Genomic DNA, 57,671 nt, shown 5'->3' with positions numbered 1-57,671 from the left:
TGGTGGCAAAGAAGTTCTTGGTTACTTCGGGTAAGGTAAAACTGACCATTAACGGAGAAAACCAATTGGAAGTGGAATCAGGCTCGACGTTATTGAATACATTGGCTGTAAACAATGTATTCTTGTCATCGGCTTGTGGCGGAAAAGGTTCTTGCGGACAATGTAAGTGCCAGGTATTGGAAGGCGGAGGGGAAATCCTTCCTTCCGAAGTGGGTCATTTCAGCCGCAAGCAGCAAAAAGACCATTGGCGTTTGGGCTGCCAAGTGAAAGTAAAGGGCGATATGTCTATCAAAGTGCCCGAATCTGTTTTGGGTGTAAAAGAATACGAATGTACCGTTATCTCGAACAAGAACGTGGCAACCTTCATCAAGGAATTCAAGGTACAATTACCTGCCGGTGCACACATGGACTTTATCCCCGGTTCGTATGCGCAGATTAAGATTCCGGCATTCACGATGGACTACGACAAGGATATCGACAAGGAATTGATTGGCGATGAATACTTGCCTGCATGGAAGAAATTCAACATGTTCTCGTTGAAGTGCGTCAATCCTGAGCCGACCATCCGTGCTTATTCAATGGCGAACTATCCGGCAGAAGGCGATGTGTTCATGCTGACCGTCCGTATCGCCACTCCTCCGTTCAAGCCCGACCGCAGCGGCTTTATGGATGTCAATCCGGGTATTGCTTCTTCGTACATCTTTACGTTGAAGCCGGGTGACAAAGTATTGATGAGTGGTCCTTACGGCGATTTCCATCCGATATTCGATTCGAAGAAAGAAATGATTTGGGTAGGCGGTGGCGCCGGTATGGCTCCGTTGCGTGCGCAGATTATGCACATGACCCGCACGTTGAATACGCATGACCGTGAAATGCACTACTTCTATGGTGCCCGCGCATTGAATGAAGTGTTCTATTTGCAAGACTTCCTGCAATTGGAAAAGGATTTCTCGAACTTCCATTTCCATTTGGCACTCGACCGTCCCGACCCTGCAGCCGATGCCGCAGGCGTAAAATATACTCCGGGCTTCGTTCACCAGGTAATGTATGAAACTTACTTGAAGAATCACGAAGCTCCCGAAGATATCGAATACTACATGTGCGGTCCGGGTCCGATGTCGAATGCTGTAGTCAAGATGCTGGACAGTCTGGGAGTAGAATCCAGTTCAATCATGTACGATAATTTCGGAGGATAATTCATAGTCACTTTACCTCTGCCAAATATACATACGGCTTCATTGGCTTATGAAGCAGGCTTCATCGGGTAACAGAGCCTGCTTCGTAAGCCGATGAAGCCTGCTTCGTTTTCACCCACACTTTTATGACAAATAGACAGGTATGGATTAATAAAGTTTCAAATAGTAGTTCTTTATTTGATATTAGCCCACAAATATTACAAAACTGTTTCAAAAGCACACATTTTGCTATTGCATCATTGATTTAAATCAATAAATGACACCCCTACCTTCATTTTCTCTTGATATTATTTTTATGTTATGAAACATGTCCTTATCTTTGCATCGGTAAAAAGATAAAAGCTCGAGCTAAACTAAACTAGATTAAAGATAACATTATTGTTTTAAGGTAACAAAGTTTTTAGGTAACATTTAAAATTTAGGTATTATGAAAAAGTTTGGATTAACATTAGTAGCTGCTTTAGCATTTTCAGCATCAGTATTGGCTAACGGTGTAAACGATTCAACTGTTGTCGCTAAATGGGATGGATCTATTAACAAGGCTAAACTAAATAAATACTTGAAATTATCAGCATCTCAAGACGAAGAAGTAGCTGATATTTGCGATTACTTCCAGGAACAGATGAAAATGGCTAACCGTTCTACCCAAAATGCAGACCAAAAAGTCCGTAATGCGGTGTATGGAAATCTGAAGTTAATGAAGAAGACCTTGAACGAAAAGCAATATGCAGATTATGTACGTCTGATGGCATTGACGTTGCGCAACAAAGGCATTGATATTGAAAAATAATTCGTTCTAGCGATAAATCTACAAGGAGAGGGATATCCACCATAAATGGGTATCCCTCCTTTTTTGCCTTATTTCTCTTTCAACACATCTTCCAGCCGAAGCAATTCGTCACGATATTGAGCCGCTTCAATAAAATCTAACTTCTTAGCAGCTTCCTGCATCAATTTCCGGGTACGGTTAATGCTCTTTTGCAACTGCTCTTTCGACATGTATTGTACAATCGGGTCGGCTGCTGCATACATTTGTTCAGGCGCGTCCGTATAAGCCTTTGGCTTAGATGCACTGCTTTCGCTTTCGGTCTTTTCCAACAAAACATTATTATGCGCCCGCTTGATTTGCTTCGGCGTTATGCCATGTGCCTCATTATAAGCTAATTGTTTAGCACGCCGACGATTAGTTTCATCAATGGTCTGCCGCATACTTTCCGTTATTTTATCGGCATACATAATCACTCTTCCATTGACATTCCGGGCTGCACGCCCTGCCGTTTGAGTAAGAGACCGATGAGAACGAAGAAAACCTTCTTTGTCGGCATCCAAAATAGCGACAAGTGACACTTCCGGCAAATCTAATCCTTCGCGAAGCAAATTGACTCCAACCAGGACATCATATACGCCTTGCCGCAAATCATCCATAATCTTAACACGCTCCAATGTTTCCACATCACTATGAATATAGGTACAGCGTATGCCATGACGAAGCAAATACTCGGTCAACTCTTCTGCCATCCGTTTGGTAAGAGTCGTAACCAGAACACGCTCTTGACGCTCAATACGCAATTGTATCTCTTCCATTAAGTCATCCACTTGATTCATGCTCGGACGCACTTCAATAATCGGATCCAGCAAACCGGTAGGACGAATAACCTGCTCTACTACAATGCCTTCACTCTGTTCTAATTCATAATCATCGGGAGTGGCACTGACATAAATTATCTGGTTCGCCAATTCCTGAAACTCTTCAAATTTCAGCGGACGGTTATCCATAGCCGCAGGCAGCCGGAAGCCGTATTTAATCAGGTTTTCCTTCCGGGCACGGTCTCCTCCATACATGGCACGGATTTGAGGAACACTGACATGGCTTTCGTCTATGACTATCAAGAAATCTTTCGGGAAAAAGTCTAACAGGCAATACGGACGTGTCCCTGCAGCTCTCCCGTCAAAGTAACGCGAATAATTCTCAATGCCCGAACAATGTCCCAATTCACGGAGCATTTCCATGTCGTATGTCACCCGCTCGTACAAACGTTTGGCTTCGTAATTTTTTCCTTGCTCTTCAAACCAAGCGACCTGTTTAGTCAAATCATCTTCAATTTCATGAATGGCACGCAGTACACTTTCCTTGGTGGTCATGAACAAATTGGCAGGATAAATTTTATATTCGTCATATTCATTTATCCGATGTCCTGATATCGGATCGATTTCTTCGATGGCATCAATTTCATCATCCCAAAACATTACCCTTAACGCACTGTCTGTATATGCCAAAAAGATGTCGACCGTATCTCCTTTCACCCGGAAATTCCCACGGTTCAATTCAAGGTCATTCCGCACATACAGGCTATCGACCAGCCTTCTCAAAAACACATTGCGGTCTAATTTCTTCCCTTTCTTGACATCAATGACATTGTTATAGAAATCCGCCGGATTCCCCATGCCATAAATACATGAAATGGACGAAATGACTACCACATCGTTTCTCCCCGAAAGAAGGGCAGACGTGGCAGCCAGCCGCAATTTATCTATTTCACCGTTAATAGCAAGGTCTTTCTCTATATAAGTATCCGTAGAAGGTATGTACGCTTCCGGTTGATAATAATCATAATAAGACACATAGTATTCAACGGCATTGTGAGGGAAAAAGTTCTTAAACTCCCCATACAATTGTGCCGCCAAGGTCTTATTATGACTTAATATCAAAGTTGGCCGATTGATATTCTTTATGACATTCGCTATTGTAAACGTCTTTCCTGAGCCTGTAACCCCCAGCAATGTCTGAGCAGGCAGACCGTTCTTAATGCCTTCTGTCAATTGAGCAATGGCTTCCGGCTGGTCGCCCGTGGGCTGATAATCTGATACAAGTTCAAAATTCATAACTGGCTGTAATTAAAAAAGCATGTAAAATTACACAATATTTTTCATCCGACTGATAGGTGAATGAGATTTTTTTGTATTAAAAATGATTGAGATGTTGCATTATTCAACGGAAAGCCGTACTTTTGCACAACTATATTGATAAATATGAAAAAGTACATCATACTAACGTTGCTTTCGGGCATGATGCTCTCATCGTGTGGAGAGTATAATACGGTGCTGAAAAGCACAGACTATGAATTTAAATATGAAGCTGCAAAAGGCTATTTTGCCAAAGGTCAAAACAGTAGAGCCGCTACTCTGCTAGAAGAACTGATTCCTATCCTGAAAGGAACAACCAATGCAGAAGAATCAGCTTACATGTTGGCTATGACTTATTTTAACCAAGGCGACTATATTTCAGCCTCTCATTATTTTAATGTGTATTACACGACTTATCCACGAGGCACATATACCGAGTTGGCACGTTTCTTTTGCGGGAAATCTTTGTATCTAGATACTCCAGAGCCACGTTTGGACCAGACCAGTACATACAAAGCCATTGAAGAACTGCAAATGTTCATTGAATATTTCCCGACTAGTCCGCGTAAAGATTTGGCTCAAAACATGATATACGAATTGCAAGACAAGCTGGTAGAAAAAGAATACCTGTCTGCCAAACTTTATTACGACCTAGGTTCGTATACCGGAAATACTTCATACAGCAGCACAGGAAACAATTATCTGGCAGCAGTAGTGACCGCACAAAATGTATTGCGCGACTATCCTTATACCAAACGAAGAGAGGATTTGTCTATTTTGATACTTCGTGCCAAATATGATATGGCAAAGCAAAGCGTACTTGAGAAAAAAGAAGAACGTATGCGCGATGCCATTGATGAATATTACGCATTCAAGAATGAATTTCCTGAAAGCCAATATACAAAAGAAGTGGAAGCTATCTATAAAGATGCCAGCCAATACGTAAAAGATGAAGAATAATTAAGGTTTTTATAATAAAGTAAAATTATGGATTACAAAAAAACAAATGCTCCTACCAATACCATTACACGCAACTTGATGGAATTGTGTGAAGATACCGGGAATATCTATGAAACTGTAGCTATTATCGGGAAACGTGCAAATCAGATCTCAGTGGAGATGAAAAACGATTTGTCGAAAAAATTGCAGGAATTTGCTTCGTACAACGACAATTTGGAGGAAGTCTTTGAAAATAGAGAGCAAATCGAGATTTCACGCTATTATGAAAAATTGCCGAAACCGACATTAATTGCAACACAAGAATATATCGAAGGTAAAGTATATTATCGGAATCCTGCAAAAGAAAAAGAGAAATTACAATAAATCCTACTTATCTAATAAACACAGGAACGCATTATTCTCCTCCCCTTTCGCATAAAGGATGCGTTTCTGTGTTTTTTATTTTATTGAAACTCGATTATGATACAACGCATTCAAACTATCTATCTGCTTATTGTAAGCATTTTGCTCATTGTAATGATGTTAATTCCTGTAGGGCATTTCTATACAGAAACCAATGTCGCGGAAATGACAAATTTAGCAATAATAACAGCCAATGGCGCTGCTGATTATACCCCATGGGCATTATTTGTTTTATTACTCTTATCAACGATATTGGCATTTGCTGCTATCTTTTTATATAAAAAACGTATGTTGCAAATCCGCCTGACTGTTTTCAGCACAATTATCTTGATCGGGTATTATATCACGTGTGCTGTATTTGCTGTATCCACGTTATCAGCTTACGGAAGTTTCACACCTTCATGGTCTATCTGCCTGCCGTTCATATCCATTATCTTGAACTGGCTTGCCATTCGTGCTATCAGAAAAGATGAAGCTTTAGTCAGATCCTATAATACAATCCGCTAAGCAAATCTATTAATGATTATAAAAGAGGGTGTACCAAAATGAAAGTTTATTTCTATTTTGATACACCCTCCTCTTTTTGATTCTTTATTCTTCATTTGCGAACATCGGATCCCATGCCGGAAGCCGGATAGGTTTCTGTTTCAAGATATCCAAAACCTTAGCCGGCACATATTTCTTTTCTACAACCAAACGGAACATATATTCATTGAACCATTCATCGGTCATGATAAGATGTCCCTGATAACCAGCCTCAGCACCCCAACTGTTTTCTACCATCCATTTCTTCGGCTTGCCATTGGCATCCAAATCGACCGCCATTAATGTCATGGCATGACTTGAACCGCTGGCAAATGTCTGGATGCGTTGTTTCTTATCCATGTTGAACGTAGTCCCCATTAAGGAAGCATAATCATAATTGTTCAAATCGAGCGTTCCCTTTTTGCTGTCGAGGAACTTACCTACATCACAAGAGAAATACATCATCGTACTGTCCTTAATCGATTTGATAGCCATTTCCTTGATGTCTTCTATCGGCAGATTCACATACGTCCAATTCCGTCCGTCATACGTATGGCGGTCATAATCAATTTCATAACATTGATAAAACTCCCGGCTTGGGTCATTCATCAACATGACATAATTACCCGTCAGGTCATTGCCTAAGAAAGTCTGATAAAACGATTGGGGAGTATATTCTTTGGTTTCCCCATTCATCGTCCATTCAAAACGGTCTACCGGCTCGCCAAAAGCCAATGCCAACATGCGGTAAATAGTCCCCAACATCGTTGTTTTCTGCTTGGCTAATGCAGTTTCATTTGCACCTTCAGACGCTGATTGGCGTAATTGCAAACCAAATTCTTTCAGTTTCAATCCCACCAGATTAGCAATCTGGCTTGTATTTTCACTGCTGTATGTTTCAGGCATTACAGAAGCCGGAACAACCCCATACTTCCCGATGATATCAGAGATACCCGTAAACTGTCCTCCGTCACTAATCGGATGCTTGAAAAGCCATTCTACCATTTTATCTTCCATCGGCTTCTCACGTGTATCAATGATGCCTTGCAAGAAAAGGTTCGCTTTCTCTAACTGGTCATAAAAGAAACAATAGTTTTCCGAAAATTCCATTTCATCCAACCCATATTTTGCCATCATCTGCGCACGGAGCACATTCAATCCCGTAAACAGCCAGCAACGGCCTGATTGCTGCTGGTCAGTAATCCCATGCGATACGACATAATCAGAAAAATGCGTATCGAAATTAGCCAAACGTTCCTGATTTTTAGCCAACACTGCAATGCTTGTTCCAGCCATCGCATTATAAATAGCTTTGTCTGAAGCTGTAGGTTTATAACTACTTTTAATTTCTTTCAATACGTCTGGAGTTATCCCTCCTTGTTGTGCCTGTACCGTAAGAGCCATAGCCATCAGACACAATGTAATACTTTTTCTCATATTTTTCTTTATTTATTATTTCTTCTTATAATCGTTTACAATCGCCTCTGCAATCCAATTCGCCAAAGCCTGCCGGTTATCCGGAATAACCAAACGTTGCTGGTCACGGGCGTTCTGGATGTTTCCCAATTCCAAGAATACGGCATAAGGCGTCGAATTACGCAACACATATAAATTACGTTCACTTACCGTCCCCCTAAATCCACGGGTCGGCTGATGACGCTTGTATTTAGCCCGAAATGTTTTCTGTAATTGGATTGCCAGCCGTTCGCCATATTTACTTCCGGGGGCATGATAGAAATAGACATCAGTCTGCTTTCCTTTGCTTCGGCTGTCTATATGGATAAATATCGCACGCTTATAGTTGCCCTTATCTTTCCGATAGAGTTTGTTAATCGCATCACAACGTTGTTGCAAGCGTTCTATCTGCCCCAACGGAATCGCTTTACCCATACACGTTTCCCGTTTGCTGTTTTTCAGAATAGCCGTATTCCGGATGCCGTCTTTCGCATCTTGAATGATAAAATGCACTTTTGCTCCCCGCTTCAGCAATTCCCTTCCCAAGCGCAAAATAATATCATACGCATATTCATCTTCATGCAGTTCTTTTCCTTGATACTTTCCGATACATCCAGGATCAGGACCTCCATGGCCGCTAACCAAATAAAACGTCGCTCCTTTCAAGGCATCCGATGTTATCTGATAAGAGGCTTGGGCTTTCCCGAACAAAGGCTCTTTACGTGTCTTTTTATCTTTTGCCGCAAACGACGGAAGCATCAACAGACAACACAATACTATTCCGATTAATCGCATCCGGCTCATTTCAACAACTCATCTATTTTCTTACACAATGAGGCAAATTCCTCCTCGTTATACAACCGCGTCATCAATACAATCTTACCCTCTTTATCAATCAGCACATTCCGGGTGATACCTGCTTTACGCTCGGCATATTTAGCAAAAATGTCCGCTCCAGGGTCCAATCCCATCGGATAAGTTACCTTGGTCTGTTTCACAAAAGCATTGACTTTATCTAACGGTTCATCCCGGTCGATACCATATAATGCAAACGAAGCATTATCCTTATGCTTTTGCCAAATATCCCGTTCGATAAAAGGCATTTCCTTACGGCATACCCCACACCAACTTGCAGTAAACTGAAGCATTACCACCTTGCCACGCAAAGAAGAAAGCTTCATTTTCTCTCCATTAGTCAGTGTCATTTCAAAATCAGGTGCCATATCCCCTACTCTCACAATATACCCTACACTATCAGGTTCAGGTGTCTGCGCTTTTACAAAAGAAGTACTTCCAGCCAACAAGCATCCACCTATAATTAAAGACAACAACAATCTTCTCATATAAACTTGTAATTAAAAACCGGTTCAAATATACAAAAAAAAGAGGGCGTGCCAAAATGAAAGCTAATTTTCATATTGACACACCCTCTTACTGTTTATTCTGGACCTTTTACAAAGGCATATTACCATGCTTTTTCGGCGGATTGCTTTGACTCTTGTTTTGAGTCATCTCCAATGCCTGAATCAGCTTATAGCGTGTATCTTTCGGCAAAATAATCTCATCGATGTATCCCTGTTCTGCCGCACGATACGGATTCGAGAATTTCTCTTTGTATTCTTCAATAGCCTGCGCTTTTTCTTCCGGTGTAGCCTTACGGTACAAGATATTTACAGCACCGTCTGCTCCCATTACGGCAATTTCCGCCGTCGGATAAGAGAAGTTCACATCTGCACCGATAGGTTTGCTGTTCATTACAATATATGCACCTCCGTATGCCTTACGGGTAATCACCGTAATCTTAGGCACGGTGGCTTCTGCATACGCATATACAATCTTTGCACCATGGCGGATAATTCCGTTATGTTCTTGTGTACAACCCGGAAGGAAGCCCGGCACATCTTCGAATGTAATGATAGGAATATTGAAACAATCGCAAAAACGGATGAAACGCGAAGCCTTATCAGAAGCGTCAATATCAAGTACACCGGCAAGATATGCAGGCTGGTTTGCCACAATACCTACCGAACGTCCGCCTAAACGGGCAAAACCGATAACGATATTCTTTGCGAAATGAGGCATAATCTCAAAGAAATATTGGTCGTCTACTACTGGTTCGATGATGTTCTTGATATCGTATGGCATATTCGGGTCGTCCGGAATTACTTTCATCAACGATTCATCCGTCCGGCGGATATCATCGGTACAAGGCACTATCGGAGCGTCTTCCATATTATTAGAAGGCAAGAAACTCAATAACTCACGGATGCTCATTAAGGTTTCTTCTTCCGTATCACACAAGAAATGGGTTACACCGCTCTTGCTGCTGTGTGTATAAGCACCGCCCAATTCTTCTTTATCTACTTCTTCATGCGTAACGGCTTTCACTACATCCGGACCGGTAATGAACATGTGGCTCTTTTCTTTCACCATAAAGATGAAGTCGGTCAATGCCGGAGAATAACAAGCACCTCCAGCACACGGTCCCAAGATAGCAGAGATTTGCGGAATCACACCCGAAGCAATGGTATTCTGATAGAAAATAGAAGCATAGCCAGAAATACTGCCCACACCTTCTTGAATACGTGCGCCTCCAGAGTCGTTCAACGCGATGACCGGTGCTCCGTTCTTCAATGCCAATTCTTGCACTTTCACGATTTTCTTAGCGCCGGTAGTGCTCAATGTTCCTCCGAATACGGTAAAATCGTACGCATAGACATAAACTAAGCGTCCGTCAATTTTACCATATCCACATACGATACCATCACCCGGAATGTGTTTCTTATCCATTCCGAAATCCGTGCAATGATGAACCACCAACTTATCCAACTCATTGAATGTCCCTTTATCAAGCAACATATCGATGCGTTCACGGGCGGTCATGTGTCCGTTGGCATGTTGTTTCTCTATACGTTCGATGCCACCACCTTGAGAAGCCAGCTTATCCAGCTCTTCAAATTTCTTATATTGTTCTTCTGTAGTCATGTCTATATCAATTTTCTTCTTCATCTATCACATCAAGCGTCATAATCACCTGATTGCTGTTTACCGAATCTCCTTCATTCACCAGAATCTCTTTCACTACACACGGGCTGTTTACCTTGTAGTTACTTTGCATCTTCATGGCTTCGATTACTGCAACAATGTCACCTGCTTCCAATCGGTCGCCTGCCTTTACCGGTATTTTCACGACTTTACCCGGCATCGGAGAGATAATCTTATCTTGTTGTTTCTCATCGGCTCCCTTACGCATCCGCAAATACTTCGCCTGCGAATCGATGATGTCAATATTATACGATTGATAGTGTGCATTAACCGTATAGCTCTTTCCGCCTTCTTTACGAATCAACTCTGCATTGTATGATTTCCCGTTATGCAAAATAGAACAACTTCCGTTCTCTGCCATTACAATGTCTACATCGTAAGGAACACCGTCAATGGTAAGCTGGACTTTATTGCCCTCTTTACTCACCAATGTAACATCAGCCACTCTGTCTCCTATATGTATTTCCATATCTTAAATCCTTAAATTCGTAATACTCCTTTCTTCAATCCGAATTCACGCCAACGGCTAATCAAGCGGTTATCTGATACACCCGATTTGTTTTCCTCCAAGTTCATCAGATAGTCGATATAGGCAGCTATCAAAGCGATATTCTCGGTATCTTCTTCTTTCTTTCCTGCCCAACGGCGCAACATGTCCTGATGTTTCGGTATAAATAAGGTATTGTAATGACCTTCTACAAAATCAGGCACATTCATGATATGGCGCAAATAAGCAATGTTGGTTTTCAGACCCGTAATGCGATATTCATACAACACACGGCGCATGCGTTCAATTGCAAACTGACGGGTAGTAGCCCATACAATCAGCTTACCAATCATCGGGTCGTAATAAATAGGAATTTCATATCCGTCGTACACATAACTATCGATACGCACACCGATACCGTTCGGCTCGGTCAGTTGACGGATAATGCCCGGAGAAGGCATAAAATTATTTTCGGTATCTTCGGCACAAATACGGCACTCAATGGCATGGCCACGTTGTTTCAAATCTTCTTGCTTGAAATGAAGAATTTCACCGTTTGCGATACGAAGCTGTTCTTTTACCAAATCCACACCTACCACTTCTTCTGTAATCGGATGCTCTACCTGAAGACGGGTATTCATTTCAAGGAAATAGAAATTGCGGTGCTTGTCAACCAAAAACTCGATTGTGCCCGCACCTTTGTAATGGACTGCCTTAGCCGCAGCTACAGCCGCCTCTCCCATCTTCTGGCGAAGTTCCGGAGTAACAAAAGGCGAAGGAGTTTCCTCTACAATCTTCTGGTTACGGCGCTGGATAGAACATTCACGCTCGAACAAATGAACGGCATTACCGTAATTATCGCCCAAAATCTGGAACTCAATATGATGAGGTTCTTCTACAAACTTTTCCAGATAAACCGTATCATCGCCGAAAGAAGACATCGACTCGGAACGGGCAGTATTGTAAGCCTCTTCCACTTCGTCTTCACTATGAATCAAACGCATGCCTTTTCCGCCTCCGCCCATCGAAGCCTTCAGCATTACCGGATAACCAATACGGTTACAGATTTCCTTGGCTTCTTCCACACTTTGCAAAGGCTGCTCTGTTCCAGGAACAACGGGAACGCCTGCCGCAATCATGTGCTTACGTGCCGAAATCTTATCACCCATCGCATCCATCGTTTCAGGATCCGGACCGATGAAGATGATTCCTTCTTCACGGCAACGCCGTGCAAACTCTGAATTTTCCGACAAGAAACCATATCCCGGATGAATGGCATCGGCTCCATGACGCTTAGCCGCCATGATAATCTTGTCTATATTCAAATAACTGTCGCGTGAAGCCGCAGGGCCAATCAAGCAAGCTTCATCCGCGTATGATACGTGGCGAGCCGTTCTGTCGGCTTCAGAAAATACTGCTACGGTGCGTATGCCCATTTCGCGGCACGAACGCATTACACGCACAGCAATTTCACCACGGTTAGCGATTAATACTTTGTGTATCATGCTTTATCTTTTTAATTTTGTTCTCACTTTTATTTATTGATTGCTACTTTTGCAATCGGGTATTTATATGCGTTATCCGTCCGCACATAAAACCCAAATCTGTGCAAAAGTAACAAAAAAAAACGATTCACCCCCATATCTGCCATTTTTTTTAAGCTTTGCTGCATAAATAGAAAAATAACACCAGCCTCCCCTACCTCAGTTTCTTAGAAACGACAACTCTAGTTTACAAAAAAAGACAATCTGAAAATCCAGTTGCAACAGTTCCCTTCATTTACTATATATAACTGACTTTGTGGAACGATTACTAATCGTACTCGTGAACGATTAGTAATCGTACTTGATACGCAGATATATTTAAACGGAGAATATTATAACTGAGCTTTCGGACTAAGCCGCAAAAAGCAGGACGCAAAGCTGAAAAGCGCATAAAAGACATAGCAATTTAGCCAAATCCTTTATGCGCTTTTTCTTATAAGATAACAAATCTTACTTCACATGTATCAATTCATAATTACGGTTGCCCAATCCGATTTTTTCGGCATGAGCCAAACAAGTCTTATACTCTGTATTCGGATTGGTATTATCGAAATGGTCGTGACGGTCGTGGAAATGAGGACTTGCCATTTCATCCGTCAATTGGCTATTGGGTAAAGGAGTCTGCTTCAAGCAAGCGTCTACACATGCCTGGTCTAAAGCCAACGGATCGAAAGATGCGAATATGCCCACATCCGGTATAATCGGAGTATCATTGCCCGAATGGCAATCACATGTAGGCGAGACATCACATATCAATGAAATATGGAAATTCGGCCTGCCGTAAACCACGGCTTTTGTATATTCAGCCATCCGGCAATTCAATTCTTTGATAGCTGCATCTTGAGCAAAACCGATTGCATCAAAATTGCATGCCCCGATACAACGTCCGCATCCTACGCAATTGTCTTGATTAACAGACATCTTCTTTCGTTCCTCGTCAAAAACAAGACCGTCGTTGGCACATTCGCGCATACATCTTTTACAACCGCGGCAAGCATCTTGGTCGATTACCGGTTTGCCATTGCAATGCTGGTCTTTCTTTCCTGCTCTCGAACCACATCCCATACCGATGTTCTTTATTGTACCTCCAAAACCGGTCATTTCATGTCCTTTGAAGTGAGTAAGCGAAATAAAAATATCGGCATCCATCACGGCACGGCCTATTCTTGCTTCTTTCACATATTCGCCTCCGACAACCGGAACTGCTATATCATCCGTACCTTTCAATCCGTCACCGATAATCACCGGACATCCTACAGTCAAAGGCGTAAAACCGTTCTCCCATGCACAATACAGATGCTCAATGGCATTCTTACGGCTTCCGGGATACAAGGTATTACAATCGGTAAGGAAAGGCTTTCCACCACATTGCTTTACCAAATCCACCACAGCCCGCGCATAATTCGGACGAAGGAAACTCAAGTTTCCAAGTTCGCCAAAATGCATCTTGATAGCGACAAACTTCCCGTCCAAATCTATCGAGGTCATGCCTGCCGCCTTTATCAATCTTTTCAATTTATCAGCCGGTCCTTCATCGGGCTTACACCGGAAATCTGTATAAAAAACCTTGCTTTTTGTTTTTACATCATTCATTGTCTTATTCCTTTTTCGATACCGCAAAGATAATCGAAAATAACATTGCAGACAATAAAAAACACAGATTAACACAAATACTCTAATCTGCATTAATCTGTGTCTCAAATGTGATTTTTCATTTTGTGCGGCGTACTGTATGAAGCACTTTGCCTTCCTTATCCATCATATACAAACAAAGTTCTTTCTTGTCAAGCGTAATGAGTGAAAAGCCAGTAGCTCCGCTACAGAATTGAGTGCCATCGATGGGTTTTACTTCACGTGCCAATGAGCCGGAAGTATTCACTACATAGTCAATCTTACTGTCCGGCTTACGGATGTGCTGGAAATTATGGATATGGCCACATACATACATATCTACATTGCCATGTTTTCGCAAAATAGAGTCTACCCGCTTCTGCATATCAGAACGTTCACTCTCATTTTTATCTGTATCGGCATAAATAGGATGATGCCCTACCACCATTACCCAGTCTTCTTTAGCAGAAGCAAGTACCGAATCCAACCATGCCAACTGCTTGTCCATATCTTGCTTGCCTGCATCGGGGTATTTTTCGGTATCTTCGCGGTATTTATCAAGTAAAGGTGCCGTATCAATCAGTACCAGACGGATAGTCGCCCCGTCTTCTTCCATTACTTTTGTATAATATCGTGCCGGCATTTCCCAACGTGCACTGATGTTGCTATAATCAATTACGGCTTGTGTATTGCCACGGTATTCATGATTACCCAAAACAGGATACCAAGGCAACATCAAATCGGGATGACTGTATATCAGTTCATAATTGGTCATCCACAAAGGGTCTTGCACACTACGTACTCCCTCAAAGTGGTGCACATCACCGGCAGCGACCACAAATTCGATATCAATGGTTTCTGCCATTTTCCCCATCAATTCAGCGATTGTTTTTTGGTCATAATAGCCATTGCGACCCAAATCGTTTGCCAAATAAAAGTTCAATGGTTTCTCTAAAGATTTCCAAACAGTTGCATCTTGTGCAAAAGCGACTACAGCCGCCAGCATTAGGAATAATGATATTCCAAGTCTTTTCATTGTTTTCATTTGCGTAAAAATAAATGTTGATTAATTATGATGCGACAAAATTAGAAGTCAAATCTGAATTAAAACTGAAAATACTCGTTCATAATCACAATGATTCAGATTACGCATATCTAAACGTGAATATGGAAAGGCTATACACCACCCGCCTTTTAAAATAAAATCTGTAATCTCAAAAAAAATACTCGACCACTGAATAAACAATGGTCGAGCAATATATTATTGTTATGTTATCTGAATTTTATCAGACAATAATATTTTTATTCTTCTTCCGGCTTCATATTAGTATAAACCGTCTGTACGTCATCGAACTCTTCGAGACGTTCCACCATTTTGTTAATGGTTTCGCGTTGCTCAGGAGTCACGTCCTTCTGGTCATTCGGAATATAAGTGAACTCACCTCCAACATCCTCGAATCCGCATTCTTCCAAATGTTTCTGGATAGCGGCATAGCTCTTCGGGTCGCCATAGATAGTAATGGTGCCTTCTTCGGGATCTTCATCGTATTCATCGTCCACATCATAATCGATGAGGTCAAGAATCAGTTCTTCCATATCCAAGCCGTCTTTTTTCTTGAAAGTGAATACACACTTGTGGTCGAAAAGGAAAGCCAGAGAACCTGTCGTACCCAAGTTTCCGCCGAACTTATTGAATACCGAACGCACATCAGCTACGGTACGGGTCGTGTTATCAGTCAAGGTATCTACGAAGATAGCCACCCCATGAGGCCCGTATCCTTCGTATGTCATTCCTTTGTATTCGCTCTGGTCTTTTCCCATCGCATTCTTAATGGCACGTTCAATATTGTCCTTCGGCATGTTTTCACGCTTACAAGTCGCGATAACCGAACGCAAAGTCGGGTTGTTTTCAGGTTCGGGTCCGCCTGCCTTTACCGCAATAGCGATTTGTTTGCCCAAACGTGTAAATGTTTTGGCCATGTGACCCCATCTTTTCAATTTTGTCGCTTTTCTATATTCAAACGCTCTTCCCATTGGATTTATGTTTTTAAATGTTATAGTAATAATGATTGAACACTGAGACACAAAGGCACAGAGTTCTTTATTTTAAAAGGACAAAGCACACAAAGGATACTTTATAATTCCTCTGTGTTTTTGTGTCTCTGTGTTCAAATATAATAGATTTATCTCAATTTCGCTCCCAACTTATTTTCCAAGTTTTGCACGAGCTTACCCATCAGCTTGTCTATCTGCTTATCGTTCAACGTAGCGTTTTCGTCCTGAAGGGTGAAGCTGACCGCATAACTCTTCTTTCCAGCCTCAAGGTTCTTGCCTTCGTACACATCGAAAAGTTCTACGCTCTTCAAGAGCTTCTTGTCGGTTTCGTAAGCAATCTTCTCAATGTCGGCAAAAGGCACGTTCTTGTCGAGCAAAAGCGCCAAGTCGCGCTTTACAGCCGGATACTTGGAAAGTTCTTTGTAAGTCACCGCATTGTTCTTAATGGCTTTCATCAGTTCCTTCCAATTCAAGTCAGCATAATATACTTCGTTTTCGATGCCTGACCTCTTCAGAAGTTTCTTGTGCAGGATACCAAGGGTAGCCAACAACTTTCCGCCACGGGTATGTACGGAAATGGCAGCGGCATAAATGTCATCACTCAACGTACCGAAAACCAACGCACCGAAATTCACACCTAAACGACGGAAAATGTTCAGCACGTATGCTTTCAATTCGTAGACAGACGAATCCTCATCGGGATGCGCCCATGAGTTGCTCACTCGTTTTCCGGTCAACCACAATCCCAAATGCAATTCTTCGGAATAAGGAGCCAAAGCTTTCTCCGGATTCCGTTTCTCCGCATTGTAATGATAGCAATTACCGAACTCGAAGAACTTCAAGTCGGCGTTCTTACGGTTGGCATTGTGCTCGATGCTTTCCAGTCCGCCGAACAAAAGCGTCGCACGCAATACGTTCAAGTCGTTGCTTAACGGGTTCATCAGACGCACCAGATTTTCGGGCTTATACGTTTCCAGCCCTTCGTAATAAGTCGATGCCGTAAGCGAATTGTTCAGGATTTCATTGAATCCGCATCCTACCAATTGTTCGGATACAAGGTTTTGAAGTTTCACCGACTTGTCTTCGGCACCTTCCACGCTCAGACACGCTTTCACCGAAGTAGGTATCTCTACATTATTATATCCGTAAATACGCAAGATGTCTTCCACCACATCACACGGACGCTGTACGTCTACACGGTAAGGAGGCACCAGCAACGAAAGCCCTTCTTCACTCTCGCCCGCAATCTTCATCTCCAAGCTCGAAACGATACGCTTTATCATTTCGGCGGGAATGTCTTTTCCTATCAACGAATTGACATATCCGTAAGAAAGTTCTACGGGAAAATCAGCTATCGGTTCTGGATAATTATCCTTAATGTCGCAAGCTATTTCGCCTCCGGCAAGCTCTTTTACCAAGATAGCGGCTTCTTTCAAGGCATAAATCACACCGTTCGGGTCGATGCCACGCTCGAAACGGAACGAAGAATCGGTACTTAATCCTTGGCGGCGTGCGGTCTTGCGTACCCACGTGGGATGAAAATAAGCACTTTCCAAGAACACGTTCTTTGTTTCTTCAGTCGTACCCGAATCGAGTCCGCCGAACACACCCGCGATACACATCGGCTCTTCGGCGTTACAAATCATCAGGTCGCGTTCCGATAACTTATGCTCCACACCGTCCAGCGTCACGAAAGGAGTGCCTTCCGCTACGGTCTTCACCACAATCTTTCCGCCTTTAATCTTGTCGGCATCGAAGCAGTGCATCGGCTGACCGTAAGCGTGAAGGATATAATTGGTGATGTCCACGATGTTATTAATCGGACGCAAGCCAATTGCCTTCAATTTATTCTGAAGCCATTCAGGGCTTTCCTTCACCGTAACGTTGCGTACTACGACTCCCGCATAACGCGGACAAGCCTCGGTGTTTTCTACCACTACATCAATGTTCAGTTCGTGATTGTCCACCGCAAAAGCTTCCACCGACGGGCGTTTCAAGGTAGCTTCGTATCCGTTCTGAACCAGCCAAGCGTACAAGTCACATGCCACACCGTAGTGCGAACAAGCATCCGCACGGTTGGGCGTAATGTCCACTTCCAGCACATAATCGCTCTTGATATTGTAATAATCCTTCGCCAATGTGCCTGGCACAACGTCATCGGGCAACACGATAATACCTTCATGACTGGTGCCGATGCCGATTTCGTCTTCGGCGCAAATCATTCCGTTCGATTCTACGCCCCGAAGCTTTGATTTCTTGATGGTTATACACTCGTCTCCGTCATAGAGCTTGGTACCCAAGGTAGCTACTACCACCTTCTGCCCTGCTGCCACATTCGATGCGCCGCACACGATTTGCACGGGTTCGCCTTGACCCAAATCTACCGTTGTGATGTGCATGTGGTCAGAATTGGGATGCGGTTCGCAGGTCAGCACTTTTCCGATGACCAAGCCTTCCAGTCCGCCTTTAATCGACTGGACTTCTTCCACTTCTCCTGTTTCCAGCCCGATAGAGGTAAGCGCAGCCGCCACCTGTTCGGGAGTCAGGTCGAAGTTGACATATTCTTTTAGCCAATTATACGAAATATTCATATAGGTATGTTTTTTGTATATTTCCTTATTTTTGATGCGCAAAGTTACAATAAATATTTGGGATAAAGCGAGAAAGAACGGTGATTTTTCATAGAAGCCTCTGAAAGGGAGATTTCCGAAAAGATATTTTCGTACCTTTGCGCCCGAAAAACTTAATGAATTATTGAAACGCAGATTTTCGCAGATTAACGCGGATTTTATTTTTCGCCACTGGTGATACAGGTTAAAAACAATTGATAATCTGCGAAAATCTGCGTTAATCTGCGTTTTTAACTCAACCGATTATGACTAAAATACTGATAACCGTTTTCTTGGGAGGAGGACTCGGAAGCCTGATGCGCTATGGGGTGCAGGCGGCGATGCACGGACGCATTTCGCCCTTCCTCTTCCCGTGGGCTACGCTCAGCGTGAACATCCTCGGAAGTTTCCTTATCGGAATGTTCTATGTCCTCTCCGCCCGATTCAATTTGTCCGACGAGACGCGGCTTTTCCTCACCACGGGACTTTGCGGAGGATTCACCACCTTTTCCACCTTCAGCCACGAAGGAATGACGCTCATCCGACAAGGCAATTACGGCACCTTCTTGCTCTACGTCACCCTAAGCGTGGCATTGGGCGTGGCGGCGGCTTTCGCCGGAGGCTGGGCAGGAACAATGCTTCACGGAAAATGATTTTTGAAACGCAGATTTTCGCAGATTAACGCGGTTTTTTATTTTTCACCACTGATTGCACAGATAAAAAACGATTTATAATCTGCGAAAATCTGCGTTAATCTGCGTTTCAACAAAACCACAAGAAATAAATATGAATAAACTCATCGAACTGACTTCGCTGGACCAGCCTGGAGCGGACGTGTTCAGCACCCTGACCGAAGCTCAACTGCGCAACCGGTTAGAACCTGAGAAAGGCGTGTTTATCGCCGAAAGCCCGAAAGTCATCCGCGTAGCGCTGGATGCGGGATACGAACCTACAGCACTCCTTTGCGAACGGAAACACCTCACGGGAGACGCTTCCGACATTCTCGCCCGATGCCCGGACATTCCAGTCTATACAGGCGAAAGGGAATTGCTCGCCCGCCTGACGGGATACGTCCTGACACGAGGCGTACTCTGCGCCATGCGCCGCCCACGGATGAAAAGCGTGGAAGAAATATGCGAGGACGCGCGGCGCATCGTTATTATTAAAGGAGTGACCGACACCACCAACATCGGAGCTATCTTCCGCTCTGCCGCCGCATTGGGCATCGATGCCGTATTGCTTACTCCCGATTCGTGCGACCCGCTGAACCGCCGTGCCGTGCGGGTATCAATGGGGTCGGTGTTCCTCATCCCGTGGACATGGATAGACACGCCGCTCTCCGACCTCCGCCGCTTGGGATTCCGCACCGCCGCAATGGCACTCTCCGATGATTCCATTCCGCTCGATGCGCCCGTCCTGAAGCAAGAGCCTCGCCTGGCGTTGATTATGGGAACCGAAGGCGACGGGCTTCCGCACGACACTATCGCCGAAGCCGACTATACGGTACGCATCCCAATGGCGCACGGAGTGGACTCGCTCAACGTAGCCGCCGCATCCGCCGTTGCTTTTTGGGAGTTAAGGAAATAATAAACGCAGAGACGCAAAAGCGCAGAGTTATTTATTGGAGAGAAAGCAAAGGACACAGAGAGAAATATCAAAACCTCCGTGTTCTTTGCCTTCTCAGAAAATAATACTCTGCGCTTTTGCGTCTCTGCGTTTAAACTAACTCTTCTTCTTATAACTCACCACCGCCCAGACATTGAACACGAGGGCGAAGCCGCAGAGCCAGCCGAACGGGGAAAGCATCTCGGCGAAACCGCTTCCTTTCAGGTAAACAAGGCGCATCGCCCCGGCGAAATACTGCAACGGATTAATGGCAGTGGCACGCTGCATCCACAGGGGCATACTCTCCACGGGCGTGAAGAGCCCCGATGTCAACATCATAATCACCAGAAAGAAAAACATCACGAACATCGCCTGCTGCATCGTGTCGGAATAGTTGGAGATGACCATGCCGATGCCGGTCGTTACAAATACGTAGACGAGCGTAAAGAGCAGAATCGTCAGCAAGTTCCCCACGGGCGCTACACCGTGCACCAGCCATCCGAAGGTCATTCCGAAGGCGAGGGCGATGAAACCGATAATCCAATTGGGCATCAGCTTGGCGAGAATAAACAGACGCTTCGACACGGGCGACACATTGATTTGCTCGATAGTTCCCGCTTCCTTCTCGCCCACGATGTTGAGGGCGGTCAAGGCGCACCCCAGTATGGTGAGTAACATCATAATCAGTCCGGGCACCATGAAGACCTTATACTCTAATTCGGGATTGAAGCGGTAACGGATGCGCACATCAGGCAGAAGCTCGGCGACCGCCGAGGTATTCGCCCCGCCCGAAAGCGGACGTATCTCCTGATTATAATCCCTAACGACCGACGCGAGGTATTGCGCCCCCAACGCTCCCCGCGTGCCGTTCACCGAATTGGCAGCAATCAGCACCTGCGCCGCCCCGTCCCGATAGAGGTCGCGCTCAAAATCCTGCGGAATCTGAAACACGATGTCCGCATCGCCCGTCTCAACGCTCCGCATCGCCTCCTCGTAGGTGGGCGACACGTCGGCGAGGCGGAAGTAGCCCGAATCGGACGCTTTTTGCACCAGCCTTTCCGATAGAGGGCTGTGGTCTTGGTCGACCACCGCCAGTTTCACGTCCTGCACATCCTGATTCGTAACGAAAGGAAATATCACAATCGTCATAATCGGCATCACAAATATCAGCTTCGACAAGAATTTGTTGCGAAGTATCTGCTTGAACTCTTTTTCCAATAAATATTTCAGCATACGTTCCCAGTTTTTTGAGTCCTTAAGTTATTCAATTCTTTATTGCCCGTCCCCAGCGGGGACAACGCTAATCCGGCAGGATTTATCCTGTCCCCGGCGGGGAAAGTGCTTATCCGTCCCGATTAGCTCCGTCCCCGGCGGGGAAAGTGCTTATCCTGTAGGATTTGTCCTGTCCCCAGCGGGGACGATACTTATAATTTTCCGCAAGCTCTGTCCCCGCCGGGGACAACGCTTAAAATTTTCTGTAAGCACTGTCCCCGCTTCGGATGACACTTATAATTTTCTGCAAGTGCTATCCGAGGCGTATCTTGAACTTCTTCCACGCGACAGCGACCAGCACCGCCGCCATCGCAAGCAACACGCATAGCTCGACGGCGAAACACGACGCGTCCACGCCCTGAATCATTATCTTACGCATCGCCGAGATGTACCAACGGGCGGGAATGAGGTCGGCTATCCAGCGCAACGCCGCGGGCATGCTCTCTAATGGGAATATCAGCCCTGAAAAGACCAGCGTGGGCATCATCAGCCCTACGCCGGAAGCGAGAAGCGCCGCCATTTGCGAGTCGACCAGCGTGGAAATAAGCAAACCCAACGACAGTGCCACGACGATGAAGACCGCGGATACCACCGCCAGCCACAGCAGGCTCCCGCGGATGGGGACACCCATCACGAACACCGCGAGGAGGAGTATCGTGACGACGTTGGTCACCGATAGCGTGAAGTAAGGCGTCATCTTCGAGAGGATGATGTGGATAGGCCGCATCGGGGAGGCGAGCAGGATTTCCATGGTTCCCGTCTCCTTCTCGCGGACGATAGAGACGCTGGTCATCATCGCGCAGATGAGCATCAGCACCACGCCCATTACGCCGGGCACGAAATTGTACGCGCTCTCGCCTTGCGGGTTGTAGAGCATCCGCGTTACGACGTCGATGCGCGTCGGTACGCGGCTTTGCTCCAACAGTTCGGCTTGATAGGAGGAGAGCACGCCTTGCGCGTAGCTCGTCAGGAGCGACGCTTGGTTCGGGTCGGTTCCGTCGGCTATCAGCTGGATACTCGCCTCGCCGCTGGGCATATCGGAGGCGAAACGCTCGCTAAAGACCACCACGAGGCCGATATCGCCACTTTTAAACACCTCGCCGATTTCATCGGGCGAATCGAGTTCGCGGACTACGGTAAAATATTCGCTCGCCTGAATCCGCTCGATGACGCGGCGCGTCTCCGTGTCCTTCGACGGGTCGAACACCGCCACCCGCGCGTCGTTCAGCTCCGTCTTGATGGCGTAGCCCAACAGCAGCACCAGCATCAGCGGCATGATGAGCAGGATAAGCAAGGTGCGCCGGTCGCGGAATATCTGGCGGAACTCTTTTCGTACAAATGATAGGAATTGTTTCATATTTTTTCTTTTATAAACGCAGAGACGCAAAAGCGCAGAGTTTCTTTTTTCGAGAGAGCGAAGCGCACAGAGAAGGGTGACTTTTGCGGATTTTGCCTTCTCTAAAAAATAATTCTTTGCGCTTTTGCGTCTCTGCGTTTGCTTTTTAATCTGACTTACGGACAGCTTTTCTCGCCAATTGCTGGAAAACCTCGTCCATCGTGGCGGCTTGGAAGCGGGCGCGCAGCCGCTCGGGCGTGTCCAACGCCTCAATCCGCCCGTCCACCATGATAGAGACGCGATCGCAATACTCTGCCTCATCCATGTAATGCGTGGTGACGAAAACCGTGATGCCTCTGTCCGCCGCGCGGTAGATTAACTCCCAAAATTGGCGGCGGGTGACGGGGTCGACACCTCCGGTGGGTTCATCGAGGAAGACGACACGCGGTTCGTGGAAGATGGAGACCGAGAACGCGAGTTTCTGCTTCCAGCCGAGCGGCAGAGCACGCACGAACGTATCGCGCACCGACTCGAATCCCAAATCGGTGAGCATCTCGTCCGTCTTCCGGGCTATTTCCTTATCCTTCATCCCGTAGATGCCGCCGAAAAGACGTAAGTTCTCCCAGATTTTCAAATCCTCGTAAAGCGAGAACCGCTGGCTCATATAACCGATGTGTTTCTTCACTTCCTCCGCCTCGGTGGCGATATCGAAGCCAGCCACGCGCCCTTCGCCCGCGGTGGGCACGCTGAGTCCGCAAAGCATGCGCATCGCGGTGGTCTTCCCCGCCCCGTTCGCTCCCAAGAAGCCGAATATCTCGCCCCGCCTCACGTTGAACGAAATGCGGTCGACAGCGGTAAACGTCCCGAAGCGTTTGGTCAGCTCGCGGGTGTAAATAACGTTTTCTTCCATAACCATCCTATTTACTTAACAACATAAAGCAATCTTCTACCGAAGGCAGAATCGCCTGTATCGCTACATCGGAATGACCCTTTTGCATGAGATAGGCTTTTAAATCATCGGGCGAACCTCCCTCGCGCAGCGTAACGTGAAACGCCGTGCCGAACGAGAACGAAGTGTTCACGTGCGGATAATCCCGCAAATCGCCCAACAAGCGGTGCATCTTGCCCGAACGTACGGCGAGGAGCGTAGCGGGATAACGGCTTACGACGCTACGCGGCGTATCTACCTGCAAGAACTCGCCCGCTTGTACCAGCGCGATGCGGTCGCACAAGCTCGCCTCGTCCATATAAGGCGTCGAGACCAAAATCGTGATACCCTGCCGCTTCAGTTTAAGCAACATTCCCCAAAACTCCTTGCGCGAGACGGGGTCGACACCCGTTGTCGGCTCGTCGAGGAACAAGACCTTCGGCTTATGTATCAACGCGCAGCTCAACGCTAACTTCTGCTTCATCCCGCCTGATAATTTGCCCGCCTTCCGGTGCTTGAACGGCTCAATCTGTTTGTAAATGTCCGCGATCAGGTGGTAATTCTCCTCGATAGTGGTATTGAACACCGTGGCGAAGAACCGCAGATTCTCCTCCACCGTCAAATCCTGATAGAGCGAGAACTTTCCCGGCATATACCCGATGATATCGCGTATCTTCCGGTAGTCCTTCACCACGTCGTATCCCATCACTTGCGCTTGTCCCTTGTCGGCGAGCATCAGGGTGGTGAGAACGCGGAAAAGCGTCGACTTCCCCGCTCCGTCAGGCCCGATAATGCCATACAGCTCGCCCTCGTCCACGGAAAAACTCACGCCATTCAGCGCGCGCGTCTTGCCGTAAGATTTGTATAACTGGTCTACTATTACTGCGCTCATAATTTCATCTCCCCATACATCCCTTTCTTGATGTATCCGTCATTCTTCACCGCCACCTTCACGGCATAAACCAAGTTGGCACGCTCGTCACGGGTCTGAATCGTCTTCGGGGTAAACTCCGCCTTATCCGAAATCCATGACACCGTACCCATGTACTCGCGGCGTCCGTCCTCATCTTCATCGGCGTAAACCTTCACCTGTTGACCTACTTTCAACGTTGTCAACTGAGGAGCGGTGATGTAGACACGCAGATACATATCGCTCAAGTCGCCCACCTTGAAGAGGCTGCGCCCTTGCGCCGCCAACTCTCCTTGTTCGGCGTATTTCGAGAGAACCGTCCCCCGCACGGGACTCGTAATCACGCATTTCGCGATCTGATCCTCAATCTGAGCGATTCGCGCCTCCAACATCAGCACCTCTCCGCTCACGCTCCGGTTGCTGTTCTCCAATGTCTCCACCTGCGCCGCGAGCCGCTTCTCGAGTACGGCGAGCCCAGAATTAATGTCATCCAATTGCTTTTGATTCGCCGCTTTCTCACGTACCAAATTCTCGTAGCGTAGCCGCTCACGCTTTTGCGTGGCTATCTCCTGCCGGAGAGAAGCTATCTGCCGGCTAACGTTGTAACGGCGGCTGTCCGTAGCCATCAGATTCCCCAGCAACTCCTCCTTCTTCAGATGCAACTGGATGGTGTCGATGTATCCCACCGCCTGCCCGGCCTCTACCTGATACCCTTCCTCGATGTCGAAGCGCATAATCTCGCCCGTACCTCGCGCGGAAACGGTCACTTCCGTAGTCTCGAACACGCCCGACGCGTCGTAATCGCCGCTTCCTCCCTTACACGAAGCGAACAATGCCACCAAACCAATGGCTACATAATAAGAACGTATCGTTTTCATCTTCTTCTTTTTTTATTTGTTATTAGTTACATATTTCAAATTATAGATAGCTTGCAGCAATTCCATTTCGTGCAAGATTTTGTCTTGAATAGCGGATTGCTCGGCGTGGATATCCCGTGTCAGGTCTGTTCCCGATAAGGTTCCGTTCGCCATTTTGGCTTCCGAAGCCCGCTTCACGGAACCTCGCAAAGCGATAATCTCGTCATCGTACTTCAATTGGTCGATATACTTGTCGATAGTGGCGTTACGTTGTGCAACGTCGAGCGAAGTATTGAAGAGGAATGTCTCCCGCTGGGTTTCGATAGAACGGATACCAGTTTGTATCTTTCTCCGGTCATTCTTTCGGGTATAAAGGCTTCCGAGGTTCCACGAAAGTCTCACGCCCGCGAGGTAATATGCCTTAAAATTATCCTCGAACATATCCAGTCCGGGCTTCCCGTAGCCTCCCGTAACAAACAAACCCAGTTTCGGCATCATTCCCGCCGTGATGCGGCTATCTTGCGCCCGCAAGTTCCGTATCTGCGCCTGATAAAGTTCCAATTCAGGGCGATTGTTCTCCTTCGTCAAGGGACGAACGGCTTCCGGCTTCACCAATCGGGTCTCCTCGCCGATTTCCTCGCCGATAAGCCGCGAAAGCATCTCTCTGTAAGCCCGCTTGGTATGCTCGAATTGCGCTTCCGTCTGCTTCGCCTTCAGCAAATCCACCCGAATCGCGTCCAAATCCGACTGCTGGGCGATTCCGTTCTTGATGTACGAGGAAACTTGTTCGCAGCTCCGCCGCAGTTCCGCCTGCAGCACTTTGTTCTGCTCCAACTGGGCTTCGGCAAGCAAAACGCCGAAATACAGCTGGTTTACCCGCTCGTTGATAGTATACATGCTGACATCCATATCCCGTTGGTCCACTTCCGCCTGGGTGCGGAGGGTTTTCCTTTCCGAGCGTATCGCGCCTCCGTCCCAAAGCGTTTGGTTTAAAGCAAGCTCCATTTTGTACTGGTCTTGACTTACCGAAGGAATCTTGACACCCGTCAAGCCGATAGCGTCGAGGTCGATAGGAATCTCCGTCACATCCGACTGATAAGTAGCCTGCGCGGAGAATGTCACTTGAGGCAAATACCCCTTAGCCGCGTTCGAAAGATTATATTCCTTCGTCTTTTCTATCAAACCGTATTGCTTGATAAGCGGATAATTCGCCCGCGCTTTCTCATAACACGCCTCGATGCTGAGCTGGGCGAAACAAGGAGCGTAAGACACAAGCGCGAAGAAGAAAGTGATTGTCTTTATTCGCATATCCATTCATTTTATGAGTTTGTATATTCTTTTGTCTGTATTGTTCGACAATCCTGTCGATGCAGGGATAAAAAAATTAAGGCTTCAACGCTTCCAAGATGAGTTGCATATTATGTTCACGATACGATGCTATCAATCGCTCCGCGACCTCCGTCTCTATTCCTTCTTTCTCCCTGCAAGCGGAAATAGCGGTTAATGAAGCGGTATCAAACGTAAGCAACATAAAGAGAAAATCGCCAAATTGTATGGAACGGATTCTACCCGCCTCTATTTCCGCCTCCAACATTTCCTTTACCCGCTGGATAGGCTCCACCCGTTCGAGCAAACCAATCACCATCGCCCGGTTCTCCGGCTTCAATAGCATTTCCGATAGAAGGAAATAAGGCATTTGGGACACTTGGGTCAACAAGTAATGGTCGCGTGCCTCACGGATACGGTTCAACGTCTCCTCGAACGACAAACCTTGCTCGAATATTCCTCGGAACATAGGGACAATCTCACGCGTCTTCCGCAACATGACCGCTTGAAACAAATTCTCCTTACTCCTATAATAATAATGCAACATCGAATGCGCCACTCCTGCCCTCCGGGCGATAGAGAGCATCTTCGCTCCGTCGTAACCTTTCTCCAAGAACTCGGCTTCCGCCGCTTCTAATATCACTTGCTCGGTGTTTTGTTCGTTGGTTTTCATTATTTTATTTGTATTGACTATTTTGTTCGACAATATTGTCGATGCGAATATAAGAATAAGAATAGATATATCAAAGGATTTAACACTATTTTATGCGAAAATCAAACAAACGATTATCTGCATAGCCATAAATCAAGCATCGATTCTCTATAATCAGAACTGTAATCCTTCCAAGCAAGGACTGGAGTTTTCACCTGTAAGGAGAGCAGTCCTCCCCGTGAAAGGACCAGCTACACATAAATATAAACCATTAAAACGGTACGTCAGGCATCGGTGCTCCAAAAGGATTCTCCGTTTGAGGAGGAATGTCTACTGAAGTAGGCGGTACATAACCTGCATTTCCTGCTCCCTTATTCATCTTTGAACGAAGCACTGGCGAGGCATTCTCTTCTCCCGGCATCGGCACAATCAAATCGTCATCAGGATTCTGAAAACGGGCAAACTCAGCACGGAAACGCAGAAGCACATCACCCACCGCACCATTACGGTGCTTGGCTATAATGATTTCCGCCATTCCATGTAAGTCATTCCCTTTCTCGTCTTGATAAATCTTGTAATATTCCGGACGGTGAATAAAACACACCATATCGGCATCCTGCTCAATAGCACCCGACTCACGCAAGTCACTCAGCTGGGGACGCTTTCCATCAATACCTTCACGGTTCTCCACACCACGGTTCAACTGGCTCAAAGCGATAATAGGAATATTCAGTTCCTTCGCCAATCCCTTCAACGAACGAGAAATGGTACTTACCTCTTCCTGACGGCTTCCGTACGACATACCACTGGCATTCATCAACTGAAGATAGTCGATAATAATCACTTTCACATCGTGTTCACGCACTAAACGGCGTGCCTTCGTACGGAGTTCGAACACCGAAAGCGAAGGCGTATCATCCACATAAAGCGGCGCATCGTAAAGCTCCTTTATTTTATAATCGAGTTGTCCCCACTCGTAAGGAGCCAACTGACCGCTCTTAATTTTCTCGCCTGGAATCTCACACACGTTCACTATCAAACGATTCACCAATTGTACGTTGCTCATTTCAAGCGAAAAGAGAGCCACAGGCACCTTATTGTTTACCGCCATATTCTTCGCCATCGAAAGCACAAACGCCGTCTTTCCCATTGCCGGACGAGCGGCGATAATAATCAAGTCAGAGTTTTGCCAGCCCGAAGTCATCTTATCTAATTGATGGAATCCGCTCGAAAGCCCGCTCAATCCGTCGGTACGCGCCGCCGCTTTCTGAAGCATCTCGTATGCCTCCTGAATGACGGGATTAATCTGCGTGTAATCTTTCTTCATGTTCTGCTGGGAAATTTCGAAAAGCTTACCTTCCGCCTCCTGCATCAGATCATCCACATCTTGTGTCTCATCGAAAGCTTTGGTCTGTATCACACTGGTGAACGAAATCAATTCACGCGCCAAAAACTTCTGAGCGATGATACGGGCGTGATATTCAATATGAGCAGAGGAAGCCACCTTACCGCTTAATTGAGTGATGTAGAACGGTCCACCCACTTCCTCCAAGTCCCCTCTTGAACGTAATTGTTCCGTTACGGTCAAAATATCAATCGGTTTCTGCTGAATAGCCAAATCGGTTATTGCAGCATAAATCAACTGATTCCGGTGTTCGTAAAAAGACTCAGGACGAAGTATTTCGCTCACTAACGAATAAGCATCCTTTTCTATCATCAATGCACCCAGTACAGCTTCTTCCAATTCGGGAGCCTGCGGTTGCAAATGTCCGTATTCATCCACAGGTTTAGCTTTCGCCACCTTCGGGACGCGTGTCGTTCTTCTCGTTTCTGCCATTTCTTTCGTTCATTTTATGAATAAGCGCACAAAGATAACGAAATAAATGAAGATGAGAAATAAAGAATACTTAATATATTATCTCTACCTTGTATGGTTTTCGTTATGGTTTTCGTACCAAAACCGTATGGTTTTCATCCCAAAACTATACGGTCTTGGTACGGAAACCGTACGGTTTTGGGATGAAAACCATAAAATACATCTTTTACATTTCAAATCATGAATAATTCATCATGCCAAATACTTCCACTTATTATTCACGATTCATTATCTAAAACAATTCGAATGCAACCGTTCCTCGGATATCCGCCGAAGAAGCGCCGATGTATGCTTTGAACTTGCCCGGTTCAGCCACCCATTCGTGACGCTTGTCATCGAAGAATTTCAGGGCATCGGGGGTAATGGTAAAGGTTACTTCTTTCTCTTCGCCCGGACGAAGGGCTATCTTTTGGAAACCTTTCAATTCTTTTACAGGACGAAGCACGGAGCATTTCTCATCACCGATGTAAAGCTGAACCGTTTCCTTTCCGTCTGCCTTACCGGTATTCTTCACTTTTACCGAAACCGTAAGCGTTCCGTCTTGATTCATCGTCTTAGCCGAAATCACGGGTTTTCCGTATTCGAACGTGGTATAGCTCAAGCCATAGCCGAAGGGGAACATCGGCTTGATTTTCTTGGTGTCATACCAACGGTAGCCCACGAGGATATCTTCTTTATACACCTCCTTGATGCTATCGCCCGGATAGCAAAGCGCATCGAACGCATGTGCCGGGCAATCCGCTAACTTCACGGGATAAGAGAAAGGCAACTTGCCGCTTGGATTGGCATCGCCGCTCAATACATCCGCCAAGGCATTGCCGGTGATAGTACCCAAATACCAAGTCTGCACCACCGAGGGCACTTCGTCCAGCCAAGGCATCGCCACGGCATTTCCGCTGACCAATACCACCACCATATTCTTATTCACTTCGAGCAACGAACGGATGAGCTCGTCTTGTCCGAAAGGCAGGTTATACGAAAGACGGTCGCCCGCTTCGCAATCCTGCTGGTGGTTCTTGTTCAGTCCGCCCACGTAGATAACCAAATCAGCTTCTTTCGCTTTAGCCACGGCATCCTCACGCAACGAGTCCATCACCGCCTGAGGTATTTCATCCACATTGCCATACATCGGACGCCCTGCCTTATATCCTTGCGCATACACCACATTGCTGTACTTCTTCCGCAAGCCTTCCAACGGAGAAATGAAATCTTTCACTTTCAGTTCCGACGAGCCTCCTCCCTGCATCAAATTGCGTGTAGCGTTATCGCCAACCACAAGAATATGCTTGTACGCATCGGGAGCTATCGGGAGCAAGCCCGGTTGCTTCTTCCCGTTTCCGTTCTTCAGAAGCACGGTGCCTTCCACCGCTACATCGTATGCCGTGCGGTAATGTTCGGGAGAAGTCAAAGAGCCGAAAGGCTTGTTGCGGTTCATCGCCGTACGGAATATCAGGCGAAGCACCCGTCCCGCCTTATCATTGACCACTTCCATGGGAACCTTACCTTCTTTAATCATCTTCAGATAAGCCTTGCCCAAGTAATAATCATCATATCCGAACTCCGATTCCGAAGTCAATCCGTTGGTGTACGAACCCATTTCGAGATCAAGACCGTACATGGCGGCTTCGTACGTATCGTGTGCCGCACCCCAATCGGTCACCACACACCCGTCGAACTTCCATTCGCCTTTCAAGATGTCGTTATTCAAGAGTTTGCTATGCGCCGCGTGCGTACCACGCACCTTATTGTAAGCACCCATGATGCTCCACGCGCCACCCCGCTCTACCGCCGCACGGAACGCGGGCAGATAGATTTCGTACAAGGCACGGTCGCTCACCTCCACATCGATATGCCCGCGCCACAATTCTTGGTTATTCAGGGCATAATGCTTCACGCAAGCCGCCACACCGTTCTTTTGCAACTCTTGGATATAAGGCACGCACATCTCCCCTGCCAAGTAAGGGTCTTCGCCCATGTACTCGAAATTGCGCCCATTAAGAGGCGTACGGTAAATGTTTACGCCCGGACCCAACTGGACATCTTTCCCGCGATACAAGGCTTCTTCGCCCAATGCTTTTCCGTATCTGCCCGATAATTCGAGATTCCACGTTGCGGCAAGGCAGGTCAATGCGGGAAATGCGGTACAGCTATCGCTGGTCCATCCGGCATAGCCCCAATCGTTCCAATTGATTTCGGCACGCACACCGTGCGGACCGTCGGAATACCACAATTCGGGAATGCCCAAACGCGGACATCCGGGCGAGGAGAATTTTCCTTGCGCATAACTCAGGCGTACTTTTTCCTCTACCGTCATCCGGTTCAAGGCATCTTGTACGCGCGCTTCTATCGGCTGGCTATCGTCCAGATAAACCGGAAGCGTTTCTTGTGCGAATATAGCGGACACGGACAGAGCCGCACCCACGCAATAAGTCAATACTTGTTTTTTCATGGTTGTTTTATTTTTTCACCACAGATTACACAGATTTATAAAATTATTCTAATGAAAGCCCGCAAAAAACCAATGTAGGGGCGTATTGCATACGCCCTGAAAACATCCACGTGGATAAGTGTGCGCATTCGGGCGTATGCGATACGCCCCTACAACTAATTGGGTGAAACATTCACTCAGCAACAACGGAGATTTCAGCTTGAGACAAGCCTTCGGAGGTTGCGGTGAGTTTCGCTTCGCCGGGCTTTCCGGTGTTTTGCAATACCACTAAGCACTTGCCGTAGAAGGCTTTGCGCTTGTTGTCCTTGAAACGTTCCATCGAGATAGGGCTTCCGTTATCCACTCCGGCGATGAACGCATTGCCTTCCACTTGGAAATTCACCAAATTATCGGCATTGGGGCAAAGCGTTCCGTCCTTATCCACAATCTCTACCGTGACGAAACTCAGGTCTTTGCCATCGGCATCCAACTGGGCACGGTCGGGGGTCAGACGGATTTGTGCGGGTTCTCCGGCTGTACGGATTTCCTTCTCGCCTACCGTCTCCCCTCCTTTACGTGCTACCACCTTCACGCTTCCCGGCTCGAACTTCACGCGCCATACGGCATGAAGGCAATCGGGAGTCTTCGAGCGTACTCCTTGCGACTTGCCATTGACGAAGAGTTCCACTTCATCGGCATGATTATAATAGCACCACATATCCACGTCCTGCCCCGGTGTCCAGTTCCAGTGCGGGAAAAGATGCAACACGGTCTTGTCCGACCATTCCGCCTGATAGAGGTAATAAGCGTCCTTCGGGAATCCGGCAAGGTCTACGATACCGAAATACGAACTCCGCGCGGGCCATCCGTAGGGAGTAGGCTCACCGATGTAATCGAATCCCGTCCATACGTATTGCCCGCTGATAAAGGCATTGTCCCGAATCAGCTTGAGGGTTTCTTCGTGCGTATTGCCCCAAGGCACGTGGCAATTATCATACGCAGAGCAAGCGAAAGTAGGGTCAGTATACGGCTTGTCCCAACGGTCGGGGCAAATGGTCACCTTATCACTCGGCATCCGGTAATACCCGCGTGTAGCGAGTGCCGAATTGCTCTCGGTAATGATGAAAGGCTTTCCGGGGAAATTCTTAGGCACATCGGGGATGTTCGCGTTATGGTAATTGTACCCGATAATGTCCATCGCACCCGACTTAAACAAGTGATTAGCTGGGTTCGGTTCGTTGCATCCGGTTGTGATGGGACGTGTCGGGTCAAGCTCTTTCACCAATTCCGCTAACCTTTTTGTCAAGAGAGAGTTCACACTCATTTCACCCTCTTTTGCCAGCATATCCGCCGAATGTCCGAAGTTCAATATCAGATTGGCTTCTTCCAAGCTCAATGTATCGGCTTTCGCATCGCTCCATTGTTCCAAGACCTCATTTCCGATACTCCAAATAAAGATGGAAGGATGGTTCCGGTCGCGCAAGATGAAATCACGCAAGTCCCGTTCGTACCACTCATCAAAATAACGAGCATAATCGTGCGAAGTCTTTTTCTTGCGCCACATATCGAAGGATTCGTCCATCACGATGAATCCCATCCGGTCGCACAAGTCGAGCAATTCGGGTGCGGGAGGATTGTGCGAACACCGGATGCCGTTGCATCCCATTTCCTTTAAAATCTCCAGTTGGCGTTCGATAGCCCGCACATTGACCGCGGCTCCCAAGCATCCCAAATCGTGGTGCATACATACCCCGTTTATCTTCATCGGTTTCCCGTTCAGGGTAAACCCTTTTTCGGCATCGAACGAGAACGAACGGATTCCCACCGGAGTCTCATACCGGTCCACGGTTTTCCCGTCTTGCACCACCTCGGTCAGCAACGTATAGATATAAGGAGTATCTACGCTCCACAATTCCGGTTGCTCCACCTGTAGCGATTGGGATGTTTCCGATTCTTTTCCGGCTTCTACCGGACATTCGGTTTCTCCGCTTGCCACGATTTGCCCCTCGGCATCTATCAAAAAAGAGCGCACTTTCACCTGAACCGATGCGTCCGATTCGTTCGCCACACGGGTACGGATATTCAAATCGGCTTGTGCGTCGCTCACATTCTCCGATACGACATACGTGCCCCATTCGGCTACATGCACCGCTCCGGTCTTCACCAGCCACACGTTCCGGTAAATGCCGCATCCCGAATACCAGCGCGAGTTGGGTTGCTCGGAATTATCCACCCGCACGGCTATCACATTCTCCTCGCCCCATTTCAGGTGCGGGGTCAGGTCATAGCTGAACGTAATGTACCCATACGGGCGATGTCCCAAAGACACTCCGTTGAGAAACACTTCCGAATTCATATAGACCCCGTCGAACACGATACGGAACTGCTTCCCCGCATCGGCTTTTTCGGGCACGAATGTCTTCCGATACCATCCGATACCTCCGGGCAAAGCGCCTCCGCCCGTACCCGATGGATTGTCCTCACTAAAGTCTCCCTCTATCGCCCAATCATGGGGCAGATTCAGAAGCCTCCAGTCTTCATCCGCAAAAGCGACATTCATGGCTTGCGGCTCGTCTCCCAACTGGAAACGCCAGCCCTCGCCGAAATCCACTCGTTCGCGGATATTCTCCGGAGATGTGGCGCACGAAGCCAAAAGCAGGCAACACACTCCGCATAACAAATAAGCTAATTTTTTCATGGTTGTTTATGTTTAAAATAAACGCAGAGACGCAAAAGCGCAAAGATTTTATTTTTGAGAGAGCAAAGAGCGCAAAAGAGTTGGCGTTTGACTCCGTGTTCTTTTGCCTCCTCTAAAAATATATTCTCTGCGTCTTTGCGTCTCTGCGTTTGATTAATTCAATTTCACCGAGACTTCCTCACCCGTATAGTCCACTTCAACGCCTTTGGCATTCAAGTTGAACGGTTGGGCTTTATCGGGATTCACTTTTACCACGGTGAATGTACGTTTCTCCAACATGCCGGGGAACGAGCCTTCACGCTTGCCGATGGTCAAAGTCTTTTCTTCTTCATCGTATTCCATCGGAATCATCGCATACTTGCCTTGCTCGTAATTGTAGTTCACACCCTCGTCTTCGTAAAGCGTAAACTCTCCGTCCGCACCTTGATATACGTACAAGATGATGTGGTCGGCAGGTTTCTCGTCGGTATATTGGATATCTTCTCCGTAAGGCACAATCGAACCGGCACGCACATAGAGCGGTACACGTTCGTAGGGCGCTTTCACTTCCACTTTCTCTCCGCCCTTTTGGAACTTGCCGGTATAGAAGTCATACCAGCCTTCGGCTTGCGGGAAATAGACCTCACGCGAGCGGGCACCGTATTCATATACCGGAGATACCATAAAGGCAGGACCGAACATAAACTGGTCACTGATGTTGTTCACGTCCGTATCGGCGGTGAAGTCCATCACCAACGGACGCATGAGGGTATAATCCTTGAACCAAGTCATACCTGCCAACGAATAGATATACGGCATCATGTTATAACGCAACTTGGTGTAATACACGATAGACTTGTATGCGGGATGCCCTTCGGGAGCGATTTCCCACGGCTCGCGCAACGGATATTGCCCGTGTGCCCGATAAAGCGGACAGAACGCGCCGAACTGGAACCAACGGGTATTCAGCTCACGCCATTCCTTATAATCGGCGTTCTCGGTCTTCGTCTCGTTCCATTGCTTCTGGCCAGCCACATAGCGGTTCTCTACGCAGAAGCCGCCGATGTCCATGGTCCAATACGGAATGCCGCTCACGGCAAAGTTCAGCCCGGCGGAGATTTGCGCCTTCATGTCTTCCCAACGGGTAGCGATATCCCCGCTCCACGTAGCGGTGGAATAGCGTTGCAATCCGGCAAAACCCGAACGGGTCAGCAAGAACACACGCTTGTTGTTGTCCACCCCGCGCTGGCCGTTATAGATAGCGTCGGCATTCATCAGGGCGTAAGCGTTGAAGAACTCGGCGGAAGGTCCCAAAGCCGTAGGTCCGCACAAATCCTTGCGGTATTGCAGGTCGGTACAATCGCGCACGTTCGGCTCGCTGGCATCCATCCACCAAGCGTCGATGCCCAACGGGTAATAATGCTCGTACATCTGTTTCCAGAACAATTTCCGTGCGTCGGCACTATAAGCGTCATAGAATCCGTAGGTATAACCCGGACCTACCCAGTCCTTCAGGCTATCCTTTACCGATTGCTGGTACATCCAACCATTCTCGTCAAACTCCTTGAAATGTTCGGTCGTGGTATAGAACTTCGGCCATACCGAAATCATCATCCGTCCGTGCATAGCGTGGATAGAGTCTACCATGGCTTGCGGGTCAGGGAAACGTGCCTTGTCGAACTCGTGGCTTCCCCAAGCGTTTTCGGGCCAGTGGTTCCAGTCGAGCACGATGTTGTCTATCGGAATCCTCCGGTCGCGGAATCCCTTCAATGCGCCCAACATTTCGGCTTGCGTGTTGTATTTCTCACGGCTTTGCCAATAGCCCATCGCCCATTTCGGCATAATCGGAGACTTGCCCGTCAGGGTGCGGTACCCGCTAATGACCTCGTCCATATCGTCACCCGCAATGAAGTAATAATCCAATTGACGGGTCATTTCGCTCCACCACGATTGCTTGCCCTGTTCCTCGGGGTCTACCGGACGATGTACACGGAGTCCCGAATAAGATACGCCTCCATCGGGAATCCATTCCACCTTGAGCGGCACACGCTTCTCGGCTTCCAAGTCCACCGAGAACTTGTAGCTGTTCGGGTTCCATGCCGTGCGCCAACGTTCGGGCACCACCAACTCATTATTAATATACACCTTGGTATATCCCGCATAATAAAGGATAAACTTGAACTCTCCGCTCTCCGAAGGCTCGATGCTTCCCTCATACGTCACTTTCGAACCATAGAACGGGAAATCCTTGGGCAAGTTCACCACATGCCCCAAGTCGCCTCTCACCAGATGCTCGAAATAGAGCGAGTCTTCACGGCGCACCAACGTTTCGGCACCCGACCCTTCGGCAGGCACATACGTTCCGGTTATGGCTCCCTCTTTCCCGTCCTTATCGTAGAGCTTGAACACTTCGCCCAACTGGGAATAATCGTTCGGGTTTCCGAAACGGCATAATGAATAGCTATCCAACAATACGCCATAGTTCTTGTTCGACACGATGAACGGAACCGACACCTTTGTATTATATTGGAACAGCTCTTCGTTCTTGCCTTTGTAGTTGAACTCATCCGCCTGATGCTGCCCCAAGCCGTAGAACGCTTCATCATCGGGCGACTCGAACACTTGGCGGACGGTATATCCCCGTGTGCCTTCCACCTCTATCGGAGTAAAGGTCTTCCCTCCCCCTTTGTTCTCTTGCAAAATCAGATTCCCGTCTTCATCGGTAAACCATACCTCGCCGGTCGATGCCAACACCGAGGCACGCACCTCATCGGTAGACACCGTAACGGTATCGCCCTGCTGAGCCACCGTAAACGGTGTTTGTTCTGCCCTAGGAACAATTATCAAACTTTGCGGATCGGCAAACTTCTTATCTGGAGTTGCCGAGACATGAATGAGCTTTTCGCCCATTACCTGCAAACGGACCAGGCGCGCACCCGTATCTCCCTTTTGCTGTACTTTTACAATTACTCCATTCTCTGTCTTTTCATACACACCGCCGGAACAAGCTCCAAGCAACAAGCCGGCGAACAGACAATAAGAAATGTTTTTCATTTTCATCATATACCCAACTGATGTTTAAAGTTAAACAATAAATTCTTTGATTACAAAGATAATCATTGCATTCTTAAATAATGATTCCAAATGTTTTATACAAGGACAATATTTCATCCATTCATGTTTCATTTGTTTCCGGGTTGGGTATCATTTGTTATTTTCCCTCTTTTTCCTGATAATCAGAGGGTAAAACACCAAACTCGTCCTTAAAATGCCGGCTAAAATATTTCGGATTATTAAACCCGACTTCGTATGCAACTTCGGATACATGCAACTGGCTTTCGCGCAACAATTGGGCTGCCCGTTTCAAGCGAATGACACGTATAAACTCTATCGGACTCTTACCGGTAATCTGCAACAATTTCTTATATAAATGCACACGGCTCATACCTAATGCACGACTCAACTCTTCTACCGATAAATCGCTTCGCGAAATATTATCCTCTACATATTTAATGGCTTTTTCAATCAGTTTCTCATCCAATGAAGTAATGACAATATCACTTGGCGCAAGGTCTATTGTGGCTTGAGTCGCTTGCCGATACCGGCTCAATTCAATCAATTTACGGATACGGAGCACAAGTATGGTCATATTAAAAGGCTTGGTCACATAATCATCTGCCCCAATCTGAAGCCCTTTCACTTTCGACTCTACCGCTTGACGCGCCGTAAGCAAAATCACCGGAATATATGCAGTCTGTTTATCTTCCTTTATTAATTTACACAATTCATTTCCGTCCATACCCGGCATCATCACATCGCTAATGACCAAATCAGGATGCTCGTTTTGTACCTTTTCCCATGCTTCTTCTCCATTCGAAGCCAACAATACCCGATATTGCAATTCAAGGCTATGCCGCATGAATAAACGGAAATCTTCGTTATCATCTACCACCAATACCAATGGGAAATTACTTCGGTCTGTTGATTCTATATCCGTTTCTTGATTCTCGTCTTCAACCTGCGGAATCAATGAAGGTTTGGGCAATTCAGCCTTTACATCCACATGCTTCACCGGTAAATGCACAACAAATACCGCCCCTGTGCCGATATTGTCGAACACCTCTACCGTTCCTTCATGCAAACGGACAAAATCACGCACCAAACTCAATCCGATACCGCTTCCCGTCGTTTCTTCCATGCCTTTATGCTCTGTTTGATAAAAACGGTCGAAGATGTGTTCTTTTTCGCTATCTGGAATACCGATACCTGTATCCGACACTTTGATTTCCAATGCCTCTTTCTCTCCTTCTATATATTCCAACATAATGGTCACACGTCCTCCTTCTGGAGTGAACTTAAATGCATTGGAAAGCAAGTTCATTACCACTTTCCCTATCTTATCGGCATCGAAAGCCATCGAAAACGATTCCACACTCGAAAAGAACGAGAACTGAATGTGTTTCTTATCCGCCATCAGAAGGAAAGAATTGCAGACTTCGTGAATATAAGCAATAATATCTCCTTCGGACAGGAATAAATGATGACCGCTCATTTCCCCTTTCCGGAAATCAAGCAACTGGTTGACCAACATCAGCAAGCGTTGCGCATTGCGGTACATCAATTGCAACGTATTCTTTTGCGCATCATTCTCCGGCTTCTTCAACAACTCTTCCAATGGAGCAATAATCAACGTCAAAGGCGTGCGCAACTCGTGGCTGATATTGGTGAAGAAACGGAATTTCATTTGGTTAATTTCCTCTTTTCTTTCCGCCTCCTGCTCGATTTGTTGCATTTGAAATTTCTCACGCTCACGTTTCAATATTATCCGGCGGGCAAAAAGCAAAACACATATTATAATAAAAGTATAGCATAAATAAGCCCACCACGACATCCAAAACGGAGGATGAACCACAATCTTCAAACGGGTCACTTCCTCTCCTTCATATCCATCGCTATTTATAGCCTTCACTTGCAAGACATAAATGCCCGGAGAAAGATTGGTAAAATTAATCTGATGAATACCTACTGGCAAAGCCAGCCAATCATTGCCCGTACCTTCCAATTTGTACACATATTGCGTCTTTTCGGGCAAGCTGAAATTATCTGTAGCCAATTCCAGTGTAAAAATATTCTGTTTATGGCTTAACTCTATCTTGCGTGTCTCGTTCAATTCCTTCTCCAATATCATATTCCCGTCATATTCAACACCAACTTCCACCTTCTTCCCCAACAAAAACAAATCCGCCAACAACACTTTCGGCAATATCCGATTGTAATGAATCTTATCCGGATTAAACAGATTCAGCCCGTAAAGCCCTCCAGCTACTACCATTCCGTTATCCAGCGTTTTAATGGACCTCAAATTAAAATCACAATTCTGAAGCCCGTCTTTATCATTATAGATATGGGAATCGAATACGTATTCCCCGTCTTGTGTTTGAGATACCTTCAGATGAATCATCTGGCGGGTAGAAGAAATCCATAGATTATGTTCCAGGTCCTCGGTAATGCCCGATATCATGGTGCCTTCTTCTCCAGTTATCTGAGAAAAATCATTCAACACCCCACGCTTCCTGTCATACATTTTCAACCCTTCCAATGCAGCAATCCATATCAGCCCCCGGCTATCGCAATAGACCTGATTCACACTGAAATTATTTTCTACAGAATCTAATCCGCTAATCCGTTTATCCGCCAAATCCAGGAACGCCAAACCTACCGTACCAATCACCAAAGTATTGTCGGGAGCCATACACAACGAAGAAACCATTTTATCCGGCAAACCCGAATCGGATGTCCTGAAAGTATCCAACACACCTTTTTGCGGATGAAAACACTGGATGCCAGCATCCAAAAAACCAATCCAAAGATTCCCTTGGCTATCTTCCTCCAAAGCCCAAATGTTATCACTCAACAAACCATCCGAAGCCGCCGTATAGCATGAAAGCCTCCCTTTGTCCATACAATACAAACCGCCATTAAATGTGCCTATCCATAATTTCCCGTCCCGCGCTTTCAATAAAGCCACCACCGGATTAGATGACAAAGCACCGGCATAATTGCTTTCCACTTCCTCCGTATGGAGATTCCATAAGAGCAATCCGTTATCGTTCGTCCCCAACCACAAGCGGGATTCATCTTCCTGCTCAATGCAGGTTATGTCTCCCAGTTCCTGCATATTGAACTTGAACATGCTTTCCCCATAATAGGAAACACCCTTTTTATACGTCCCCGCCCACATAATACCGTTGCGGTCAGCATACAAATGATATACCGTATTATGCGACAAGCTACGCACATCCTGCTCATCACTGGTCAGGCTTATGATTTCTCCCGTTTTTTTATCGAATACATCAATGCCTTTATAATCCTTTGCCAACCAAATATGCCCTTGTGTGTCTTGTGAAACAGAATGTACAAAATCAGGCTGGTTACGCCAAGGTTTTGCCATTTCTTCCAGCCAACGCCCGGAAGAGACATCATAAATCCATAACCCTAACACACTATAAATCCAAATGCAATTATCGGCATCGGTATAAAACAGAAATTGGGCATATTTCCCTTTCGGGAGCTGGGACGGTATATCCTCTTTTTTCCATTTCAACTCCAGACTTTCAGAATCAACACAAACTAATAGCCCATTGTCATACAAGAGTAAAATCCCTTCACGACATTCGCCTAACGCACAAATCCCCGATACCGGCAAGCGGGTTTCCTGAAAAGAAAACAAAACCGTTTTTTCATCTTTCTTATAACGGTAAACCCCTTCACCTGATACAAAGACCCAAGTATAGCCCTGCTTGTCTACATAAATATTCGACGGAACTTCACTATTGCTTCCCAACCGTTGCATAAAATCCTTCAAATCAGAGATAAACCGTCCTTCCGATTTATCAAACAAAGCGAACGAACGCTCCATTTTTATCCAAAGCATCCCCTCTGGAGTTTCTTGAATCCCTATCACACAATTATCCGGTAAAGAATAAGGGTCATTATCCAAATGGCGATAGACTTTGAACGTATATCCGTCAAAACGGTTCAGACCACTCCGTGTACCAAACCATAAAAAACCGTCCGTATCTTTATAAATAGCATAAACCGTATTATTGGAAAGACCGTCCGCCACCTCTAAATGGCGGAACATATAATCATGCGCAAATGCAAGAAGCGAAGTCACGCAAAATATCACAACAAATAGAATCCGTTTTTTCATCTTATCCGAGATAAAGGCGTTATTTTTCCGAATACAAAAGAAACAAAAATAAAGAGAAAAAGCAAGTATCCACACCTTTTTTCAAACAGAATCTGTATCTTTCCTTCTGAAAAATAAAACGCAACCGGCTGCATCAGCCATCCCAAACGGTTAAAACAGGGAATTCAACCAATTGCATTCAAAATTCTTCTTATATCCGAAAACAAAAGCGCTTGTCCGTATGTTGTATGAATGTATTTATTTAAAACTCAACAATATGAAAAATTTGATTTATTTAGCGGCATTTGCCTTACTTATGACAAGTTGCCATGATGATGAAGCCCCAGCTATCCACGAAGATACGGCATCCAACCTAATCAGTCCAGCCTTATACATGAACGTATCTACCCGTGAAGGAGATAAGCCTTTCACCGGAGTGTTGAGCATCGCTCCTTGTACAACAGGTACTTCCGTTTTTTACGGGAATTATGTCAATCAAAAGCTAACCCCTTTCTACGGCTATTATTTCGTAAAAGACGGGGAAGTATATCCGAATGAAAACAACCGGGTACTGAATTTGCCAGCAGGCACTTACGACATGATTTACTGGGGAACCCCTCAATACACAGAACCGATTTATGCCTATCCGAATGTTAGAGAACCGAGCTATAGCATCGGAGGCGATTTTGCCACACAAGACTTCACATTATTGAAGAATCCGAATGACACTACTTACTATCCCACATTCGACCTTGTATATGCCCGCCGTTCGGTAAACGTCGGCACAGAAGACCTTGACGCTGCTCTTCATCGGGTCGTATCTGGATTGAAAATATCAGTAAAAGGGAAAGACGGTCAAGCACTTAGCAATAGCATAACCAATATTGAAATACGTGTAACAAACATTGCGGAAAAGTTGAATTTCTATACTGCCCAACCCGAAGGAAATTCCCGTACAATCGCATTTCCGCTGGTACGTTCGACCGATGGGAAAGAAATGACCAACGGTATTGTCATGACATTCCCTTCTTTCGGTATCCCTGAACTGCAAGTATTAGCTACCCTTCAGAACGGGCAAATAAAGACATTCAAGCAAAAGCTGAATGCCCCACTGGAAGCCAATAACAAATTGACCCTTTCCCTTAGTATAGGAGACATACTGGAAGAAGAGGATGAAGGAAGTTTCACCATAGATGACTGGAATGAAAATAACGAAGAAATAAATGTTCCGGTACTGGAATAGTGAATAGTTAATAATGAATAGTTAATAACGGTAGATATCTCTGCCCACCGTTATTAACTATTCATTATTAACTATTCACTATTAATTGTCTATTGTTATTGAGGCGCACCGTCATAGACCGATTGCAATGTGTACGATTCATCCTCCGTAAAAATTCCTCGCTTCATCACGTCAATCACTTCTTCGGCATTGTTCAGCATTTCTCCCGTTGCATGATTGAATAATCCAGACGTTTCCGCCCCGCTTCCAGAACTTCCATTGTCCCAATAGAAAGGAGGCAAGCCGTAATCTTTTGCCGCTTTGCATACATATTCTAAGTAATATAAGCGGAATGATTCGGCACGGGCATCGTTCCGATGCACACACCCCATTTCGCCGATATATGCCGGAATGCCTTTGTCGATAAACGCGCTCTTCATTTTCCCGAACTGGGTACGCACATTATCTTCATCTCCCCACGTAGCTTTCTTTGCCGGGTCTCCGGTATGCCCCCATTCGGATGCAGTGGCTTCCAGCACAAACTCATTGGGGTCGTAGAAATGAACGGCTACCATCAGGCGGTTCTGCACCGCATCGGTAGGCAATACGAAATTCTCCACCGTCAGGTCGATATTGGTCACATAACCCGGCACGCCCAAATAACGCTCTGTATTGTTTCCGCCCGTAGCGCGCACAGCATCCACAAATACTTGGTTCCATTCATTCAATACAGCATATTGCTTACCACCATCGGTACGGTTGTCTCCCCAACCCCATCCGCCATCGTGGATTTCGTTCATCGCTTCAAATACCAAGAAGTTTCCTTTATCGCGGAAGCGTTCGGCTATTTGGGTCCACATCGCTTTCAGTTGGGCTTTAACGGCTTCATTTACCGTCTCATCGGCTGCGGCGTTCTTGATATTCAGCCAATACTGGCTATCCGCCCCGTCGTGGTGGATGTTGATAATCGCGTTCAAACCTGCATTTTCAGCATAGCCTACCACTTCCGCTACCCGGTTCAGGTAATCGGCATCGATGGTATAATCGGGAGCCGCGCCTACCTTTCCCAACCAAGTAACCGGAATACGTACAGAAGTAAATCCAGCTGCGGCAACCCGGTCAAACAAAGCCTGAGTGGTCGGTTCATTGCCCCAACCTTCTTCAGCCACCCCATTGTTATGCGCATCCAACTGGTTTCCCAAGTTCCATCCCAAGCCCAAACTTGCTGCTATTTCATACGGAGTCTCACCCGATACGCCCTGTCCTCCTTGTCCTGCCTCCTGCACAATGGATACAGTCTCCGAAAGGTCATTTAAGGTAAAAGTGATTGTCCCGGTACGTTCCGCACCGTGGTTGGCGGATACCGTGAAATGCAAGGTATATTCCGTCATCGCACGGGCTTTGTTCACCTCGGCTTCCGTTATCCACGAATCATTTATCGTGTACGAATAATCGCCGTTTGTGGTCAATGTCACCTCCAACGGACCTCCTGCCGAAGGCATTTCGTAAGAGTTTTGTGCCACAATCAAACCGTCGCCAGCCGTTTGGGTCACCTGTACCGAAGCCGAAAAACTCCCAGCCGTGACCGAAAGCGTTGCAGTACGGTCTTCGGTTTCCGTATTGGCTTCGGCAGTTATATCATACGTATAAGTGCCTCGTTGGGTCACATTTACAAAAGCCACATTACACCAGTCTTGATTGCTTGTCACCTGAGGTTCAGTTCCAGATGCAATAGACAAGGTTTGCGTTCCGCCTGATTTGGCGAAAGCCAGTTCGGTAGCAGAGATTTTCGTTTCGCCCGAAAACCCGCCTTCTTCCTCGTCCGAGCACGAAGCGAACATCGCCGTTCCTGCTAAGAAAGCGAAAAATAGAGTCAAATAAATCTGAATGTGTTTCATTGTATCATGTGTTTTTATAGAAACGCAGATTAATGCGGATTTTCGCAGATTATAATTTAATTATTTATCTGCGTGAATCTGCGAAAATCTGCGTTTCTTCGTTATCTATTACAGAATAGAAAGATTATCAATCGTAACCGTTACGGCATCGGGATTCTCGATGTCACTGAACATCTCCAAGAAGTCGATGCAAAATACGATTACACCATTATAAGCAGCCGAGGGACTATAATGAATGGTATATGTACCGTCACCTTGGATAGTTGTCATACCCTCACCTTCGCCTACGGTAGGCCACCAGCCATTCGCCGTACACATCAATTGAGCGGTATATGAATTGGTTGCGGCAGCACCGGTCAAACCACTAATCGTAAAGGTCAAGTCCATTGAATAATCAAATACGATTGCATTCGGATCGAAAGGTTGATTAGATGCCGTAGAACCATATTGGTTATACAATTCCACACGGAAGTTATTGTTTGTCTCTTCCAAGTGTCCCCAATCAATCTTCGTATTGTCTACCGCAATCACCGTAGCTTCAGGAGTGCTGCTTCCGCCACCTGCATTGGGCAGGAAATGATAAGCTATATATTCGTCTTTCTCGGTGCTGCGCTGACCCAGCCACATACCCATTACGGTACCGCCTGCAGTCTCGATGCTCAAGATACGCAACTGGTTTTCTGCTGTTGCGCCGAACATGATGTCTCCACCGCCGATATGGTAAGTCGGAACACCTGCATCGAAGGTATAAATACCGTCTTCATCCAAGGTATAAGTACCTGTAGTAGAAGTTCCATCCGGCATCTCGAAAGTATAAGTCATATCTGCCGAGTTCAAGGTCATGCTCAGGTTTTCCAATCCGTCTACTACCGTAGCCCAGTCGGGATAATTGCCTGCGGTAAAGTTGTTCATCAGGCTTCCGTCCAGATTTGCCCAGTCGAACGGTACATCGGGCGACATGGTCCACTTGATTTCACTCGTTACCACTTCCGATACCATATCCTGCCAACCGTCAGGCAATGTGGGTTCGGGATCGGGTTGGTCTTCGGGCACGTAATTATCGGCAAATTCCTTGGATACAAAGTTCCAAATCAACCACCACGGACCTTCGCTATTATCACGCATCACACCAATACGCAAATGGTTCTCGTCCAGTTCCAATAATTGCAAATCCCTGCGCCAATTAGACGCACGGTCGGTCCAGCTCGGCGTATGAAGCAAGTCGCAATCGGTAAAGGTAATGGTATGCGTATCCGTATTCAACATGAACGTACCGGTCTGTGTCTCATTGGAAGACGAATTGAACACCGTTACATTTGCCCCGCCTTTCAGATTAAACGTCATGGTACTTTCCCAAATCACATCGTCTCCGGTATGTCCTACTCCCGGATCCCAGTTGGCACTCCAATTGTTCCATGTCACCGTTCCAGATGGGTCGGCGTAGGTCAATTCACCTGCGGCAAAACCATATTCGCCGTTATCAAATATCCATACTTTCTCCTGGTCTACGCCACCGGTCAGATAAGTCCAAAGGTCATCATTTACGAAACCTGCATAGAAACTATCAATGGTAAATGTAGCCGTAGGGCCATAAACAATACCGCCACGGGTTTCAACACCGAATTTTACTTCGTATTCTCCCTCGAAAGGCATCTGCAACGTCACTTCCGGTCCTTGCGCGCGTCCTTGGGGATGTTCCCAGCACACTTGATAATTAGCAGGCATCAAGCTCTTTAAGTAAACGATATTCGGGTTTTCCGAATCGTGAGTAATCGAGAAGGCAATGCCCTCTACCAAGTCTTCAGAAGCCACATCTGGAGCTTCCAAATCGTATGAATCAGGCGTACAGGCAGACACGATGCCTACGAGCAATGCCACCAACGCCATTTGTAATGTATGTATCAGTTTATTCATAATGTTTCGATTTTAAGTGTTATTACCAACCTGCATTTTGCTTCAACACACCATTCGACAAGGTAATCTGATTGTTCGGAATCTGAGACAAACCTTGCTTGTTTGTGATATTCGAAGCGGTGATGCTTACTGTACCCGGATTGCCTCCGTTCTCTACCGAAGTGTTTCCTGCAATCTGAGAAGCGGCATAATCCACGCCTTGACGAAGCAAATCCCAATAACGCTGGCCTTCGAAAGCAAATTCCAGTCTGCGTTCGTTCATAATATTAGCTTGAGTTGCAGATACCTGACGGTAATACGTAGACAATACCAAGTTACCTTCTTCATCTTCTTCGGTAAAGGCACGTTGGCGTACTTGATTCAAGTATTCCTGTGCATTGGGGCTTCCCAATTCAGCCGCCATGAGCAACACATCGGCATAACGCATCACCACAAAATCCTGATATTGGGAAATCATGTAGTCTCCACCGCTACCCAATCCGGTAGTCTCATCGGTCAAAGTCCATTCGCCGGTTGATTCATTCTGTTCCCATTTCGAGAGAGTGGTATATTTCTTAACGGTATATCCCGTATAATCACGCTGGTCTTTATAACCATTTTCGTAATTCGGGTCATCAGCTATTCCTTCACTTACCAGATTAATGATAGAAGCCTCGCGGCGTGTATCGCCTGTATTGTATGCCATCCACATATTCGGATTGACCGTACAAGCTCCCCAGCCTCTTCCATAAGGAGTCCAATAGACATTGATGCTACGGATACCCATATTGACCAACCAACGGTTTCCATCTGCATTGCCGTTATAATCAGAAGTATAATTAAACTTCATAGCCAATACCGTTTCTTCATTTCCACGTCCGGCGTAGGTAGATTGCTGGGTATAACCGCTTGCGGCATTGCCTTCCCACCAAGTGGAAGCCGCGGGCCATAAGTTCTTGAATTGCGGAACCAAGGCATATTCACCCGAAGCGATGACATCTTCCAAACCTTGCAATATAGAAGCTTTTGTCACGCCTTCCACACTCGGTTCTTTTCCATAATAGCCGGTATAGAACAAATACACACGTGCCAACAAGGCTTTGGCTGCATATTGCGTGATATGCCCGTCATTATTTGCCGCATCACTCTTCGGATAAGCCGAAGCCGGAATGTTTTCGGCAGCATAAAGCAAATCATTGAAAATGACATTATACACTTCGTCCGGCTCAACCTGAGGACGGTTTTCATTCACCGGCTCGGTAAACAAAGGAATATTCCCCCACAAACGGACCATATCGAAATAACACAAGGCACGGAGCGCACGGCACTCGCCCATGTAAGTGCCTCTTGTCTCTTCACTATTCCAAGCGATTTGCTCTTCGTGCGCAATCAGTTCATTGCAACGGTATACCGCCGCATAATACGAAATCCAATCCTGTTCGAATATATTCAATTCAGAAGGCGACTGGGCTTGGTCGAAGCGGTCTACCACTTGATAGTTACCCACATCCGAAATACCCGTACCTCCGAAACACTCGTCCGCCATCAGTTCCGATGCCATATAAAAGCCTCCGATATTGCCCGGATTGGAATTTGTGCATTGCCACCCGTCATAGCATCCTATCAAGGCACGATATGCATCACTTTCCGTCTGATAGAAATTACCGGTAGTAGATTCTACCTTCGACTCTACATCCAAGAAATCAGCGGTACATGAAGCTAACCCCATGCCAGCCAATCCCAATGCGATCATATAGATTTTATAGTTATTCATATCTTTCATTGTTTTAGATTATTCAATTAGAATTTCAAGTTTACGCCAATCAGGTAAGTACGCGGACGCGGGTAATATCCCAAGTCGATGCCCGATACCCAGTCGGATGTACCGTAACCGATTTCCGGGTCCATACCGTCATACTTCGTGAAAGTAAACGCATTCTGCACTTGGAAGTACAAACGTGCCTGGCTAATGGCTTTCAGGTTAATCAGTTTCGCGAAGTCATATCCTACGGTGATGTTGCTGATGCGCAAGTAATCGCCGTCTTGGATATAAAGGTCAGAGAATTGCCAGTTGATATTATTTTCCGTTACACGCGGAAGGCGGTTGCTGGTGCCTTCACCCGTCCAGCGTCCTAAGATAGACGAGGTATAGTTCGAATACTTATTGGCATGGTTACGGTAGCTCTGTACAATCTGGTTTCCAGCCGCTCCGTATGCGGTTAAAGCAAAGTCAAAATTCTTATAGCTGAATCCGAGGTTGAAACCGTATGTAAAGTCGGGAGTACCGTTACCCAAATCCACTTTATCGTTATCGTCAATCACACCGTTATGGTCTTGGTCTACGTAGATGACATCACCCGGTTGTACATCGGCTTGCAAAATACCGTTTCCGGCTGCTTTCCAATCTTCAATCTGTTGCTGGTTTTGGAAGATTCCGGCGGTTTCATATCCCCAGAAATAACCTATCGGATGACCGTTCGATGCACGATAGAATTCCGGTGTATTGTCATACAACATATTGGTATCACCGTGGATAATGCCGTCTTCGGTCGGAATGTTTCCTACCTTATTTTTATTATAAGCACCGTTGATGCCTACATTGTATTGGAAATCGCTTCCGATTTGGTCGTTCCAAGTCAAAGCCAATTCGATACCGGTATTCTTCACATCACCGCCATTGATGAACGGAGCACCTGTACCTGCCGTAGCCAAAATCGGAGCTTCCACCAACCAGTCTTTTGTTGTCTTGATATAGAAATCAGCGGTCAGGCTCAAACGGCTCCGCAGGAAACGGGCATCGATACCGATGTTGGTCTGTTCGGAAGTTTCCCATGTTACGTCTTCATTCGCCAAACGGCTCGGATAAGAACCCCAATAACCGGATTGGGCATCAGCTCCTACTTGATTACCGAAAATATAATGCGTGTTGCTTGACGTAATCGGGGCGGTGTACTGGTAGTTATCAATGTTCTGGTTACCTACCTGACCCCAGCTGACACGGAGTTTCAAGAAGTCCAGCCAATCGTACGTGTCTTCCATAAAGGCTTCGTTCGAGATAGTCCAACCTGCAGATACCGAAGGGAATACACCGTAACGGTTTCCACGAGCGAAACGAGAAGAACCGTCGGCACGGACCGTAGCATTAATCATATAGGTTTCTTTCCAGTTCCAGCCGAAGCGGGCGAAATAAGAAACCGTGCGGGTCTCATCGTTCGGATGACCTGCCGCACCCAGTCCGTTATCGGTGCTGGTAGCCGTACCGTTATCTACGTATGCATGTTCCCAATCATCGAATCCGTCACGCAAGATACCGTTCGTAGCCCGTAAATACGTACCGTTATAGCGGCTGATTTCCATACCTACCAAGGCGTTGAAAGCATGTTCGCCTACGGTCCAATCGTAGGTTGCCGTATTGGTCCAAGTCATGGTCAATCCGTGTGTCATGTTCTGAGCGGCACTGGTACGTGTATCATTGAAACTATAAATAGAGAAATGATACAACGGAGAAAAACTACGGTATTCATTTGTGCTATATACAGCACCGAATACGGTACGGAACTTCAAGTTCTTGATGGGTTGCAATTCGGCATAGACATTACCCGAGAAAGTGGCATCCTTATTCTCGTTATTGCTATTGGTCATCATGCTTCCGTAAGGGTTTCCGTCTCCATTATACCAGTCGGAGTTGGTCGTATCGTTATAAGGCGAATCATAAATGTTATTGTCGCTATAAATGGGAGCCAACGGAGAAGTGCCGAATGCTCCGCGAAGCGTATTGTTATATTGATTACCTACTGAAATACCGTTGTTCATCTTATAAACGAAGCTGACCTGCTCGCCTACCTTCAACAAATCGGAATCCTTGAAAATCTTATGTTCCGAATTGATACGGAAGTTATAACGTTCGTAATTCGATACATCCTTGCCACCTACGATACCTTCCTGGCTCATGTAGCCCAATGACATAGCATAGGTAGAAGTTTCCGAACCGCCCGTAATACCTAAGGTATAGCTTTGTGTCTGGGCATTGTTCTGGAACATCGAGTTTACCCAATCGGTATCATACACATTACCGTTCGCATCGTAGATGCTTTCGAACGAATTCCAATCGTATGGCGCATTGCCCGAGTTGACCGCCTGCTCGTCCATAATCATCATATACTCTCTGGAGTTCAGCATGTCCGCCTTGCGGGCTTGGGTTTGCCAACCGTAATAAGCGTCAAACGAAATCTGAGCCTTTCCCGCCTTTCCGCTCTTGGTGGTAATCAAAACCACACCGTTAGCGGCTTGCGCACCGTAGATAGCGGCGGAAGCGGCATCCTTCAAGACATCAATGCTTTCGATATCGGCTGGGTTCAAGGTCGAAATATCACCGCCTACCCCGTCTATCAAATAAAGCGGAGAAGCATTACCCACCGTACCCAAACCACGGATACTTACCTTCATGCCTTCGCCCGGCTGACCGGAAGTAGAAGAAATGTTCACACCCGGAGTCTGGCCCTGCATAGCCTGCAACGGGCTATTGGTGTTCATCTTCGCCAAGGTCTCACCTTTTACCTGCACCGTGGCACCGGTCACCAATTTCTTCTTCTGAACACCGTAACCTACTACGACTACTTCATCCAAAGTTTCCGAATCCTCTTCCATTACTACATTCAATGTAGTTTGATTGGTAATTTGGATTTCTTGCGTCTTGAAACCGATGTAAGAGAATACCAACGTCTCGCCGGAAGCTACGCTTACGGTATAATTTCCGTCGAGGTCGGTAATAGCGCCATTAGTTGTCCCCTTCACTTGCACACTAACGCCGATAAGCGGCAATTGGTCTGCAGCAGAAGTAACAACACCCGAAACAGTTAGATTTTGCTGAGAAGCCTGAGCGGCTCTCACACCACTTGCAGGGAAGCATAATAGCATCGCCATTGCAAGAAAACACAGTTGCACGAAAGTGCACTTTCCGAATAAGTGTTTACTCATGGTACATTGTTTAATAGTTAAACTTAATCATTCATTTCTTGTCCTAATAAAACGGAGTATAACATGGCAAAAGCCCTCCTCTTCATTTAGGACAACGCAAATATATTACACTTATATAAAAAAGAAGGGGCGAATTTGTTTCCCCTAAGGGCACATTTTGTTTGCATACCCTTTTTATTATCATTCCTTACCCCTAAGCATATTAAGCCGATAAGCACAAAACACAAAGGCATAGAAACTACGCCAATATGTCAGTTATCTGCTGACAAAAATGCATACGGCTTCATCGCCCTACGCATCCGTATGTATCTGCCCACGAAGCCTGCTTCATCCGCCTACGAAGCCGGCTTCAAAACATTCGATACCCTAATTAATAACATCATGCCTAATCTTAAATCCAAAGAAACCTTTCAAATGAGAGAAAAAAGATTATCTTTGCAAGCAACTTAAACTAATATTTAATTGTATGCAAAACAAAAAACTACTTTTACTCGCTTGGCTCATCGTCTTCCCGATGTGCCTTTTTGCGCAAACCAAAGAAAAGATTATCAAAGTGGCTTGTATAGGCAATAGCATCACCGAAGGATTTGCCTTGGAGCATCCCGAAACCGAAAGCTATCCAGCCGTGCTCCAACGTCTGCTAGGGGACAAATATAAAGTAGGGAATTTCGGACTGACCGCTCATACACTCATGATGAAAGGAAACTTGCCCTACATGGCAAAGCAACCCTATCAGGACGCGCTTGCTTTCTTACCCGATATTGTGACCATCAAGTTGGGCACCAATGATACAAAGCCCATGAACTGGGTACATAAAGAAGACTTCAAGAAAGACCTGAACACGATGATTGATGCCTTCGAGGCCTTGCCTTCACATCCGAAAATCTACCTTTGCCTTCCCGTTCCGGGAGGACGGGAAGACTGGGGCATCAACGATAGCATCACCACATACGGAGTCATTCCCCGCATCAAGGATGTGGCTCACGAACGCCATTTGCCCATTATCGACCTGAATACACCCTTGCGCCCTTATTTCCCGCAAGCCTATACCGACGATGTGCATCCCAATAAATACGGAGCGCAACTCATCGCCGAAACCATCTACCGCGCCCTGACCGGAAAAGAGCCGATGCCCACTCTGAAACGGACCGACCAAACCTTATGGTATGACGAGCCGGCGGCACAATGGGAAGAAACTCTCCCGTTAGGCAACGGACGCTTGGGCATGATGCCCGACGGAGGTATCGCGCGGGAGCATATCGTACTGAACGACATCAGCATGTGGAGCGGTTCGGAAGCCGATTACCGCAACCCGCAAGCCTCCGAAAGCCTTCCCCGCATCCGCCAACTCCTCTTCGAAGGCAAGAACAAAGAAGCGCAAGAACTGATGTACACCAGCTTCGTACCCAAGAAGCCCGAAAAGGGAGGCACGTACGGATGTTTCCAGATGCTTGCCGATATGTACATCGAATACGATTATCCCGATGCGGAAAGCCCGGAGGAGGATTACTTGCGCTGGCTTAACTTGGATGAAAGTGTGGCATACACCACCTTCACGAAAAACGGAACGCGCTACGTGCGTGAGTATTTCGTATCGAGAGACAAAGACGTGATGCTTATCCACCTGAAAGCAGACCGACCGGACGCACTCGGATTCCGCCTCACTTTGAGCCGTCCCGAACGGGGAAGCGTGCGGAAACTGAGCGAAGGAAAACTGGAAATAGCAGGTACCTTGGATAGCGGGAACGAGCGGAAAGAGGGTGTACGCTATTCCGCCATAACGGGTGTGAAGCTTATAGGAAACAAGAGCCGGATGCAGACCCATGCGGATGCTATCGAAGTTTCGGATGCCGGTGAAGCATGGATTATCGTATCGGCGAACACGTCGTATATGAAAGGCGAACTGTATCAGACCGAGACCCAACGCTTGCTCGACCAAGCCTTGGCTTCCGATTTAGCGCAAGCCAAGCAAGAGGCGATAGATGAATACCAGCGGCTCTTCCACCGTGCGGGAATCGTTTTGCCCGAAAACCCAACCGTTTCCGGACTAAGCACCGACAAGCGGCTGGAAGCTTTCCAAACGCAGGATGACCCTTCGCTGGCTGCCCTTTATTATAATTACGGACGGTATCTGTTGATAAGCAGCACCCGTCCCGGAAGCCTTCCGCCCAACCTCCAAGGGCTTTGGGCGAACGGGGTCACCACACCTTGGAACGGGGATTATCATACGAACATCAACATCCAAATGAACCACTGGCCCGTAGAGCCGGGCAATCTTTCCGAACTCTACCAACCGATGATAGCCTTGGTGGAACGCTTGGTGAAGAGCGGAGAAGAAAGCGCGAAGGCATTCTATGGAGAAGATGCGAAAGGCTGGGTGCTTCACATGATGACCAACATCTGGAACTATACCGCTCCGGGCGAACATCCTTCGTGGGGCGCGACTAATACGGGCGGAGCTTGGCTCTGCGCACACCTATGGGAACATTACCTTTATACGGGCGACCGGCAATACCTTGCCGACATCTATCCTATATTGAAAGGAGCTTCGGAGTTCTTCTACTCTACCATGGTGCGCGAACCGGAACACGGATGGCTGGTGACCGCTCCTACGTCCTCACCCGAAAACGAGTTTTACGCATCAAAGAAAGACCGTACACCGATAAGTATCTGCATGGGACCTACCATGGATATACAATTGGTGCGTGAACTCTATACCAATGTGATAGAAGCCGCATGCATCTTGCATACCGACTCCCTTTATGCCGGAGAATTAAATAAAGCCCTCACCCAGCTTCCCCCGCACCAAATCAGCAAGAAGGGGTATCTGATGGAATGGCTCAAGGACTATGAGGAAGTGGATGTGCACCACCGCCATGTATCGCACCTGTATGGCTTGCATCCGGGAAACCAAATCTCGCTTTACCACACCCCCGAATTAGCGGAAGCGTGCCGTGCCACGCTTGACCGGAGAGGAGACGGAGGAACGGGCTGGAGCCGGGCATGGAAAATCAATTTCTGGGCACGCTTGGGAGACGGAAACCGAGCATACACCTTGTTCCGCAACCTGCTTTATCCCGCCTATACGCAAGCCGCTCCCACGGAACATGGAAGCGGAACCTTCCCCAACCTGTTCTGTTCGCATCCGCCTTTCCAAATGGACGGAAACTGGGGAGGCACTTCGGGCATCAGCGAAATGCTGGTACAAAGCCAGGAGGGATTCATCAACCTGCTTCCAGCCTTGCCCGACTCGTGGAAAACGGGAAACCTGTACGGGTTCAAGGTGCGTGGCGGAGCTACGGTAGACATGAAATGGAAAGACGGGAAGCCCGCTGAAGTCATCCTCACCGGAGGCTGGAACCCGAACCTCAAAATCAAGATGCCGGAAGGCGTGACCGAAGTATCGGTAAACGGAGAAAAACGCCCCGTGAAAGGCTTCTTGGAACTTACGGTTACGGAAGGGGAAAAAACAACAATCGTTTTCTAAAGTTTTTTCTATTATAGTTCATTTAACCGTAGGGGCGGGGTTTGCCCGCCCGAAGACATCACCGCTCTATTTGTGATGCATTCGGGCAGGCAAACCCTGCCCCTACAGGTATTTGACAAATGCGGACATCCATTTTATCATGCGGGCGTATGAAATGTTTTCAAATAGGTATCCTTTTGTAACCTCTGCCCACCTTAGCATCAAAAAGCATTTGTATTTATATTCAAAAAACTATCTTTGCAGAGAAAGTACGATTCCGGTTCCAACGATAAGAATACGGGATTTTGATAAAAAAGTATCAGCATATATCAAAGGAAACGCTTATTTTTGTAATACATAACTTAATAAATTCAGTGTTCATGAAAAACATTTCTAAACTCGCATTGGCTTCTGTATTTTGTGCAGGAGCTTGTTTGAGCGCAGGAGCACAAAACGTGCCTCCTGCCATACCTTCCGACCCGGTCATCGAAGCCAACATCCAAGAATGGCTTCAGAAGATGACCCTTGAAGAAAAGATAGGTCAGATGTGTGAAATCACCATTGATGTAGTGACCGACTTCGAAGCAAGTATGAAACATGGGTTCGTTTTGGATAAAGCCAAGCTGGATACCGTTATCGGGAAATACAAAGTAGGCTCACTCCTGAACGTGCCTTTAAGCATCGCCCAACCGAAAGAAAAATGGGCGGAGGCTATTAAGCAAATCCAAGAGCTTTCGATGAAGGAAATCGGCATACCTTGTATTTATGGCGTAGACCAAATACACGGAACTACCTATACCCTCGGAGGCACATTCTTCCCGCAAGGCGTGAATATGGGCGCATCCTTCAACCGTGACTTGGTGAAGCGTGAAGCCGAAATCTCGGCATACGAGACCAAGGCGGGATGCATCCCTTGGACGTATGCTCCGGTGGTAGACCTCGGACGAGACCCGCGCTGGTCGCGTATGTGGGAGAACTACGGGGAAGATTGCTACGTGAACGCAGAAATGGGAAAAGCATCGGTCATAGGTTTTCAAGGCGAAGACCCGAACCACATCGGACCGAATCATGTAGCGGCATGTATGAAGCACTACATGGGCTATGGCGTCCCCGTATCGGGCAAGGACCGCACGCCTTCTTCTATCTCACGGAGCGATATGCGCGAAAAGCACTTTGCACCTTACCTCGAAGCCGTCCGCCAAGGGGCATTGAGCGTAATGGTCAATTCGGGCGTGGACAACGGCATGCCTTTCCATGCCAACAAAGAATACCTGACCAAATGGTTGAAAGAAGACCTGAACTGGGACGGAATGATTGTGACCGACTGGGCGGACATCAATAACCTCTGCACACGCGACCACATTGCGGCTACCAAGAAAGAAGCTATCAAGATAGCTATCAATGCCGGCATCGACATGTCAATGGTGCCTTACGAAGTGAGCTTCTGCGATTACCTGAAAGAATTAGTAGAGGAAGGCGAAGTGCCCATGAGCCGCATCGATGATGCCGTGGCACGTGTGTTGCGCCTGAAATACCGCCTCGGACTCTTCGACAAGCCCTACTGGAGCACCGAAGACTATCCGAAGTTCGGCTCGGAAGAGTTCGCACAAGTGGCTCTCCAAGCCGCCGAAGAATCGGAAGTATTGCTCAAGAACGAAGGAGGCATCCTTCCGCTCGTCAAAGGCAAGAAGATTCTCTTAACAGGACCCAACGCCAACTCCATGCGGTGCCTGAACGGAGGCTGGTCGTATAGCTGGCAAGGACACCGTGCCGATGAATGTGCCCAAGCATACAACACCATTTACGAAGCCCTTTGTAACAAGTTCGGCAAGGAAAACATCATTTACGAGCCGGGCGTAACTTACGCTCCTTATAAGAACGATAACTGGTGGGAAGAGAACACGCCGGAGATAGAAAAATCGGTAGAAGCCGCACGAAATGCCGATGTCATCATCGCCTGCATCGGGGAGAACTCGTATTGCGAGACTCCGGGAAACCTGACCGACCTGAACCTCTCCGCAAACCAACAAAACTTGGTAAAGGCATTGGCTAAGACCGGTAAACCCATTATCCTGATTCTGAACGAAGGACGCCCGCGCCTCATCAAAGACATCGAGCCGCTCGCTAAAGCCGTAGTAAACATCATGCTTCCGGGCAATTACGGAGGAGATGCCTTGGCGAACCTCCTTGCCGGAGATGCCAACTTCAGCGCGAAGATGCCCTACACCTATCCGAAGCACATCAATGCCCTCGCCACTTACGACTACAAGCCGTGCGAGAACATCGGGCAAATGGGCGGAAACTACAATTACGATTCGGTGATGGACATCCAATGGCCCTTCGGCTTCGGACTGAGCTACACC

Annotated in this window: 36 protein-coding genes and 1 pseudogene (2 of these 37 cut by a window edge); 10 read left to right on the top strand and 27 right to left on the bottom strand. The window is 46.8% G+C overall.

The genetic code is table 11. From position 1 onward, the window contains the following. Nucleotides 1-1,196, top strand: partial view of an NADH:ubiquinone reductase (Na(+)-transporting) subunit F gene (gene nqrF / locus B5F91_RS01540; protein ID WP_087427345.1) — the 3' portion only. Its footprint begins 73 nt before the window's first position; only the last 1,196 of its 1,269 coding nucleotides appear in the window; the start codon falls outside the window, past its left edge; its stop codon occupies nucleotides 1,194-1,196. 427 nt (nucleotides 1,197-1,623) lie between these two features. Next, entirely contained in the window at nucleotides 1,624-1,986 is a 363-nt protein-coding gene (locus B5F91_RS01535) for a hypothetical protein (RefSeq protein WP_087427344.1), read from the top strand. A 68-nt stretch (nucleotides 1,987-2,054) separates the two neighbouring features. Here B5F91_RS01535 and uvrB read toward each other — a convergent pair whose 3' ends face one another. Next, on the bottom strand, nucleotides 2,055-4,079 hold the full coding sequence (gene uvrB / locus B5F91_RS01530) for an excinuclease ABC subunit UvrB (protein WP_087427343.1): 2,025 nt from the start codon (nucleotides 4,077-4,079) through the stop codon (nucleotides 2,055-2,057). A 147-nt stretch (nucleotides 4,080-4,226) separates the two neighbouring features. Here uvrB and bamD point away from each other — a divergent pair, with 147 nt between their 5' ends. From bamD to B5F91_RS01515, 3 genes are all read left to right on the top strand, one after another. Continuing rightward, entirely contained in the window at nucleotides 4,227-5,060 is an 834-nt protein-coding gene (gene bamD, locus B5F91_RS01525) for an outer membrane protein assembly factor BamD (protein WP_087427342.1), read from the top strand. A 27-nt stretch (nucleotides 5,061-5,087) separates the two neighbouring features. Further along, nucleotides 5,088-5,423, top strand: a complete 336-nt coding sequence (locus B5F91_RS01520) for a DNA-directed RNA polymerase subunit omega (RefSeq protein ID WP_087427341.1) — start codon at nucleotides 5,088-5,090, stop codon at nucleotides 5,421-5,423. Between the two features lie 96 nt (nucleotides 5,424-5,519). Further along, nucleotides 5,520-5,969 (top strand): DUF4293 domain-containing protein, encoded by a 450-nt coding sequence (locus tag B5F91_RS01515; protein ID WP_087427340.1) that lies wholly within the window; start codon nucleotides 5,520-5,522, stop codon nucleotides 5,967-5,969. Between the two features lie 84 nt (nucleotides 5,970-6,053). Here the strand turns inward: B5F91_RS01515 and B5F91_RS01510 are convergent, their stop codons facing one another. The 10 genes from B5F91_RS01510 to pheT form a co-directional block, all read right to left on the bottom strand. Then, a complete protein-coding gene (locus B5F91_RS01510) occupies nucleotides 6,054-7,424 on the bottom strand; it encodes a C1 family peptidase (RefSeq protein ID WP_087427339.1) in 1,371 nt (456 codons plus the stop codon). A gap of 15 nt (nucleotides 7,425-7,439) precedes the next feature. Further along, on the bottom strand, nucleotides 7,440-8,201 hold the full coding sequence (locus B5F91_RS01505; protein WP_087427437.1) for an N-acetylmuramoyl-L-alanine amidase: 762 nt from the start codon (nucleotides 8,199-8,201) through the stop codon (nucleotides 7,440-7,442). A gap of 41 nt (nucleotides 8,202-8,242) precedes the next feature. After that, the gene (locus B5F91_RS01500; protein WP_087427338.1) at nucleotides 8,243-8,785 is read right to left on the bottom strand and encodes a TlpA disulfide reductase family protein; all 543 of its coding nucleotides are present in this window, start codon (nucleotides 8,783-8,785) and stop codon (nucleotides 8,243-8,245) included. 109 nt (nucleotides 8,786-8,894) lie between these two features. Continuing rightward, the gene (locus B5F91_RS01495) at nucleotides 8,895-10,427 is read right to left on the bottom strand and encodes an acyl-CoA carboxylase subunit beta (RefSeq protein ID WP_087427436.1); all 1,533 of its coding nucleotides are present in this window, start codon (nucleotides 10,425-10,427) and stop codon (nucleotides 8,895-8,897) included. A 7-nt stretch (nucleotides 10,428-10,434) separates the two neighbouring features. Continuing rightward, nucleotides 10,435-10,956, bottom strand: coding sequence for an acetyl-CoA carboxylase biotin carboxyl carrier protein subunit (locus tag B5F91_RS01490; RefSeq protein ID WP_087427337.1), 522 nt, complete (start codon nucleotides 10,954-10,956; stop codon nucleotides 10,435-10,437). Nucleotides 10,957-10,967: 11 nt separating this feature from the next. Further along, nucleotides 10,968-12,479, bottom strand: coding sequence for an acetyl-CoA carboxylase biotin carboxylase subunit (gene accC / locus B5F91_RS01485; RefSeq protein ID WP_087427336.1), 1,512 nt, complete (start codon nucleotides 12,477-12,479; stop codon nucleotides 10,968-10,970). A 489-nt stretch (nucleotides 12,480-12,968) separates the two neighbouring features. After that, nucleotides 12,969-14,111, bottom strand: coding sequence for a DUF362 domain-containing protein (locus B5F91_RS01480; protein WP_087427335.1), 1,143 nt, complete (start codon nucleotides 14,109-14,111; stop codon nucleotides 12,969-12,971). Nucleotides 14,112-14,229: 118 nt separating this feature from the next. Continuing rightward, the gene (locus B5F91_RS01475; RefSeq protein WP_239416171.1) at nucleotides 14,230-15,135 is read right to left on the bottom strand and encodes a metallophosphoesterase; all 906 of its coding nucleotides are present in this window, start codon (nucleotides 15,133-15,135) and stop codon (nucleotides 14,230-14,232) included. Nucleotides 15,136-15,431: 296 nt separating this feature from the next. Continuing rightward, the gene (locus B5F91_RS01470) at nucleotides 15,432-16,163 is read right to left on the bottom strand and encodes a YebC/PmpR family DNA-binding transcriptional regulator (protein WP_087427333.1); all 732 of its coding nucleotides are present in this window, start codon (nucleotides 16,161-16,163) and stop codon (nucleotides 15,432-15,434) included. 149 nt (nucleotides 16,164-16,312) lie between these two features. Then, complete coding sequence (gene pheT / locus B5F91_RS01465) at nucleotides 16,313-18,775, bottom strand: phenylalanine--tRNA ligase subunit beta (protein ID WP_087427435.1); 2,463 nt, start codon at nucleotides 18,773-18,775, stop codon at nucleotides 16,313-16,315. A gap of 284 nt (nucleotides 18,776-19,059) precedes the next feature. Here pheT and crcB point away from each other — a divergent pair, with 284 nt between their 5' ends. Together crcB and B5F91_RS01455 are read left to right on the top strand one after the other, a co-directional pair. After that, the gene (gene crcB, locus B5F91_RS01460) at nucleotides 19,060-19,446 is read left to right on the top strand and encodes a fluoride efflux transporter CrcB (RefSeq protein WP_087427332.1); all 387 of its coding nucleotides are present in this window, start codon (nucleotides 19,060-19,062) and stop codon (nucleotides 19,444-19,446) included. Nucleotides 19,447-19,579: 133 nt separating this feature from the next. Next, nucleotides 19,580-20,380: an RNA methyltransferase gene (locus B5F91_RS01455; RefSeq protein WP_087427331.1), complete on the top strand. Its 801-nt coding sequence runs from the start codon at nucleotides 19,580-19,582 to the stop codon at nucleotides 20,378-20,380. 135 nt (nucleotides 20,381-20,515) lie between these two features. On the opposite strand, the gene B5F91_RS01450 is transcribed toward B5F91_RS01455, so the two are convergent. The 12 genes and pseudogenes from B5F91_RS01450 to B5F91_RS01395 all read right to left on the bottom strand — a co-directional run bounded on the left by B5F91_RS01450 (nucleotide 20,516) and on the right by B5F91_RS01395 (nucleotide 41,873). Beyond that, nucleotides 20,516-21,631 carry an ABC transporter permease gene (locus tag B5F91_RS01450; protein ID WP_087427330.1) on the bottom strand — a complete coding sequence of 372 codons (1,116 nt, stop codon included), beginning with the start codon at nucleotides 21,629-21,631 and terminating at the stop codon, nucleotides 20,516-20,518. A gap of 292 nt (nucleotides 21,632-21,923) precedes the next feature. Further along, a complete protein-coding gene (locus B5F91_RS01445) occupies nucleotides 21,924-23,027 on the bottom strand; it encodes an ABC transporter permease (protein ID WP_087427329.1) in 1,104 nt (367 codons plus the stop codon). Nucleotides 23,028-23,172: 145 nt separating this feature from the next. Beyond that, nucleotides 23,173-23,889 (bottom strand): annotated as a pseudogene (locus B5F91_RS01440) (ABC transporter ATP-binding protein); the annotation flags it as partial. A 34-nt stretch (nucleotides 23,890-23,923) separates the two neighbouring features. Continuing rightward, nucleotides 23,924-24,826: an ABC transporter ATP-binding protein gene (locus B5F91_RS01435; RefSeq protein ID WP_087427328.1), complete on the bottom strand. Its 903-nt coding sequence runs from the start codon at nucleotides 24,824-24,826 to the stop codon at nucleotides 23,924-23,926. Continuing rightward, on the bottom strand, nucleotides 24,823-25,722 hold the full coding sequence (locus tag B5F91_RS01430; protein WP_087427327.1) for an HlyD family efflux transporter periplasmic adaptor subunit: 900 nt from the start codon (nucleotides 25,720-25,722) through the stop codon (nucleotides 24,823-24,825). Before B5F91_RS01430 ends, B5F91_RS01435 begins: the two co-directional genes overlap by 4 nt. Nucleotides 25,723-25,734: 12 nt before the next feature. Continuing rightward, nucleotides 25,735-27,009: a TolC family protein gene (locus B5F91_RS01425; protein WP_239416131.1), complete on the bottom strand. Its 1,275-nt coding sequence runs from the start codon at nucleotides 27,007-27,009 to the stop codon at nucleotides 25,735-25,737. Between the two features lie 76 nt (nucleotides 27,010-27,085). Next, entirely contained in the window at nucleotides 27,086-27,700 is a 615-nt protein-coding gene (locus tag B5F91_RS01420) for a TetR/AcrR family transcriptional regulator (RefSeq protein WP_087427325.1), read from the bottom strand. A 250-nt stretch (nucleotides 27,701-27,950) separates the two neighbouring features. Then, on the bottom strand, nucleotides 27,951-29,516 hold the full coding sequence (dnaB, locus tag B5F91_RS01415) for a replicative DNA helicase (protein ID WP_087427324.1): 1,566 nt from the start codon (nucleotides 29,514-29,516) through the stop codon (nucleotides 27,951-27,953). 271 nt (nucleotides 29,517-29,787) lie between these two features. Further along, the gene (locus B5F91_RS01410) at nucleotides 29,788-32,004 is read right to left on the bottom strand and encodes a glycoside hydrolase family 3 C-terminal domain-containing protein (RefSeq protein WP_087427323.1); all 2,217 of its coding nucleotides are present in this window, start codon (nucleotides 32,002-32,004) and stop codon (nucleotides 29,788-29,790) included. A 172-nt stretch (nucleotides 32,005-32,176) separates the two neighbouring features. Further along, nucleotides 32,177-34,681 carry a glycoside hydrolase family 2 TIM barrel-domain containing protein gene (locus B5F91_RS01405; RefSeq protein WP_087427322.1) on the bottom strand — a complete coding sequence of 835 codons (2,505 nt, stop codon included), beginning with the start codon at nucleotides 34,679-34,681 and terminating at the stop codon, nucleotides 32,177-32,179. A 153-nt stretch (nucleotides 34,682-34,834) separates the two neighbouring features. Continuing rightward, a complete protein-coding gene (locus tag B5F91_RS01400; RefSeq protein ID WP_087427433.1) occupies nucleotides 34,835-37,720 on the bottom strand; it encodes a TIM-barrel domain-containing protein in 2,886 nt (961 codons plus the stop codon). A gap of 151 nt (nucleotides 37,721-37,871) precedes the next feature. Further along, complete coding sequence (locus B5F91_RS01395) at nucleotides 37,872-41,873, bottom strand: hybrid sensor histidine kinase/response regulator transcription factor (protein ID WP_087427321.1); 4,002 nt, start codon at nucleotides 41,871-41,873, stop codon at nucleotides 37,872-37,874. Between the two features lie 256 nt (nucleotides 41,874-42,129). Here B5F91_RS01395 and B5F91_RS01390 point away from each other — a divergent pair, with 256 nt between their 5' ends. Next, the gene (locus B5F91_RS01390; protein ID WP_087427432.1) at nucleotides 42,130-43,095 is read left to right on the top strand and encodes a FimB/Mfa2 family fimbrial subunit; all 966 of its coding nucleotides are present in this window, start codon (nucleotides 42,130-42,132) and stop codon (nucleotides 43,093-43,095) included. 95 nt (nucleotides 43,096-43,190) lie between these two features. Here the strand turns inward: B5F91_RS01390 and B5F91_RS01385 are convergent, their stop codons facing one another. The 4 genes from B5F91_RS01385 to B5F91_RS01370 form a co-directional block, all read right to left on the bottom strand. Then, nucleotides 43,191-44,972 carry a cellulase family glycosylhydrolase gene (locus B5F91_RS01385; RefSeq protein ID WP_204244650.1) on the bottom strand — a complete coding sequence of 594 codons (1,782 nt, stop codon included), beginning with the start codon at nucleotides 44,970-44,972 and terminating at the stop codon, nucleotides 43,191-43,193. A gap of 108 nt (nucleotides 44,973-45,080) precedes the next feature. Next, complete coding sequence (locus tag B5F91_RS01380; RefSeq protein ID WP_087427320.1) at nucleotides 45,081-46,886, bottom strand: hypothetical protein; 1,806 nt, start codon at nucleotides 46,884-46,886, stop codon at nucleotides 45,081-45,083. 22 nt (nucleotides 46,887-46,908) lie between these two features. Continuing rightward, a complete protein-coding gene (locus tag B5F91_RS01375; protein WP_239416129.1) occupies nucleotides 46,909-48,639 on the bottom strand; it encodes a RagB/SusD family nutrient uptake outer membrane protein in 1,731 nt (576 codons plus the stop codon). Nucleotides 48,640-48,665: 26 nt separating this feature from the next. Further along, on the bottom strand, nucleotides 48,666-51,842 hold the full coding sequence (locus B5F91_RS01370) for a TonB-dependent receptor (protein ID WP_087427318.1): 3,177 nt from the start codon (nucleotides 51,840-51,842) through the stop codon (nucleotides 48,666-48,668). 466 nt (nucleotides 51,843-52,308) lie between these two features. On the opposite strand from B5F91_RS01370, the gene B5F91_RS01365 reads away from it, so the two are divergent. Continuing rightward, nucleotides 52,309-55,329, top strand: coding sequence for a glycoside hydrolase N-terminal domain-containing protein (locus tag B5F91_RS01365; protein ID WP_087427317.1), 3,021 nt, complete (start codon nucleotides 52,309-52,311; stop codon nucleotides 55,327-55,329). A gap of 359 nt (nucleotides 55,330-55,688) precedes the next feature. Further along, on the top strand, nucleotides 55,689-57,671 hold the 5' portion of the coding sequence (locus tag B5F91_RS01360; protein ID WP_087427316.1) for a glycoside hydrolase family 3 N-terminal domain-containing protein. Its footprint extends 366 nt past the window's final position; the window shows 1,983 of its 2,349 coding nt (coding positions 1-1,983); the start codon lies at nucleotides 55,689-55,691; its stop codon lies off the right edge, out of view.

The sequence above is a fragment of the Bacteroides sp. An322 genome (assembly GCF_002161765.1).
Lineage (GTDB): Bacteria > Bacteroidota > Bacteroidia > Bacteroidales > Bacteroidaceae > Phocaeicola > Phocaeicola merdavium.
This window is presented reverse-complemented; position numbering and strand designations above follow the sequence as displayed.

Bases quoted from the DNA above. Each gene is read 5' to 3' on its own strand.
- B5F91_RS01535 (WP_087427344.1), top strand. From the start codon at position 1,624: ATGAAAAAGTTTGGATTAACATTAGTAGCTGCTTTAGCATTTTCAGCA.
- uvrB (WP_087427343.1), bottom strand. From the start codon at position 4,079: ATGAATTTTGAACTTGTATCAGATTATCAGCCCACGGGCGACCAGCCG.
- bamD (WP_087427342.1), top strand. From the start codon at position 4,227: ATGAAAAAGTACATCATACTAACGTTGCTTTCGGGCATGATGCTCTCA.
- B5F91_RS01520 (WP_087427341.1), top strand. From the start codon at position 5,088: ATGGATTACAAAAAAACAAATGCTCCTACCAATACCATTACACGCAAC.
- B5F91_RS01515 (WP_087427340.1), top strand. From the start codon at position 5,520: ATGATACAACGCATTCAAACTATCTATCTGCTTATTGTAAGCATTTTG.
- B5F91_RS01510 (WP_087427339.1), bottom strand. From the start codon at position 7,424: ATGAGAAAAAGTATTACATTGTGTCTGATGGCTATGGCTCTTACGGTA.
- B5F91_RS01505 (WP_087427437.1), bottom strand. From the start codon at position 8,201: ATGCTTCCGTCGTTTGCGGCAAAAGATAAAAAGACACGTAAAGAGCCT.
- B5F91_RS01500 (WP_087427338.1), bottom strand. From the start codon at position 8,785: ATGAGAAGATTGTTGTTGTCTTTAATTATAGGTGGATGCTTGTTGGCT.
- B5F91_RS01495 (WP_087427436.1), bottom strand. From the start codon at position 10,427: ATGACTACAGAAGAACAATATAAGAAATTTGAAGAGCTGGATAAGCTG.
- B5F91_RS01490 (WP_087427337.1), bottom strand. From the start codon at position 10,956: ATGGAAATACATATAGGAGACAGAGTGGCTGATGTTACATTGGTGAGT.
- accC (WP_087427336.1), bottom strand. From the start codon at position 12,479: ATGATACACAAAGTATTAATCGCTAACCGTGGTGAAATTGCTGTGCGT.
- B5F91_RS01480 (WP_087427335.1), bottom strand. From the start codon at position 14,111: ATGAATGATGTAAAAACAAAAAGCAAGGTTTTTTATACAGATTTCCGG.
- B5F91_RS01475 (WP_239416171.1), bottom strand. From the start codon at position 15,135: ATGCTGGCGGCTGTAGTCGCTTTTGCACAAGATGCAACTGTTTGGAAA.
- B5F91_RS01470 (WP_087427333.1), bottom strand. From the start codon at position 16,163: ATGGGAAGAGCGTTTGAATATAGAAAAGCGACAAAATTGAAAAGATGG.
- pheT (WP_087427435.1), bottom strand. From the start codon at position 18,775: ATGAATATTTCGTATAATTGGCTAAAAGAATATGTCAACTTCGACCTG.
- crcB (WP_087427332.1), top strand. From the start codon at position 19,060: ATGACTAAAATACTGATAACCGTTTTCTTGGGAGGAGGACTCGGAAGC.
- B5F91_RS01455 (WP_087427331.1), top strand. From the start codon at position 19,580: ATGAATAAACTCATCGAACTGACTTCGCTGGACCAGCCTGGAGCGGAC.
- B5F91_RS01450 (WP_087427330.1), bottom strand. From the start codon at position 21,631: ATGCTGAAATATTTATTGGAAAAAGAGTTCAAGCAGATACTTCGCAAC.
- B5F91_RS01445 (WP_087427329.1), bottom strand. From the start codon at position 23,027: ATGAAACAATTCCTATCATTTGTACGAAAAGAGTTCCGCCAGATATTC.
- B5F91_RS01435 (WP_087427328.1), bottom strand. From the start codon at position 24,826: ATGAGCGCAGTAATAGTAGACCAGTTATACAAATCTTACGGCAAGACG.
- B5F91_RS01430 (WP_087427327.1), bottom strand. From the start codon at position 25,722: ATGAAAACGATACGTTCTTATTATGTAGCCATTGGTTTGGTGGCATTG.
- B5F91_RS01425 (WP_239416131.1), bottom strand. From the start codon at position 27,009: ATGCGAATAAAGACAATCACTTTCTTCTTCGCGCTTGTGTCTTACGCT.
- B5F91_RS01420 (WP_087427325.1), bottom strand. From the start codon at position 27,700: ATGAAAACCAACGAACAAAACACCGAGCAAGTGATATTAGAAGCGGCG.
- dnaB (WP_087427324.1), bottom strand. From the start codon at position 29,516: ATGGCAGAAACGAGAAGAACGACACGCGTCCCGAAGGTGGCGAAAGCT.
- B5F91_RS01410 (WP_087427323.1), bottom strand. From the start codon at position 32,004: ATGAAAAAACAAGTATTGACTTATTGCGTGGGTGCGGCTCTGTCCGTG.
- B5F91_RS01405 (WP_087427322.1), bottom strand. From the start codon at position 34,681: ATGAAAAAATTAGCTTATTTGTTATGCGGAGTGTGTTGCCTGCTTTTG.
- B5F91_RS01400 (WP_087427433.1), bottom strand. From the start codon at position 37,720: ATGAAAATGAAAAACATTTCTTATTGTCTGTTCGCCGGCTTGTTGCTT.
- B5F91_RS01395 (WP_087427321.1), bottom strand. From the start codon at position 41,873: ATGAAAAAACGGATTCTATTTGTTGTGATATTTTGCGTGACTTCGCTT.
- B5F91_RS01390 (WP_087427432.1), top strand. From the start codon at position 42,130: ATGAAAAATTTGATTTATTTAGCGGCATTTGCCTTACTTATGACAAGT.
- B5F91_RS01385 (WP_204244650.1), bottom strand. From the start codon at position 44,972: ATGAAACACATTCAGATTTATTTGACTCTATTTTTCGCTTTCTTAGCA.
- B5F91_RS01380 (WP_087427320.1), bottom strand. From the start codon at position 46,886: ATGAATAAACTGATACATACATTACAAATGGCGTTGGTGGCATTGCTC.
- B5F91_RS01375 (WP_239416129.1), bottom strand. From the start codon at position 48,639: ATGAATAACTATAAAATCTATATGATCGCATTGGGATTGGCTGGCATG.
- B5F91_RS01370 (WP_087427318.1), bottom strand. From the start codon at position 51,842: ATGAGTAAACACTTATTCGGAAAGTGCACTTTCGTGCAACTGTGTTTT.
- B5F91_RS01365 (WP_087427317.1), top strand. From the start codon at position 52,309: ATGCAAAACAAAAAACTACTTTTACTCGCTTGGCTCATCGTCTTCCCG.